Here is a 54115-nt window from a genome sequence, read left to right on the forward strand (position 1 = left end):
AGCCACCTGGCCCGCCACCCCGTGCGTCGAGCGTGCGTGCCGGGCGTCGCGACGCCGCGGAGATCCATCAGAAGGGCCCTAGAGGGGCGTGACGTACGCCCCGGAGATCCCGCCGTCCACCAGGAAGTCGCTGGCGTTGACGAACGAGGAGTCGTCGCTGGCCAGGAAGGCGACGGCGGCGGCGATCTCCTCGGCCTCGGCGAACCGGCCCACGGGAATGTGCACCAGCCGGCGGGCGGCCCGCTCGGGGTCCTTGGCGAACAGCTCCTGGAGCAGCGGGGTGTTGACCGGTCCGGGGCACAGGGCGTTGACGCGGATGCCCTCGCGGGCGAACTGCACACCCAGTTCACGGGACATGGCCAGCACCCCGCCCTTGGAGGCGGTGTACGAGATCTGCGAGGTGGCCGCGCCCATCCGGGCCACGAAGGACGCCGTGTTGATGATGGAGCCCTTGCCCTGCCGCCGCATGTAGGGGATGGCGGCCTTGCAGCAGAGGTAGACGGAGGTGAGGTTGACCTCCTGGACGCGCTTCCAGGCCTCCAGGCCGGTCTCCAGGATGGAGTCGTCGTCGGGTGGCGAGATGCCGGCGTTGTTGAAGGCGATGTCGACGCTTCCGTAGGTCTCGTAGGCCGTCCGGAACAGGGCCTCGACCTGTTCGGGGTCGGTGACGTCGACCTTGACGAAGGTTCCGCCGACCTCCTCGGCCGCGGCCTTGCCGCGGGTCTCGTCGACGTCGCCGCAGACGACGTGGGCGCCCTCGGAGGCCAGCCGCCGGGCGGTGGCGAGGCCGATGCCGCTGCCGGCGCCGGTGATGACGGCGGTACGGCCGACGAGCCGGCGGCAGACGATCTCTTCGGTGGATGCGGTCACTGTGCGGGGCCCTCCATGCTGATGAAGACGTTCTTGGTCTCGGTGAAGGCGGCGAGCGCGTCCGGGCCGAGTTCGCGGCCGATCCCCGACTGCCTGAAGCCGCCGAAGGGGGTCCAGTAGCGGACGCTGGAGTGGGAGTTGACGGACAGGTTGCCGGCCTTGACGGCCCCCGAGACGCGCAGCGCGCGGCCCACGTCCCGGGTCCAGATCGAGCCGGAGAGGCCGTACTCGGTGTCGTTGGCGAGCCGGATCGCGTCGGCCTCGTCGTCGAACGGGACGACCACGGCGACCGGTCCGAAGACCTCCTCGACGGCCACGCGCGCGTGCGGGTCGACGCCGGTGAGGACGGTGGGCGGGAACCAGAAGCCGGGGCCCTCGGGGGCCTTGCCCCGGATGCCCGGCGCGTCCGCGTCGACGTACGAACGGACGCGTTCCAGCTGCGACTTGGAGATCAGCGGGCCCATGTCGGTCTTCTCGTCCGCCGGATCGCCCACGATGACGGACTCGATCGCGGGGGCGAGCAGGGCCAGGAAGCGGTCGTGGACGGACCGTTGGACGAGGATGCGGGTGCGGGCGCAGCAGTCCTGCCCGGAGTTGTCCAGGAAGGACATCGGGGCGGCGGCCGCGGCGGCCTCGACGTCGGCGTCGGCGAAGACGATGTTGGGGCTCTTGCCGCCGAGTTCGAGGGTGACGCGCTTCACCTGGTCGGCGCAGAGCGCCATGATGCGCCTGCCGACCCGGGTGGAACCGGTGAACACGATCTTGGCGACGCCGGGGTGGCGGACCAGGGCGTCGCCCGCGATGTCGCCGCGGCCGGGGAGTACCTGGAGGAGGTCTTCCGGGAGCCCTGCCGCCAGGGCGAGTTCGGCGAGGCGGAGGGCGGTGAGCGGGGTCGTCTCGGCGGGCTTGAGGAGCACCGCGTTGCCGGCGGCGAGGGCCGGGGCGGTGCCCCAGGCCGCGATGGGCATGGGGAAGTTCCAGGGGGCGATGACGCCGACGACCCCCAGGGGTTCGAGCAGCGTGACGTCGAGGCCGCCGGCGACCGGGATCTGCCGGCCGGTCAGCCGTTCCACTCCCCCGGCCGCGTAGTCGAGCAGGTCACGGACGTTGCCGGCCTCCCAGCGGGCGTTGCCGAGGGTGTGACCGGCCTCCCGGACCTCCAGCCGGGCCAGTTCCTCGCGGTGTTCGTCCACCACGACGGCGAACCGGCGCAGCAGCCGGGCCCGTTCGCCGGGGGCGAGCGCGGCCCAGCGCTCCTGGGCCCGCGCGGCCCGCCGTACGGCGGTGTCGATGTCCTGCGCCGTGGCTCCTGGGACGGTGGCGACCACCTCCTCGGTGGCCGGGTTGAGGACGTCGAGTTCGTACTGTTGCGACACGTGGTGCCTCACATGCGTTCGAAGGAGCGGCGCAGTTCCCAGTCGGTCACCGCGGCGTCGAAGGCCTCCAGTTCGACGCGGGCCATGTTGCGGTAGTGCGCGACGACCTCGTCGCCGAAGGCCGCCTTGGCGACGGGGCTGTTCTCCCAGAGTTCGGCGGCCTCGCGGAGGGTGGTGGGGACGTGGGCGAAGTCGGCGGCGTAGGCGTTGCCGGGGCAGGGCTCGGGGAGCTCGAGTTTCCGCTCGATGCCGTGGAGCCCGGCCGCGACCAGCCCGGCGACGGCGAGGTGCGGGTTGACGTCGCCGCCGGGCAGCCGGTTCTCGAAGCGCAGCGATCGGCCGTGGCCGACGACCCTGAGCGCGCAGGTGCGGTTGTCGTGGCCCCAGGCGACCGCCGTCGGGGCGAAGGAGCCCGGCTGGAACCGCTTGTAGCTGTTGATGTTGGGGGCGTAGAGGAGGGAGAAGTCGCGGAGGGCGGCGAGCTGTCCGGCGAGGAAGTGCCGCATCACCTCGGACATGCCCTGCCCGTCGGCGAACACGTTGCGGCCGTCCGCGTCCGTCAGCGACAGGTGGATGTGGCAGGAGTTGCCCTCGCGCTCGTTGTACTTGGCCATGAAGGTGAGGGAGACGCCCTCCTGGGCGGCGATCTCCTTGGCGCCGGTCTTGTAGACGGCGTGCTGGTCGCAGGTGACCAGGGCCTCGTCGTAGCGGAAGGCGATCTCGTGCTGTCCGGGGTTGCACTCGCCCTTGGCGGACTCGACGGTCAGCCCGGCCTGCGCCATCTCGTTGCGGATGCGGCGCAGCAGGGGCTCGATCCGCCCGGTCCCCAGCACCGAATAGTCGATGTTGTACTGGTTGGCCGGGGTCAGCCCGCGGTAGTTCGCGTCCCAGGCCGCCTCGTAGGTGTCCTTGAACACGATGAACTCCAGCTCCGTACCGACCTGTGCGGTGTAGCCGAGTTCGGCGAGGCGCTCCAGCTGGCGGCGGAGGATCTGGCGGGGCGCGGCGGCGACCGGGGAGCCGTCGTTCCAGGCGAGGTCGGCGACGAGCATCGCGGTGCCCGCGTTCCAGGGCACGCGGCGGAGGGTGGCGAGGTCGGGGTGCATGGCGAAGTCGCCGTAGCCGCGGTCCCAGGAGGACATGGCGTAGCCGTCGACGGTGTTCATCTCGGTGTCGACGGCGAGGAGGTAGTTGCAGCCCTCGGTGCCGTGGTGGAGGACCTCGTCGAGGAAGAACCGGGCGGCGAACCGCTTTCCCTGGAGGCGCCCTTGCATGTCGGGGAAGGCAAGGACGACAGTGTCGATCTCACCGCCCGCGACGAGGGTGTGCAGCTCCTCGACGCTCAGCGGGGGTGTGCGGTCTGCCACGGGGGGTGCTCCTTCGGCGTCTGTCACGACGGTGCTGCACTGCTGCGGCCGGTCCGGGAGCTCTAAGGTATGGGTGAGAACCATTGCTTGGGAAGGGGGTACGACCCTATGTCGCCGGACGCGGACGGCGCCCTCGACGACCCGTTGACGCCGGTGCTGCGGCCGGTACGGGCGGGCAACGGCTTCGAGGAGGCGCTGGAGCAGATCCTCCAGGTCGTGCGTCTCGGGCTGGTCCCGGGCGGCGAACGGCTGCCCGCCGAGCGGGAGTTGGCGGAGCGCCTCGGCATCAGCCGGGTGACGCTGCGCGAGGTGCTGAAGGTGCTCCAGGACCAGGGTCTGGTGGAGTCCCGGCGGGGGCGGTACGGCGGCACGTTCGTGCTGCCGCGCGCGGACGCCGGTGGCGAGGACGAACTGCGGCGCCGGATCGCCGAGGTCGACATCGAGGACGTGCTGCGGTTCCGCGAGGTGCTGGAGGTGGGCGCGGCCGGGCTGTGCGCGTCGCACGGCCTGCCCGCCGACCAGGCGCACCGCCTCCGGGAGGCCCTGGCCCGTACCCATGAGGCACCCCTCGCGGACTACCGACGCCTGGACACGCTGCTGCACCTGACGATCGCCGAGCTGTGCGGCTCACCCTCCCTGACCGCCCAGTACGCGGCCGTCCGGGCGACCGTCAACGACCTGCTGGACTGCATCCCGCTGCTGGTCCGCAACCTGGAGCACTCGCAGCGCCAGCACATCGCGCTCGTGGAGGCGGTGCTGGACGGGGACGCCGACGGCGCCCGGGAGATGATGCGGGAGCACTGCGCGGGGACGGCGGCGCTGCTGCGGGGTTTCCTGGCGTGAGGCCCGACCGGCATGTCATAAAGGGGTGCACATAAAGGTGTGCGGGTAAACCTTTACGACTCGGGAGGGGCCCATGTCCGGACGGCCGCTGATCGGCGTGAGCACATATCTGGAGGCCGGCACGCGCTGGGGTGTCTGGGAGCTGGAGGCGGCCCTGCTGCCGGCCGGCTATCCGCGCCTGGTGCAGCGGGCGGGCGGGCTGGCGGCGATGCTTCCCCCGGACGCCCCCGAGCACGCGGCGGCGGCGGTGGCCCGGCTGGACGGCCTGGTGATCGCGGGCGGCCCGGACGTGGAACCGGTCCGCTACGGCGCCGAGCCCGGCCCCCGCACCGGCCGCCCCGACCGCCCCCGGGACGCCTGGGAACTGGCCCTGATCGACGCGGCCCTGACGGCGCGGGTCCCGCTCCTCGGGATCTGCCGGGGCATGCAGCTCCTGAACGTCGCCCTGGGCGGCACCCTCGTCCAGCACATCGACGGCCACGCCCAGACACCCGGCGTCTTCGGCCGGCACCCGGTCAAGCCGGTCCCCGGCACGCTGTACGCCGCGGCCGTCCCGGAGGAGACCTCGGTCCCCACCTTCCACCACCAGGCGGTGGACCGCCTCGGGGCGGGCCTCGTGGCCTCGGCCCACGCGACGGACGACGGCACGACCGAGGCGATCGAGCTGCCCGCCGGACGCGGCTGGGTCCTCGGGGTGCAGTGGCATCCGGAGATGGGTGAGGACCTGCGCGTGATGCGGGCCCTGGTCACCGCCGCGACCTGAGCCGGCCCAACGCCGCGTCCCTCCTGCGCACGCCGGCACGGGCGCAGGCCGGGGGCCGGGCGGCGCGGGCCGGCACTGCCGCGGCGGGTGCCGGGCCGGCGTGGTCAGCCGCGGGTGAGGGAGAGCAGTTCTCGGGCCGGGCCCGCCGGGCGGTGGCCCGTCGGCCATACCGCCCGCAGGTCACGGCGCAGCGCCACTCCCTCCACCGGGATGCCCAGCAGCCGCCGCATCGCCAGTTCCTCGCCCACCGCGAGCTCGCTCAGGACCGCCGGGCCCGCGCCGCTGACCGCCGACGCCTTCACCGCCGTCGTCGAGGACAGCTCGATCAGCGGACGGGCCAGGCCGCCAAGGGCCGCGTCGAGGACCTGACGGGTGCCGGAACCGCGTTCGCGGAGGATCAGCGGGGTCGCCGCCAGTTCCGCCGCGGCCAGCGGGCGTCGACGGCGGGCCCAGGGATGGGCGGGGGCGACCACGACGATCAGACGGTCGTGGGCTATCACCGTCGAGTCCAGCCCCTGCGGGACGGTCAGCCCCTCCACGAACCCCAGGTCCGCCTCGCCCGCGAGCAGCCGCTCCGCGACCGCCGCCGAGTTGCCCGCGAGCAGGGACACCGCCGTGTCGGGACGCTGGGCGCGCAGCGCGAGCAGCCAGCCCGGCAGCAGGTACTCGGCGATCGTCATGCTCGCCGCGACCCGCAGCCGTGAGTCCCGCCGGTCCCGCAGCGCCTGCGCCCCCGCGTCGAACGCCTCGGCCGCCTCCACCACCCGGCGCGCCCAGTCGGTCACCAGCGCCCCCGCGTCCGTGAGCCGGGAGCCGCGCGGTGAGCGGTCGACGAGGGCCACGCCCAGCTGCCGTTCCATGGAGCGGATCCGGCTGCTGGCCGCGGGCTGGCTGATGCCGACCTCCCGCGCCGCCGCCCCCAGGCTGCCCAGCCGGGCCACCGCGAGCAGCAGCTCCAGCGCGCCGAGGTCCGGCACCCGGTGCGCCAGCGTGCCGCCGCCCGTCCGCTCCTCCGTCTCGCTCATAAGACCAGCTTATGCCCCCATAGGGACGGAGTCCCTGGTGGTGGGCCCGGGCCGGCGGGAGCGTGGTCCCATGGTCACCGCAGTCCGCCATCTGGGCCCCCACTGGTACGCCCCCGTGATGGGCACCGCCGCCCTCGCCGTCGGCGGTGGCACGCTCACCACCGGCGGCTCGCGTGCGCTGTTCGTCGGCATCTGGGCGTTGTCCCTGCTGCAACTGGTGGTCCTGCTGGCCGCCCGTGCCCTGCACTGGACCCGCCACGGCGACCAGGCGCGCGCCCACCTCCGGGACCCCGCCGCGGCCCCCTTCTACGGCTGCCTGTCCATGGCCCTGCTCGCCGTCGGCGGGGGTGCCCTCGCCCTCGGCCGGGACTGGATCGGCGAGCCGGCCGCCGTCGTACTGGACTGCGTGCTGTTCGTCGCCGGTACGACGGTCGGGCTCGCGGCGGCCGTCGCCGTGCCGTACCTGATGGCCGTACGGCACCGGGTCGAACCGGGGCAGGCCTCCCCGGTGTGGCTGCTGCCGCTGGTCGCACCGATGGTGTCGGCGGCGCTGGGGCCCCGGCTGGTCCCGTACCTGCCGCCCGGACAGCCGCGCGCGACCCTGCTCTACGGCTGCTTCGCGCTGTTCGGGCTGAGTCTGCTGGCCACGCTGCTGATGCTGACCCTCGTCTTCGCCCGGCTGGTGACCGGCGGTCCGCTGCCCCTCGCGCTCACCCCGGCGCTCTTCCTGGTGCTGGGCCCGCTCGGGCAGTCGACCACCGCGGTGGGTGCCTTCGCGGACCTCGCGCCAGGAGTCGTACCCGCCGCCACCGCCACCGGCTTCGGCGTGCTCGCCGTGGTGTACGGCGTGCCCGTCATGGGCTTCGCGCTGCTGTGGCTGGCACTCGCCGTCACCCACCTGGTGCGGGCCCGTCGGCACGGCATGCGGTTCGCCATGACGTGGTGGGCCTTCACCTTCCCGGTGGGCACGTGTGTCACCGGCGCCGCCGCCCTGGGCCGGCACACCGGGCTCGCCGTGTACGACTGGCTCGCGGCGGGTCTGTACGGCCTCCTCGTCACCGGCTGGCTCGTGGCCGCCTGCGGCACCGTGCGCGGGCTGCTCAGCGGCGAGCTGCTCGCAGGGCCTCACCCAGCACCCGTGGCGCCGTCGCCAGTGACGGGCCGTACCACGTCAGGTGCCGGCCGCTGACCAGCGCGCAGGGCAGCCCGCCGAAGGCCTCCGGCCCGTCGTCGGCGCTGAAGCGGTAGGGCTCGTCGGGGAGGACCACCAGGTCCGGGGAGGTGCCGATCAGGTCCGGGAGCGGGACGCGCGGGTACCGCTCGGGGTGGGCCGCGAAGAGGTTCCGTACCCCCAGCCGTGCCAGTACGTCACCGGCGAAGGTGTCCCGGCCGAGGACCATCCACGGGCGCCGCCAGACCGGTACGACCGCGGTCGTCGCGGCCGGTCCGGCGGGCGGCGGCGCGGCCCAGGCCGCCTCCGCCTCGTCCAGCCAGCGGGGGCGGTCACCCACCCCGCACGCGGCCAGCACCCGGGGCAGTTCCCGGAATGCCTCCGGTACGTTCCGCACCCTGGTGACCAGTACCTCCACGCCGGCGGTGCGCAGGGCGTCCAGGTCGGGTGCGCGGTTCTCCTCCTCGTTGGCGACCACCAGGTCGGGGGCGAGGGCCAGGACGCGGTCGAGGGCGGGGTTCTTGGTGCCGCCGACCCGGGGGACGTCGAGGTCCGCCGGGTGGGTGCACCAGTCGGTGGCGCCGACGAGCACCCCTCGGTCGGTCTCGGCGATCGCCTCGGTGAGGGAGGGGACCAGGCAGACCGTCCGGGGAGCGTCAGCGCGAGCGATCCTGGACCGCCTCGATGTGTTCCGCCACCGCGACGACGACGACCCTGGTGTCGGGGACCGTGGCGCGCCACCGGTGGCGGACTCCGCCGGTGAGGTAGAGGGTGTCACCGCGGCCGAGGCGGTAGGCGCGTCCCTCTGCCTCGATCTCCACCGCGCCGTCGGCGACGTACATCAACTCGTCGTTGCGGTGCTGGAACTCACGGCCGGCGTCGTGGTCGCCGGTGAACTCGGAAGCGTGCAGCTGATGGTGGCCGCGGACCAGCGAACGCACCCTGGGTGCGAAGTCCGGCTCGGCGGCGTCGGAGCGCACGAGGTCCACACTGCACGCCGGATCGGCCGCGGCGAGGAGTTCGACGGCCGTGGTGCGCAGGGCGTCGGCGACCTTCTCCAGGGAGGTGCGGCTGGGCCGGGCCCGGTCGTTCTCGATCTGGCTCAGGAAGGGCACCGACAGGCCGCTGCGCTCGGCCACGACGGCGAGGGTGAGCTCCAGCGCACGGCGGCGCCGCCGGACTGCCGCGCCCACCCGCACGGGCTGCTGGTCCTTGTGGTCGCCCATCGCTCCGGCTCCCTCCTTCGCTCGTCGTCCGTCTTCCGGGTCTCCCGGCTTCGGCCGGCCCCTCCCCGAGGGGTTCTCTGCACCCTACGCATGTTCGGCAAACCGTTTCAGGCGGGCGTCACATCCCTGTCACGTCCGGTCGGTACCACCCTCACGGTTCACGCCAGTGCGCGCGGTCCCCCGGACCGCGCCGGGCGCGGCCCGCCCCGCGGGACGAACACGCTGACCAGGAGCGGCGGACGCCCGTCGGGACCGGCGACCGGCACGGCCGGACCACCCGCGAGGGGCCCGCTGCGGCCGGTGGCGGGCGGGGCGGACGGCCGGCCCGACCGCGGGGACGCCACTCGGGTTCAATGCGGGAGCGGTCGGCGGTGTTCCCGGTGTCGGCGGCGCAGGCCGAGGCCTGGGCAGCACTGTTGCGCTGCGTGGTTGGCCGGATCCTTTTCGTGGACGCGGGCGCGGGCCGGTCGGCGCGCCCCGGCGGTGTCGGCGGGGTACGGCATGATGCGTGGCGTGACCGCACGACTGATGCTTCTCGACACCGCCTCGCTGTACTTCCGCGCCTACTTCGGCGTCCCGGACTCCGTGAAGGCGCCGGACGGCACCCCGGTGAACGCCGTGCGCGGGCTGCTGGACTTCATCGACCGGCTGGTCAAGGACCACCGCCCGGACCTGCTGGTGGCCTGCATGGACGCCGACTGGCGGCCGCAGTGGCGGGTGGACCTGATCCCCTCCTACAAGGCGCACCGGGTCGCCGTGGAGCACGAGTCCGGCCCGGACGAGGAAGAGGTACCGGACACGCTCTCCCCTCAGGTGCCGGTCATCGAGGAGGTGCTGGACGCGCTCGGCATCGCCCGGGTGGGCGTCGCCGGCTACGAGGCGGACGACGTGATCGGCACGTTCACCGCACGCGCCGACGGCCCGGTCGACATCGTCACCGGCGACCGCGACCTCTACCAGCTGGTGGACGACGAGCGCGGGGTGCGGGTGCTGTACCCGCTCAAGGGTGTCGGCACCCTGCAGACCACCGACGAGGCGTGGCTGCGCGAGAAGTATGGGGTGGACGGACCGGGGTACGCGGATCTGGCACTGCTGCGCGGTGACCCGAGCGACGGTCTGCCGGGCGTGCCGGGCATCGGCGAGAAGACCGCGGCGAAGCTGATCGCCGAGTTCGGCGACCTGGCCGGGATCATGGCGGCGGTCGACGATCCGAAGGCGAAGCTCACGCCGTCGCAGCGCAAGCGGCTGGACGAGGCGCGGCCCTATGTCGCGGTGGCACCGAAGGTGGTCCGGGTCGCCGGTGACGTGCCGTTGCCGGAGGTCGACATCACACTGCCGAAAGCCCCGCGCGACCCGAGGCAGTTGAACGTCCTGGCGACCCGCTGGGGTCTGGGCGGTTCACTGAATCGCCTGCTGACGACACTGGAAGCGTGAAGTGGAGAAGTTTCCCGGCAAAACACCGGTAAAACACGCTCCTCACGTGTTCATGGAAGAGGTGTCAACCAGGAAAGGGATGCTAACTTAGGTAACCCTAACCATTGGAGCAGGAGGCCGGTCATGGCAGAGCGCCCGGGACGTAAGCCGCGCAAGCCGCAATCCGCCCAGGTCGTGCGTACCGAGCGACTGACCCCGCACATGCAGCGCGTGGTCCTCGGCGGCGAGGGACTGGCCGGCTTCGCCGCGGACACCTGCACCGACCACTACGTGAAACTCCTCTTCGGACCTGAGGGCGTCACCTACCCGGACCCCTTCGACCTTGAGCAGATCCGCGCGGAATACCCGCGGGAGCAGTGGCCGGTGACCCGTACCTACACGGTGCGCTCCTGGAACCCAGAACTCCGGGAACTGACCCTGGACTTCGTCGTGCACGGCGACGAGGGCCTGGCCGGGCCCTGGGCCTGCCGGGTACAGCCCGGCGAGACCGTGCGCTTCATGGGCCCCGGCGGCGCCTACGCCCCCGCCGCGGACGCCGACTGGCATCTGCTGGCCGGTGACGAGAGCGCGCTGCCCGCGATCGCCCGCTCCCTGGAGTCCCTGCCCGCCGGCTCCCGCGCCTTCGCCTTCGTCGAGGTGTCCGGTCCCGAGGAGGAGCAGAAGATCGACTCGGACGTGGCGGTCGTCTGGCTGCACCGGGGCGAGCGGCCGGTCGGTGAGGCCCTGGTCGCGGCCGTACGGGCGCTGGAGTTCCCGGAGGGCCGGGTGCACGCCTTCGTCCACGGCGAGGCCGGCTTCGTGAAGGAACTGCGGGCCCTGCTGAGGGTCGAGCACCAGATCCCGCGCGACGACCTGTCGATCTCCGGCTACTGGCGCCTCGGCCACAACGAGGACGGCTGGCAGGCCTCCAAGCGTGACTGGAACGCCCGCATCGAGGCGGAGCAGGAGGGCGGCGCGGCCGCGGCCTGAGAAGAGGCCCGGGGTCCCCCGGGTTCCATGGGGCGCCGTCACCCGGAAACCGGGCGGCGCGCCCCACTGAACCCCGTCACACGGAACCCCGTCACACGGAACGCCGTCACACGGAACGCTGGTAGGACCTGAACGTCCTGATCGACAGCCACACCGCCGCGACCGCCAGCGCCAGCAGCGCCCCGCCCCGGCCGAGCACCGCACCCCAGTCCGGGTCCGCCGACATCGCCGAACGGCCGGCCACCATGGCCCAGTTGAGCGGGTTGAAGTCGGCTATGTGCCGCATCCAGCCGGGCATCTGGGACGGCGCCATGAACGCGCTGGACAGAAAGGTCAGCGGGAGGAGCAGGAAGGTGTTGATCCCGATGATCGACTCCCGCTCGCGCACCAGCATGCCGAGCGCGTTGGACAGCGCGCCGAAGACCGTGCCGAGCAGGACGGCGGCCACCACCAGGACCACGATGCCCGCGACCCCGCCCGGGTAGTCCGCGCCGCCCAGCAGCCCGAGCAGCACGATGATCAGTGACTGGCCGGCGGTGACCAGGCCGTTGTTCACCACGTTGCCGTTCATCAGCGCGGCCCTGCTGACCGGGGTGGTCAGGAAGCGGTTCAGGGTGCCGCGCTGGATCTCCTCCAGCGTCCCCATCCCGGCCCACATGTTGGAGCTGAGGGCGCTCATCACCACCACGCCCGGCACCAGGTAGTCGAGGTAGGAGGTGGTGCCGAAGCCGCCCAGCTCGACGACCTTCTTGAAGAGGTTGCCGAACAGGAACAGCCAGATCACGGGCTGGATCAGGGTGATGACCGCGTACGCGGGCTGGCGGGCGAAGACCAGGAGCTGACGCTGCGCCATGTACCAGGTCTGGGAGACGGCGTTGCTCATCGGGCACCTCCGGTCAGGGCGAGCGCGTCGAAGGCACCGTCGGCCTCCGCGTACCGGCGGCCCGCGTAGCGCAGATAGACGTCGTCGAGAGACGGCCGGGCGACCGTCGCGGCCACCACGGTCACCCCGGCCCGCTCCAGTGCGGCGAGCAGCGCGGGCACGGCGGCGGCCCCGTCGTCGGCGCGCGCGCTGATCCGGCGCCCGTCGAACAGCGCCTCGCGCACGCCCGGAAGACCGGTCAGCGCGGTCGCGAGCAGGGTACGACCGGCCTCCCCGGGCGCCTCGCGCAGTTCCACATGCACGGCGTCGCCCCGCAGTTCGCCCTTGAGGGAGTCGGGGGTGCCCTCGACCACGACCCGGCCGCGGTCGACGATCGCGATCCGCTCGGCGAGCCGGTCGGCCTCCTCCAGATAGTGCGTGGTGAGCAGGATCGTCAGGCCCTCCTCACCGGCCAGCCGGCCGATCTCGTCCCACATCGCGGTGCGGGCCTCCGGGTCGAGACCGGTGGTGGGCTCGTCGAGGAAGAGCACCTCGGGGCGGTGGACCAGGCCGAGGGCCACGTCGAGACGGCGCCGCATGCCTCCGGAGTAGCCCTTGACCGGGCGGCCGGCGGCCTCGGTGAGGCTGAAGCGGGCCAGCAGTTCGTCGACTCGGCGGTCGAGGGCGGCGCCGCGCAGACCGTAGAGCCTGCCCTGGAGAGCCAGGTTCTCCCGGCCGGTGGCGACCGGGTCGGCGCCGGAGTTCTGGGCGACCACGCCGATCGCACGGCGCACCCGGCCCGGGTGGCGCAGCACGTCGTGGCCGGCCACGGTGGCGGTGCCCGAGTCGGGTCGGGCCAGGGTGGTGAGGATCTTGACGGTGGTCGACTTTCCTGCGCCGTTGGGCCCGAGGAGCCCGAAGACGGTGCCGGGTTCGACGGTGACGTCCAGGCCGTTCAGGGCGGTGACGTCGCCGGGATAGGTCTTGATCAACTGGCGCGCCTGCACTGCGGGCGCACGGGTGCTCATGTCGACTGCTCTCCTGAGGATGCGTGGGACTTCACGACTGATCCGCACGATGAGCACCGGGCTATCCTGGGTGTGCCGCACCTCGATGGCCCGGAGCCGCCGCACGGCGGGTTCGGTTCGGGGTTCGAGACCCCGGCCGGGCTGCTGCAACAGCTCAGCCGGGGTCTGCTCCGTCAGTTCGGCTTCTGCTCGAATTCGGCCTCCAGCCTGAGGTATTCGTCGGGGATCTCCCCCGTCTCGTGGAAGTGCCGCCAGTCGACGACGCCCGGGAAGCTGCCCTCCGTCAGCTCCGCCAGGAAGCCGCGCACCCACTCGGCCTCCGCCTCCACCATGTGCACCTGGTACTCGGCCTCGATCACGAAGAGCCGGGGCAGGGTCTCACGCAGCTTCTCGAGGCCCCCGCGCGCGCTCGCGGCCTGCACGTCGAGGACTTTCAGCCGCTCCTCGAGCAGCCGGGCCACCTCGTCGGGCGGGAGCGCCCCCAGCAGCGACAGCGCCGCCTCGAACACGGGGTACTCCTTGGCCGGTACGGCGACCAGGTCCGAGAGCCACTCGACCGTCTCCACGCGCCCCGCGTCGGTGATGCCGTAGAGCGTGCGCTCGGGGCGGTTGCCCTGCCGCTCCACGTCCGTCACCTCGACGAAGCCGTGTTTCTCCAGGTTCTGCACCACGGTGTAGAGCGAGCCGTAGTTGATCTTCAGGCTGGCGTCCTTCCCGCGACTGCGCAAGGTCTGGGCGATCTCGTACGGGTGCATGGGCCGCTCGACGAGCAGCACCATCACGGCGAGCGCCAGGGGATTGGACAGTTTGCGGCGCTTGGCAGCCATCGACCCTCACCCCCCTTTCTCGTCACCGAGCCCATGGACGGAATATCCGCGGTCTGAATATCCGCCACCGAACATATCGCGACTCCCACACTCCGTCAATGCACACGATGTATCGCGTTCGAGCGGTCCTCGCAAGAGCGTGAGGACTTGGGCCCGCCCCGGACACGCCGGTGTGACGCGGCCGAAACAGCTCGTCCCTAATTTCTGTCGCTCGACAGGAAGTCCGCCTGACAGGCAGGTACCGCCGTGACGACGACCGACGACCGCTCGCTGAAAACGACCGCCGACCACTCCCTGGAGGAGTTCGGCTACCGCCAGGAGCTGCACCGCAGCCTCGGCCGGTACGCCTCCTTCGCCGCCGGGTTCTCCTTCATCTCCGTACTGACGACCGTCTTCCAGTTCTTCGCCTTCGGGTACGCCTTCGGCGGCCCGGTCTTCTTCTGGGCCTGGCCTGCCGTGCTGGTCGGCCAGCTGCTGGTGGCCGCCTGCTTCGCCGAGCTCGCCGGGCGCTATCCCCTCTCCGGTGCGATCTACCAGTGGTCCTCACGCCTGTCGAACCCGTCCTTCGGCTGGTTCGCCGGCTGGATCATGGTGATCGGACAGATCGTGGTGGTCGCGGCGGCCGCGCTCGCCCTGCAGATGGTGCTGCCCGCGCTCTGGTCGGGCTTCCAGCTGATCGGCACCGACCCCACGCCGACCTCACCCGACGGCGCCGCCAACGCGGCCGTCCTGGGCGTCGTCCTGCTGGTGCTCACCACCCTGGTGAACATCCTGGACAACCGGGTGATGTCCGTGATCAACCGGGTCGGGGTGACCGCCGAGATCATCGGCGCGGTGCTGATCGTCGTCCTGCTGCTCACCCACTCCAGGCGCTCCCCCGGCATCACCTTCCACACCGGGACGGCCGCCGAGGGCGGTCTGCTCGGCGCGTTGCTGGTCGGTTCGTTCACGGCCGCCTACGTCATGATCGGATTCGACAGCGCCGGCGAGATGAGCGAGGAGACGCACCAGCCGCGGCGGACGGCGCCGCGGACGATCCTCACCGCGTTGTCCGCGGCGGGCCTGCTCGGCGGCCTGGTCATCCTCGGCGGCCTGCTGGCCGCGCCCAGCCTGACCGACGGGCACCTGGGCGTCGACGGGCTGAGCTACGTCCTGACCAGCAGCCTCGGGGACGGTGTCGGTCGGGTGCTGCTGGCCGACGTGGTGGTGGCGATCGCGGTGGCGACGCTGGCGATCCAGACCGCGGCCTCCCGGATGCTGTTCTCCATGGCACGGGACGGGCAGCTCCCGTTCGCCTCCCGGCTGGCCCGGGTGAATCCCCGTACCGGCATGCCGGGGGCGCCGGCCGTCGTGGTGGGGGTGCTGGCCGCCGTACTGCTGCTGCTCGACTTCGCCTCGCCGGACGCGTTCCTCGCGATCGGGACGACGTGCATCGTGCTGCTGTACCTGGCGTACGCGATGGTCACCGGGCCGCTGCTGGTGCGGCGGCTGCGCGGGGAGTTCCGGGCCGCGGGGGCGGACGAGACCGGGGCGCCGTTGTTCTCGCTGGGACGGTGGGGGGTGCCGGTGAACGCGGTGGCGCTGGTGTGGGGGCTGGCGATGGCGGTGAACCTGGCGTGGCCCCGGGGCGCGGTGTACGACCCGGCCGGGGGGCACTGGTACTTCCGGTGGTTCACCGTGCTGTTCCTGACCGGGACCGTGGTGGCGGGCGGCGCCTGGCGGCTCGCGCGGGCGGAGTCGCGACGTGCGGTAGCCGTGCCGGAGGCGGTGGCGTAGCGCGCCGGGTGCGGGGGCGCGGGGGCCTGCCGGGCAGTCCCCCGCGCCCCCGACGGGGCGCCCCCCGTACCCTTGCTGCAAATGAGACGCAAGACCGCTGCCCCGCCTTCACCTCTCCCCCAGCGGCACGGGGTCGACGCCGTTCGGGTGCGGTTGCCGTGGTCCGAGGAGTGGGCCACGGTCGGCGACTACCTGATCGAGCGCCTCTCCGGCGCCGCCCCCGGCCTCGTCGCCGGCATGCTGGAGTCGGGGCTGGTCGTGGGCGTCGACGGACGCCCCGTCGGCGCCCGGACCCCCTACACGCCCGGTCTCCACCTCTGGTTCCACCGCGACCTGCCCCCCGAGGTCCCCGTCCCCTTCGCCCTCGACGTCGTCCACCGTGACGAGCACCTCGTGGTCGTCGACAAACCGCACTTCCTCGCCACCACGCCGCGCGGCAGTCACGTCACGGAGACCGCGCTCGCCCGGCTGCGGCGGGAGCTGGGGATTCCCGAGCTGGGAGCGGCCCATCGGCTGGACCGACTCACCGCCGGGCTGGTGATGTTCGTCGTGCGCCCCGGGGAGCGGGGCGCCTACCAGTCGTTGTTCAGGGAGCGGCGGGTGCGCAAGGAGTACGAGGCCATCGCGCCGTACGATCCCTCACTGTCCCTGCCCCGGACCGTACGGAGCCGGATCGTCAAGGACCGCGGGGTGCTCGCGGCTCAGGAGGTCGACGGGCCGGTCAATGCCGAGACCCTGGTGGAACTCGTCGAGCACAGCGGGGAGTTGGGCCGGTACCGGCTCATCCCGCACACCGGGCAGACCCATCAGCTGCGGGTCCACATGAACGCGTTGGGCGTGCCGATCCTCGGCGATCCGCTGTACCCGGTCGTCACCGCCCCCGTGCCGGACGGTGACTTCCGCCGTCCGCTGCAACTGCTGTCACGGAAGCTGGAGTTCACCGACCCGGTCACGGGGGTGGCGCATCGGCTGTGCAGCGCACGGAAGCTGGCCGCCTGGGAGTCGTACCAGGACTGGACCGGCCGCCAGGTCGGCTGACTCCCGATACTGGAGTCCCTAGCGGCCCAGCCACCAGCGGCGCAGTCGCGGCCAGATGCCACGCGGCTCGGGCACGGCCTCGGCGGGGGGTGCCACGGGGGGCGCGACCGGCTCCGGGGCGATCGGCGCCGGGGCCGGCCGGGCGATGCCGATCTGCCAGTCGGTGCGCTGCGGCGGCACGAGGGCCGGGCTCGGCATGAGGGTCACGTCCTGCTTCGGCTTCGGGTCGAAGCGCACCGGCAGTTCCACCAGGTGCCGGGAGGCGATCGACGCCCGCCAGCGCAGATCCTCCTCGTCGCAGTCGAGCTGGATGTCCGAGAGGCGGGTCAGCAGCTGGTCGACCCCGACGTCGGCGATGGCACGGCCGATGTCCTGGCCGGGGCATTCGTGCGGACCGCCGCCGAAGGCGAGGTGGGAACGGTTGCCCTGCATGTTGGCGCTGAGGTCGGGGCGGACGCGCGGGTCGACGTTGCCCGGCGCGGGCGCGTAGAGGAGCCCGTCGCCCTTGCGGATGCGCTGGCCGCCGAGTTCCGTGTCCTGCTTGGCGAAGTAGGCGAAGACCGTGCTGAAGGGGGGCTCGTCCCACAGCGACTGCTCGATCGCCTCCGGCACCGTCATCTGGCCGCCGTTGAGCTGGGCCCGGAAGCCGGGCTCGGTGAGGACCATGCGCAGCGCGTTGGCCAGCAGGTTGGCGGTGGTCTCGTAGGCGGCGATGAGGACGACCCGCAGGTGCTGGGCGACCTCGTCGTCGTTGAGCCGGGCCGGGTGGTTGATGAGGTGGCTGGTGAAGTCGTCCTCCGCGCGGGCCCGGCGGCGAGCGGTGAGCCGGGTCAGGCAGCCCATGACGTACTCGTTGCTGGCGATCGCGGTCGAGGTGCCCTTGAGCATGTCGCGGGCCGCCTCCACGATCCGGTCGTTGTACTCCTCGGGCATGCCGAGCAGTTCGCACATGACCGCCATCGGCAGGTGCTCCGAGTACTGGGAGACCAGCTCGGCGCGGCCCTTCTCGCAGAACTCGTTGACCAGCAGCTGGGTGTAGCGGCCGATGAGGCGGCGGATGCTGCGGTGGTCGATGGTGGTCATGGCGCCCTGGACCGCCGCACGCAGGCGCAGGTGTTCGTCGCCCTCGGCGTGGGAGCAGATGGGCTGCCAGGCGATGTGCGGCATCAGGGGGTGGTCGGGCTTGACCATGCCTTCGCGCAGCGGGGTCCAGATGCGGCTGTCCCGGGTGAAGACGCCGGGGGTGCGGACCATCTGGAGGTTCTCGGTGAGTCCGAGGACCACCCAGATCGGTACGTCGTCGTGGAGGAGCACGGGTGCCACCGCGCCGTGCTCCTGGCGCAGCTTCTCGTAGAGTTCGCCCAGGTGGTCCGCGTCGGCGCCGAAGAGCCGCTGCAGTCCGCCGGGGCCGCGGTCGTGGGCGGGGCCGCGGTCGTGCGCCGGGCAGCCGGGCGGTGGGGCCGGGTCCGTACCGGGTGCGGCGGGTCGGGGGGATTCTGGCGTCACAGTGATCGCTCCGGAAGAGGTGTCAGGTGAGCGCGCCGGACATGGCGAGCGAGTGCAGGAAGCGCATCAGCGTCATGAGGACGTCCCGGCTGGAGGCCCGGCGTCGGGCGTCGCAGTCGACGATGGGGATCTCGGGGGGCAGGTCCAGTGCGGTGCGCAGTTCGTCGATGGGGTAACGGGGCGCATCGGGGAAGGAGTTGACGGCGACGACGAAGGGAACTCCGCGCTCCTCCAGGCGGCCCATGACGTCGAAGCTGACCTCCAGGCGCCGGGTGTCGATGAGGACGACCGCGCCGAGGGCGCCCTCGAACAGGCCGTTCCACAGGAACCAGAAGCGTTCCTGGCCGGGGGTGCCGAAGAGGTAGAGCACCAGCTGGTCGGTGATGCTGATCCGGCCGAAGTCCATGGCCACGGTGGTGGCGGTCTTGGATTCGGAGCCGTAGTTGTCGTCGACCCCGATGCCGGCCTGGGTCATGGTCTCCTCGGTGGTCAGCGGTCTGATCTCGCTGACGGCACCGACCATGGTGGTCTTGCCGACTCCGAAACCGCCCACGATCACGATCTTCACCGCGGCCTGGGCGGTGTGCGGCAGGTGGTCCTCGGTGCGGGGGCCGGGGATCATCTCAGAGCCTTTGAAGTCCATGCATCACCGCTTCGAGAAGTGAACGGTCGGGGAGCGCCTGGCGGACGATGGGGGCGCGCGCCTGCACCAGTTCGGCCGTGATCAGCTCCGTGATCAGTGCCGTCATGGCACTGAACGGCAGGTTGAGGTAGGCCGAGAGCTCGGCCACGGACAGGGGCGCGAGACAGAGCCTGAGCAGCACCGCCTGCTCGGGCGTGACCGAGGGAGGGGGGTCGGCGCGTGCCACGATCAAGGTGACCAGGTCGAGTTCGGCCCGTGCGCCGTCGGCGCCGCTGATGACGTAGAGCCGCTCGGGGTTCTTGTTGTCGCCGTCCTCGCCGCCGCTCTCGGGGGTCGGCGGCAGGGACGGGATCGGTGGCGGGACGTGTTCCGGGTCGGGCAGGCGCCGTTTGCGTTGCGGAGGAGTCATACGGTCTGCCCGTTGCGCCGGGGCGGGCTGGTGAGGTGGGCGCCGATGCGGACGACGAGGTCGCGCATCATCTCGCTCATCCGGCCCGGTTCGCACGTCACGTCGGCGAGCACCGCGAGGTAGGCGTTGGCGCCTGCGGACATGAGGTAGAAGTAACCTCTGTCGATCTCGATGAGGACGAGGTTCATGTCGCCGTTGCTGATGGGGAGTTCCTGGGCGACGGCACTGGCCAGGCTCTGCACGCCCGCGCAGGCCGCGGCGAGCCGGTCGGCCGCGTCGGGGTCGCCGCCGTGCCGGGCGATGCGCAGACCGTCGGCGGAGAGCACGACGATCATCTCGACGCCCGGTACTCCGTCGGCGAGTTGCTTGAGCATCCAGTCGAAGTTGCCTCGCTGCTGGATCACTTGAGGTCCCCCTCGTCGTCGGCCTCGGGGCCGGCCGGGTCGTTGATCAGGTGCAGGTACTTGGTCGGGTTCCGGGTGAAGTCGGTGGGGTGGACACCCGGGTTGTTCTTCTTGAGCCCCTCCCAGAAGGCCTCGACCCACAGTCCGGGTTCGCGGCGTTCCGGCTTCGGGGGCTCGGGTTCCTTGTGCTGCGACCAGACGGTCGGGTTGCCCTCGCGTTCGGCGCGTTCGATGGCGGCCTGTTCGGCGAGCCGCTGGCTGAGCGGCGTCTTCATCCGGCTGCGCCGCTGCGGCAGGCCGCCCGCGGTCCATTCGGTGACCTCGGGGACGTCGTCCTCCATGGAGATCCCGGCGGGGATGCGGGGACTGGTGGGGCGGCGCCGCTTGGGCGGCCGCTTGGGTCCTTCGAGGGCGCCGAGTTCGGGCTTCGGGATGCCGGTGGCGCCGATGCCGTGGGCGATGCCGGGGGCGGGGTCGGTGGTCATCATGTCGCTGGGCACGATGAGGACGGCCCGGACCCCGCCGTACGCCGAGGCGCGCAGCGAGACGTCCATGTTGTACGTGGTGCACAGGCGGCCGACGACGGAGAGGCCGAGGCGCGGGTTCTCGCCGAGCACCTGGATGTCCTTGCCCTGCTTGGCCTTCTCCAGCAGGTTCTCCAGGCGGCCGCGGGCTTCCTCGTTGAGGACGACACCGGCGTCCTCGATCTCGATGCACACGCCCGACTGCACCTCCACGGCGGTGACGTGCACCTTGGTGGAGGGCGGCGAGTAGCGGGTGGCGTTGTCGAGGAGTTCGGCGGCCGCGTGGATGATCGGCTCGACCGAGGTGCCCTTGATGTTGACCTGGCAGATGGAGTGCAGTTCGATGCGCCGGTACTCCAGGATCCGGGACATGGCGCCGCGCAGCACGCTGTAGAGGGCGACGGGGTTGGGCCACTGGCGGCCCGGCCGGCCGCCGCCGAGGACGGAGACCGAGTCGGCGAGGCGTCCGATCAGCGCGGTGCCGTGGTCGATGCGCAGCAGGTCGTCGAAGACCTCGGGGTTGCGGCCGTGGTCCTCCTCCATCTCCCGCAGTTCGTGTGCCTGCTGGTGGACGATGGCCTGGACACGGCGGGCCACGCTGACGAACGAGCGCTCCAGGGAGTCCCGCTGGAGGTCTTGCTCGTCGATGATGTCGAGCATGGTGCGGATCAGCAGGCGCTGCGGCTCGGGAGCGTGGCGCAGGTGGGGGTCGAGGTCGAAGACCTGGCGGACCACCTCTTTGGGGGGCTCGCCGGCCTTCAGCCGGTAGAGCGCGGTCGGGAACACCTCCTTGGCGAGGCGTTCGATCTCCTGCTCATGGGCGAGGAGGCGCCGTTCCAGATACGCACTGTGACGGTGGTGCTCGGCCCGGGCGTCCCGGAGCATACGGCCGCGCCGTACCGCTTCCGCCGCCGTCGCGAGCACCACCAGCGTGCCGACGGCACCGCACACGCCGACGGCGATCCGGGCGGACTCCGCCACCAGGACGACGGCGGCGGCGGTCGCCGCGGCCATCAGTATGGCGGGCAGCAACAGCACCCGCGCCAGGGAAAGTTCACGGCCATTGGGAGGCGGTTGCACACTCACCATGTATGCCTTCTGAGACGAATCGGCTGGGTGTCGGGAGACTTCGTGGGGGGAAGGTTCATGGGACAGACTGGATCTTCCGTACGTTTGGGAACAGGTGCACGAATTCATCTCAACTCGGTGCGCCGCGGGCGAGCTTAGTCCGACCGGATCAACGCCGTGTCATATTCGGCAAGCACCTGAAAACACCCGAATGGGCGGAGTACCCTCGGTCGTTTTGCACGCACGGGATTCATTCGAACACGCCACGTCACCACGCATGGGTGTACGAAGTTACTCACCGTGACGAGTGAAAGAGCCCCTCAGATGCCGACGATCCGCAGCGCGGCATCGGCGGTGGCGCGGGCGAACTCACGGGCGGGGCGCTCGGGTTCGGAGCGGTGGACCAGGATGACACCCTCGATCAGTCCGAAGACGAGATCGGTCCGCAGCTCCAGCTCGCCCTTCGCCTGACCCCCGCCGGCTGCCGTGGCGGCGATCAACCTCCGGTAGGCGTCCTTGAGTTCGGCGCGTACGGCACGAAAGCCGGCAAACCGCTCCGCATGCACCTCGGGCAGCAGGTAGAGCGCCCCGAGGTTGTGCGGCCCGGCGCAGAGCAGTTCCACGTCGGCCCGGCACAGGGCCCGCAACCGCTCCGCGGCCGGGGTGGCTTCGTCCGCGAGCAGTTCACGCGCATAGGCCAGCGACGGCGTGACGGTGGACTCCAGCAACTCGGCGAGGAGTTCCTCCTTGCCGGAGACGTAGTGGTACATGGACGCCTGCCGCATGCCCGCGCGCTCGGCCACGGCCCGGGTGGTGGTGGCCGCGTAGCCGCGAGTGGTGAACAACTCGGCTGCCGCCGCGAGCAGTTCGGCCCGCGGGTCCAGACCGCTGTCCGGCCGCTGCACGACCCGCGGCCGCCCGACCCGACGGCCACCGCTGCTCGTCCCCATGCGTTCGATCCTCGCACACACCCCCACCGGACGATCACGCCCCCGCGCACGACACGAGACCGCGGCACCCCGCACGGAACAGGACCCCGGCGGTCACGCCACCGCACCGGCCGACATCCGGGGTCCGACGAACGAACCCGACGCGACCACCGCCCCTCCGACGAACGAACCCGACGCGACCACCACCCCTCCGACGAACGAACCCGACGCGACCACCACCCCTCCGACGAACGAACCCGACGCCATCACCACCCCCTCACGAACGAACCCGACGCGACCACCGCCCCCTCACGAACGAACCCGACGCGGCACCCGACCACCACCCCACGCGACCCCGGCGACGCGACCACCGCCCCGTACACCCCCCGGAACCGCCACCGCCCCTCCAGCCACCACACCGCCCCACACCGCCCCCCTCTCTCCCCCGTGAGGCCTCGGTAACCGCCCCGGAACGCCCGTGCAACGCCCCCGACGCGGCCCGCCCCTAATTTCTGTCGGGCGACAGAAACAACCCGAGCCCACGCGACCGGAGGTCGAGCGATGGCGACAGCGACCACATACGGAGCCCGGGCACACGCCCGCGCGCAGGAGGGCACCCGGGCCGACGCGATGCCGGTCGTCCCGGCCGCCGACTGGCCCGACCCGCCCTGCGAGGCCGGACACCTGGTGTGGGCCGAGACGGTGGCCGGCGGCAACTACACCCACCGCGTCCTGGCCCGCGGCACCGAGCTGCGCCTGACCGACCGGCACGGCGACGCCTGCGCCCACCTGCTGCTGTACGTCGCCGACCGCCCGTGGGAGCGGCTGAACGTCGCCGACACGGTCAAGGTGCAGTGGAACGCCTACCTCGGCGAGGGCGTCCTGCTCCTGTCCGACCAGGGCCGGGTACTGGCCTCGGTCGTCGCCGACACGTCCGGCCGCCACGACGCCCTGTGCGGCACCTCCACCCTGGTCCGCAACACCGACCGCTACGGCGACGGCACCCCGCAGTCCCCCTCCCCCGCCGGCCGCGAGCTGTTCAAGCTGGCGGCGGCCAAGAACGGCCTGGAACCCCGCGACCTGCCGCCGTCCCTGTCGTTCTTCCAGGGCGTGGCGGTGCGCGACGACGGCACGCTGGACTTCACCGGCTCCACCGGCCCCGGCGGCAGCGTCACCCTCCGCGCCGAGCAGGACCTGACCGTCCTGATCGCGAACGTCCCGCACCCCGCCGACCCCCGCCCCGAGTACGTCAGCACCCCCCTGGAGGTGCTCGCCTGGCGCGCCGCCCCGACGTCGCCGGGCGACCCGCTGTGGGACGCCACCCCCGAGGGCCGTCGCGCCTTCCTCAACACCACCGGATTCCTCGCCGCGAGGGGGCTCGCATGAACACGAACAGGGGTGCCTCCGTCGTCCCGGCCCGCGCCGCCTGGTCCTCGGTGATCCGCGAGGGCGAGACACTGACCATCACCGACCTGCACGGCAACCAGGCCGTCGACTTCCTCGCCTACGACGCCCACGACACGGCCGTCCGCTACAGCGCCCCCGACACGATCCACGCCCAGGGTGGCATCTTCCTCACCACCGGCAGCGTCCTGCTCTCCAACGAGCACACCGCGCTGATGACGGTGACCGAGGACGAGGTGGGCCGCCACGACACGGTCGGCGGCGCCTGCTCCAAGGAGTCCAACACCCTTCGCTACGGCCACCACACCTGGTCCCAGCACGCCTGCGTGGACAACTTCCTCGCCGAGGGCGTCCGGTACGGCCTGGGCAAACGCGACCTGGTCTCCAACATCAACTGGTACATGAACGTGCCCGTCGAGCAGGACGGCACCCTCGGCATCGTCGACGGCATCTCGGCACCGGGCCTGAGCCTGACCCTGCGCGCCGACCGGGACGTCCTGGTCCTGGTCTCCAACTGCCCCCAGATCAACAACCCCTGCAACGGCTTCGACCCGACCGCCGTGCGGATGACGATCACCGGAGCCGCGGGATGACCTTCCACACCCTGCTGGTCGCCAACCGCGGCGAGATCGCCGTCCGCATCCTGCGCACCGCCCGCGAACTGGGCCTGCGCACGGTCGCCGTGTACTCCGACCCCGACCGCGCCGCACCCCACGTACGTCTGGCCGACGAGGCGGTCCGGCTCGGGCCGGCGCCCGCGAAGGAGTCGTACCTCGACGCCGATCTGGTCCTGAAGGCGGCCAAGGACACCGGTGCCGACGCCATCCACCCCGGCTACGGGTTCCTCTCCGAGGACGCCGCGTTCGCCCGGCGCTGCGAGGAGGCCGGGATCGTGTTCGTGGGCCCGACCCCGGAACAGCTGGAGCTGTTCGGCGCGAAGCACACGGCCCGCGCGGCGGCCCAGGCGGCGGGCGTCCCGCTGGCCCCGGGAACAGGGCTGCTGGCGGACCGGGACGAGGCCCTGCGCGCGGCCTCGGCCATCGGCTATCCCGTCATGCTCAAGGCCACCGGCGGGGGCGGCGGTATCGGCATGTCGGCCTGTCGATCCGCCGACGAACTGACCGAGGCCTGGGAACGGGTGCAGCGGGTCGCCGCCGCCTCGTTCTCCTCCGCCGGGGTCTTCCTGGAACGCCTGGTCGAGCACGCGCGCCACGTCGAGGTGCAGGTCTTCGGGGACGGCGCGGGCCGGGTCGTCACCTTCGGCGACCGGGACTGCTCGCTCCAGCGCCGCAACCAGAAGGTCGTCGAGGAGGCACCCGCCCCCGGCCTGCCGCACACGGTGCGTGAGCAACTCGCCGCGTCCGCCCGCGACCTGTGCGCCTCGGTCGGCTACCGCTCCGCGGGCACGGTCGAGTTCGTGTACGACGCGGCCCGCGAGGAGGCCTACTTCCTGGAGGTCAACACCCGTCTCCAGGTGGAGCATCCGGTCACCGAGGAGATCTACGGCGTCGACCTGGTCGCCTGGATGCTGCGTCTCGCGCGGGGCGAGACCGACGTCGTACGGGACCCGGGCGCACCGCGCGGGCACGCCGTCGAGGCTCGTGTGTACGCCGAGGACCCGTCCCGCGACCACCGGCCCAGCGCCGGTCTGCTGACCCGGGTGGAGTTCCCGGACGGCGTACGCGTCGACGGCTGGGTGGAGACCGGCACCGAGGTGACGACGTCGTACGACCCGATGCTCGCGAAGGTGATCGCGTACGGCCCCGACCGGGCCGGCGCGCTGCGCGAGCTGGACGAGGCGCTCGCCCGCACCCGCGTCGACGGCATCGAGACCAACCTGGGCGTGGTGCGCGCCGCGCTCGCCGAACCGTCCTTCCGTGCCGCCACCCACTCCACCGCGACCCTCGCCACGGTCACCGACCCCACCCCCCGGATCGAGGTCGTGTCGGCCGGCACCCTCACCACGGTCCAGGACTGGCCGGGTCGCACCGGCTACTGGCAGGTGGGCGTCCCGCCGAGCGGCCCGATGGACGACCGCTCCTTCCGCCTCGGCAACCGGGCCCTCGGCAACCCGGAGGGGGCCCCCGGCCTGGAATGCACCCTTCAGGGACCGTCGCTGCGCTTCACCCACCCCACGACCGTCTGCGTCACCGGCGCCCCGGCCGCGGTGACCGTCGACGGCTCCCCCACCCCCCAGTGGGAACCGGTGACGGTCCCGGCGGGCGCGCTGCTGGAGATCGGCGCCCCCGACGAGTACGGCCTGCGCACCTACGTCCTGTTCGCCGGCGGCGGTCTGGACGTCCCGGCCTTCCTGGGCAGTGCGAGCACCTTCACGCTGGGCCGGTTCGGCGGCCACGGCGGGCGGGCGCTGCGCACGGGTGACGTCCTGCACGGCGGCGCCGTGACGACGGGCGAGCCGGTGGCCGAACGCCCGCGCTTCACCACCGTCTGGCACCTGGCGGCCGTCGAAGGCCCGCATGCCGCCCCGGAGTTCTTCACCGAGGACGACATCCGTGACTTCTACGCCGCCGAGTGGAAGGTGCACTTCAACTCGGCGCGCACCGGGGTCCGCCTGGTGGGGCCCAAGCCGCGCTGGGCGCGCACCGACGGCGGCGAGGCGGGCCTGCACCCGTCCAACATCCACGACACCCCCTACTCGGTCGGCGCCGTCGACTACACCGGCGACATGCCGGTGCTGCTCGGCCCCGACGGTCCCTCACTGGGCGGTTTCGTGTGCCCGGCGACCGTCCTGAGCGGTGAGCGCTGGAAGCTCGGCCAGCTCCGCCCCGGCGACACGGTCCGCTTCACCCCGGTCGACGTGACGGGCGAGCCCCGCCCCGAGATCGCCGACGGCGGTGTCCTGGCCCGGGACGGGGACGTCACCTACCGCCGCAGCGGTGACGACAACCTGCTGGTCGAGTTCGGCCCGATGCAGCTGGACCTGGCGCTGCGCATGCGGGTCCACGCGCTGATGGAGGCGGTGACGGCGGCGGCCCCGCCCGGGGTCACGGACCTCACCCCCGGCATCCGCTCGCTCCAGATCCGCACCGACCCGGCCACCCTCCCGCAGGCCGAACTCCTGCCCGCGGTGCGGGAGATCGTCTCGGCGCTGCCGCCCACCGACGAACTGGTGGTCCCCTCCCGCACGGTCCACCTCCCCCTCTCCTGGGACGACCCGGCGACCCGGGAGGCGATCGCCCGGTACATGGCGGGCGTCCGCGACGACGCTCCCTGGTGCCCCTGGAACATCGAGTTCATCCGCCGGATCAACGGCCTGGACTCGGTCGAGGACGTCTACCGCACCGTCTTCGACGCGGAGTACCTGGTCCTCGGCCTGGGCGATGTGTACCTGGGCGCCCCGGTCGCCACCCCGCTCGACCCGCGCCACCGCCTGGTCACCACCAAGTACAACCCGGCCCGCACCTGGACCGCCGAGAACTCCGTCGGCATCGGCGGCGCCTACCTGTGCGTGTACGGCATGGAGGGTCCGGGAGGCTACCAGTTCGTGGGCCGTACGACCCAGGTGTGGTCGGGATGGCAGCAACGGGGCGCGTTCGAGCCGGGCTCGCCGTGGCTGCTGCGGTTCTTCGACCGGATCAGGTGGTATCCGGTGACCGCGGACGAACTCCTCGACCTGCGGGCCGACATCGTCTCCGGCCGGTTCGTGCCGCGCATCGAGGAGGGCACCTTCTCGCTGGCGTCGTACCAGGACTTCCTCTCCGAGCACGCGGACGCCGTCGCGGAGTTCAGGACGCGCCAGCAGAAGGCGTTCACCGCGGAGCGCGACGCCTGGGAGGCGGCCGGCGAGTTCGCGCGGGCCGAGGCGGCCACGGCGCCCGCCACCGCACCGGCCGAGGTGTCGGTGCCACCGGGCGGGAGGCTGATAGAGGCCGAGTTCGCCGCTTCGGTATGGCAGTTGAACGTCCGGCCGGGCGACGAGGTGGCGTCCGGGCAGCCACTGCTCGCCCTGGAGGCGATGAAGATGGAGTCCAGGGTGCACGCACCGATGGCCGGTGTGGTGACGGAGATCCTGGCACGGCCCGGCGACCAGGTGGAGGCGGGCACGGCGCTGCTCGTCCTGGCCCCGGCCGCACCGGCCGCTCCGGCCGCGAACTGACCCCGAGGAGCGAAGAACATGTCCAGCACCCTCTCCCGTGTCCGCGCCGCCTACGCGCGTGTCGAGGCGGTCGGTCGCCCCGAGATCTGGATCGACCTGCGCCCGCGGGAGGAGGCCGAGGCGGAGGCCCGCGCGCTCGACGCACGGGTGGCGGCCGGCGAACGGCTCCCCCTCGCGGGGCGCCTGTTCGCCGTCAAGGGCAACATCGACGTCCGGGGGCTGCCCACGACGGCGGGCTGTCCGGCGTACGCGTACGAGCCGGCGGCCGACGCGCCCGTGGTGGCCCGGCTGCGTGCGGCGGGCGCGCTGGTGCTCGGCACCACCAACCTCGACCAGTTCGCGACGGGCCTGGTGGGCACCCGCTCCCCGTACGGCGCGGTGCGCAACGCGATCGACCCCACCAGGGTCAGCGGCGGCTCCAGTTCCGGTTCGGCGGTGGCGGTGGCCCTCGGGATCGTCGACTTCGCCCTGGGCACGGACACGGCGGGCTCGGGCCGGATCCCGGCGGCCTTCAACGGCATCGTCGGCCTCAAACCCACCCGCGGCCTGGTGCCCACAGCCGGAGTGGTGCCGGCCTGCGCCTCGATCGACTGCGTGACGGTGTTCGCCCGCACCCTGGCGGAGGCCGAGCAGGCACTGGGCCATGCCGCCCAGCCGCCGGAGCGTCCGCTGCCGCTCCTCCCTGGGCGCCGCCCCGGTCCCTGGCGCATCGCCGTCCCGCCGACCGGGCAGCTCGGTGAGATGGACGAGGGCTGGGCGGCGGCCTACGAAGCGGCGGTGGACCGTCTGATCGCCGCCGGCGCCTCGGTCCGGCCCCTCGATCTCGCGCCGTTCACGGAGGCGGCGGCGATGCTGTACGAAGGCGCCTTCGTCGCGGAGCGCTACACGGCGGTGGGTGCCTTCGTCGACAAGTCGATCTCCTCGGGCGGGGAGGGCCTGGACCCGACCGTGGCCGGCATCATCACCCGCGCCCGTGACATCCCGGCGCACCGGCTCTTCACCGACCAGGAGCGGCTGGCGGACCTGCGCGCCCGCGCCCTGGCCGAGCTGGCCGACGCGGACGCCCTTCTCCTGCCCACGGCACCCGGCCACCCGACCCTGGCGGAGGTGGCGGCCGACCCGCTGGGCGCCAACGCCCGGCTGGGCCGCTTCACCAACTCCACGAACCTCTTCGACCTGGCGGCGGTGGCGGTTCCGGCGGGCGAGGTGAACGGCCTTCCCTTCGGTGTGATGCTGATCGGCCCGGCGTTCACGGACGACCGGCTGGCCACGATCGCCCGCGCCCTGGAGCCGAGGGTGAACCTCGCGGTCCTGGGCGCCCACCTGACGGGCCAGCCCCTCAACCCCGAGCTCCTCGCACAGGGCGCGGTACTGGACCGCACCACGACCACCGCCCCGGCGTACCGCTTGCACGCCCTGCGGACCGACCCGCCCAAGCCCGGCCTGGTGCACGTGGGCGAGGGCGGCGCGGCGATCGAGACCGAGGTGTGGACGCTCCCGGCGGAGGGCCTGGGCCGCCTCCTGGCGTCCCTGCCCCGCCCGATGACCCTGGGCACCGTGGAACTGGCGGACGGCACCACCGCCCCCGGCTTCCTGTGCGAGCCCGGCGCGCTGACGGACGCCGAGGACATCACCCGGTACGGAGGCTGGCGGAACTATCTCAACCGAGGGTGACTGTCCATGCCCAGGGGCGCGAGGAACTGCGCGACCAGCCACAGCGCACCCGCACCCGCACCCGCACGACTCACCCCACCGACGAGTAGGCCACAACCCCCCGCAGCACCAGATCCACGGCCTTGCGCGCGGTCTTCCCCACCGTCGACCCCTCACCCACCGGCGCCGCCGCGGAGAGCTGACCCAGCACGTCGATGACCTGCTTGCACCACCGGACGAAGTCCCCCGCGGGCATCTCGGCCTCCCGCAGCACCTCGTCGAGTCCCGTCCCGGAGGCCCACATGTACACGGCCCAGGCGAACCCGAGGTCGGGCTCACGCTGCCCGACACCCTCGGTCTGGTTGATGCGGAACTCCTCCTCCAGGGCGTCGAGCCGCCCCCAGATCCGCACCATCTCGCCGAGCGCGGCCTTGGCCTTGCCGGAGGGCAGCTTCGGCGCCATCGCGTCGTCCCCGACCCGCGCCTCGTACACCAGCGCCGAGACGCAGGCGGCGAGTTCGGCGGGGCCTAGCCCCTCCCAGACGCCGGCGCGCAGGCATTCGCTGGCGAGCAGGTCCAGTTCGCCGTAGAGCCGGGCCAGCCGTCTGCCGTGTTCGGTGACCTCGTCGGCGCGCAGGTAGTCCAGTTCGGTCAGCAGGGCGACGATCCGGTCGAAGGTGCGGGCGATGGTGTTGGTCCGGCCCTCGATGCGCCGCTCCAGCTGCGAGGTGTCCCGCAGCAGCCGGTGGTAGCGCTCGGCCCAACGGGCGTGGTCCTCGCGGTCGTTGCACCCGTGGCAGGGGTGCGCACGGATCGCGGTGCGCAGCCGGGCGATCTCGCGGTCGTCGGCCGCCTGCGAGCGCTTCTTGCGGGCCCGCTCCGGCGGGATGTGCCCGGCCTTGGTGCGCAGCGCGGAGGCGAGGTCCCGACGGGACTGCGGGGAGCGGGGGTTGAAGGACTTGGGGATCCGCATCCGCTCCAGCGCCTCGACGGGCACCGGGAAGTCGATCGAGGCCAGCCGCTTGACCTGCCGTTCGGCGGTCAGCACCAGCGGGCGCGGTCCGTCGTGCTGCTCGAAGCCGCGGTGGCCGTTGGACCGCCCGGCGGGCAGTCCGGGGTCGAGGACCAGCGCGAGCCCGGCGTACTTGCCCGTCGGCACGTGGATGACGTCGCCCGGCTTGAGCTTCTCCAGGGCCACGGCGGCCTCGGCACGGCGCTGGGCCGCGCCCTGCCGGGACAGCTCGGTCTCGCGGTCCTTCAGTTCGCGGCGCAGCCGCGCGTACTCGTCGAAGTCGCCGAGGTGGCAGGTCATGGACTCCTTGTAGCCGCTGAGCCCTTCCTCGTTGCGCTGCACCTGCCGGGAGATCCCGACGACCGACTTGTCCGCCTGGAACTGCGCGAACGAGGTCTCCAGCAGCTCCCGTGAGCGGTGCCGCCCGAACTGCTCGACCAGGTTGACCGCCATGTTGTACGACGGCTTGAAGCTGGAGCGCAGCGGATACGTGCGGGTACCGGCGAGTCCGGCGAGGTGCTCGGGGCTCATCCCGCGCTGCCACAGCACCACCGCGTGGCCCTCGACGTCGATGCCGCGGCGGCCCGCGCGGCCCGTCAGCTGGGTGTACTCGCCGGGGGTGATGTCGGCGTGCTGCTCGCCGTTCCACTTGACGAGCTTCTCCAACACCACCGAACGGGCGGGCATGTTGATGCCGAGCGCGAGGGTCTCGGTGGCGAACACGGCCTTGACCAGGCCGCGGACGAAGAGTTCCTCGACGACTTCCTTGAAGGTGGGGAGCATGCCCGCGTGGTGGGCGGCGATACCGCGCTCCAGGCCCTCCAGCCACTCGTAGTAGCCGAGGACGTGCAGGTCCTCGGGCGGAATGGACGAGGTGCGCTCCTCGACGAGGGCGCGGACCTGTTCGCGTGCCTCGTCGTCGTTGAGCCGCAGGCCCGCGTACAGGCACTGCTGGACGGCGGCCTCGCAGGCGGCGCGGCTGAAGATGAAGGTGATCGCGGGCAGCAGGCCCTCGTTGTCGAGCCGTTCGATGACCTCGGGGCGGCCCGGGGTCCACACCCGGGAGCGCTGCCGGCGCTCCCGCTCCCGGTCGGCCTCCCGCATGGCGCGGCCGCGCCTGCGGTCCTGGTACGACGGGCGCTGTGCCTCCATGCGGGCGAGCCGGGCGAGGTCGGGGTTGACGGCCTTCTTGTGGCCCTCGCCCTCCTCGAACAGGTCGTACATCCGGCGTCCGGCGAGCACGTGCTGGAACAGCGGGACGGGGCGGTGCTCGGAGACGATGACCTCGGTGTCGCCGCGGACGGTGTCCAGCCAGTCGCCGAACTCCTCGGCGTTGGAGACGGTCGCCGACAGGGACACCAGGGTGACGGACTCCGGGAGGTGGATGATCACCTCTTCCCAGACGGCACCGCGGAAGCGGTCGGACAGGTAGTGGACCTCGTCCATCACCACGTAGCCGAGGCCGATGAGCGTCTGGGAGCCCGCGTACAGCATGTTCCGCAGGACCTCGGTGGTCATGACGACCACGGCGGCGTCCGGGTTGATGCTGTTGTCGCCGGTGAGCAGGCCCACCATGCCGTCGCCGTAGCGGCGGCAGAGGTCGGCGTACTTCTGGTTCGACAGTGCCTTGATGGGTGTCGTGTAGAAGCACTTCTTGCCCTGCATCAGGGCGAGGTGGACGGCGAACTCGCCCACGATCGTCTTGCCGGAGCCGGTGGGGGCGGCCACCAGTACGCCCTTCCCGGCTTCGAGGGCCTGGCAGGCCTCGATCTGGAAGGGGTCGAGGCCGAAGTCGTACATCTCGCGGAACGACGCGAGCGCGGTGGCCTGCTCGGCGGCCCGCCTGCGGGCCGCCGCATACCGCTCGGCCGGTGAGAGATCCTCTGTCATCGTGCTTTCGAGCGTACCGGTCCCCACTGACAACAGGACGATCAATATCCGGATCGGCGCAGCGTCCGCGAACCCCGGCCGCCCGAGCACATACGCAGGGGGCCCCACCGGTCACCGGTGGGGCCCCCTGTCACACGCGCGACGGTGCGTGACGCTCAGGTGACGTCGTCGTAGCCGTTCACCCTGTCACCGGGCACCTCGGTCCGCCCGGGCGAGCTGAGCGCCCGTACCGGCTCGACCTCGCCGATGTCCTCGGGCGTGAGGTCCAGCTCGGAGGCCTCGTCGTCGCCGGGGCCCTCGGCGACCCGGCGGGCCCGGCGCCGGTCGTTGAGCAGCGAGACGGCCACGGCGATGAAGTAGAGCGCCCAGATCGGTGCCGCCAGCGCCAGCATCGTCATGGGGTCGGGGCTGGGGGTGGCGACGGCCGCGAAGGCGGTGATGCCCACGACCATGCCGCGCCACCAGCCCAGCATGCGCCGACCCGACAGCACCCCGGTGAGGTTGAGCATGACCAGCAGCAACGGCATCTCGAAGGCGAGGCCGAAAACGACGATCATGCGGGTGATGAGGTCCAGCAGGTCGTCGAGGGGCAGCAGGTTCTCGGCGTTCGCGGGCGTGAGGTCGATCATGACCTTGGCCGTGGTGGGCAGCACGTGGTACGCGAGGAAGCCGCCCCCGAGGAAGAGCGGGAAGCCGAAGCCGACGAAGGCGTAGGCGTACTTCTTCTCGTTGCGGTGCAGTCCCGGTGCGACGAACGCCCACAACTGGTAGAGCCACACCGGCGACGCGAGCACGACGCCGGTCATCAGGGAGACCTTCAGGGCCAGCGTGAACGGCGCGAGCAGACCACTGACCGTGATGTGGGCACAGTGAGCGTTCTTGCTCTTGGCCAACTCCCCGAAGGTCTGGGTGCAACCGATCTCGTCGAACATCGGCTTGGTGACGACATCGATGATGTCCCGGTAGAAGAACGCCGCGACGATCGTGACGACGAGGATCGCCAGGACACCCTTCGCAAGGCGGTTGCGCAGCTCACGCAAGTGATCCGCGAGCGGCATCCGCCCTTCGGGATCCTTCTCCTTATCGCGGGCAGACTTGAGCAACCCACATCCTCATCTCGTGCAGCGGACCGATGGCCCCGGTCCTCGCGTCAGCGCTGGTTCGTGTTCGTCGGCTCGTTGACCGGGCGGGAGCTGGTCACGTCGCCGGGCGAAGCCTGGATCGTGCGCTGCGCGGGTGCGGGCTCCTCGGCGGCGGACTCGGCGGTGGCGGGCTGCTTGCCGTCGTCCTTCATCGCCTTCGCCTCGCTCTTCAGGATCCGGGCGGACTTGCCCAGCGAGCGCGCCATGTCCGGCAGCTTCTTGGAACCAAACACAAGGAGGAGCACCACAACGAGGATCAACAGGTGCCACGGCTCGAGTCCGTTGCGGAACATAGATCTTCACCTTCTCACCGAGGCGACGGGGCCTGTCCGACCGGCCGGACAGGTGTCCGACCATCGTGCTGACAGCGATCGTAACGCCCGGGGGTGAACGTGGAGCAATCCCCGTGCGTACTCCTGCGTCGCGGACCGTGCCTCGTTGTCGGCCGCGATCAGCAGCGTACCTGCCGGGAGCGGCAGCATGACAGGGCGAAGTGACGCAAACCGCTGACGGCCCACTCCTCACACCGCTTTCACAGCGGGCGTCACAGTGCGTCGACCGTGCGGGCCGCGCTCCCGGCCGCCCGCTCCAGGTCCTCCGCGGCGCGGTTGATGCGCCGTGCCGACTCCGCGACCTGTTCCCCCAGCCGCCGCGCCTCCAGGAAGACCCGCACGGCGAGGACACCGAGCACGGCGAGACCCAGGAAACCCACAGCTACCGCGACCATCGCCCAGAACATGGCAGCGAGCCTAGACGGTGGGGTGCAGCCGCAGGGTCCTGACCCCGCCGCCGGTGAGCAGTTCGACGATGCGCTCGCCGGCCGGCTTGCGGACGGCGGCACCGCAGTCGGGGCAGGTGAAGGAGTAGAACGTCGTCTTGCTGGTGGCCCCGATGGCCAGGCGCAGGGCGCCGGCGGCGAGCTCGAAGCTGCCCCGGCAGTCCGGGCAGCCGGCCCTGAACACCACGGGGACCACTCTTCTCATCCCGGCGAATGCGGTCGCGACCGTGATCTCCCCCGCGCCGGAACCCGCAGACTCGCTCAAATCCCTCGCCCCTCCTTCTTGGTCGTTCGCCGTCAAGGCGCCTTGGCCCCGGGGCTCACGCGCGCCCTTGCTGATCGGCGGGTACGACGCGGTCGTACGCCGCCAGTGCCTCGCGGGCCGCCCGGCGGGCGCTGTCGGCCAGCTCGGGCGGTGACACGATCCGGCCGTCGCCGCCCAGCCTGAGCGCCAGCCGCCGCAGGGAGGCCGGATCGGGGGTGCGCAGGGTGATACGCAGCCCGCCGTCGGGAAGCTCATCCGCGCTGTCGTGGGGGTAGTACTCGGCGACCCAGCGGCCGGCCGGGCCCACCTCGACGATCACCTCGGGATCCTCGGCGGCCGGCTGCACCAGCGCCTCGGACAGGTCGCGCAGCTCGATCTCCGGGGGCGCGGCCGGCTCGTCCAGGATCTTGATCTCCGCCACCCGGTCGAGCCGGAAGGTACGCCGGGCCTCGGAGCGCCTGCACCAGGCCTCGACATAGGTGTGGCCGACGCTGACCAGGCGGATGGGGTCGATCTCGCGTTCGGTGACCTCGTCGCGGGCCGGTGAGTAGTAGCGGATCCACAGCCGGCGGCGCTCGGAGATCGCACGGTCGACGTCGGCGAACACCCCGCCCTCGGACTCGAAGGTCACCGACAGCCGGGCGCTGGCGTCGCCCGCCTCGCCCGCCGCGGTCTCCACCTTGGCGGTGGCCCGCAGCAGGGCCTGCCGGTCGCCCTCGCGGAGCCCCGGCAGGGTGGCCACCGCGCGGGCGGCGACCAGGAGCGCGGTCGCCTCGTCGGCGGCGAGCCGGAGGGGTTCGGCGGCGTCCTCGCCGAGCGCGGCGACGTTGTGCCACCAGATCCGCTCGCCGTCGGTGTCGATGTCCAGCAGGTCGCCGCCCCGGAAGCTGGTGCCGCACATGGGCAGCACGTCCAGGTCGGAGACCAGCTCGTCCTCGGTGATGCCGAAGGCCCGGGCGACGTCCGCGATCCGGGCGCCGGGGCGCTCGCGCAGATAGGTCACCAGGGAGAGCATCCGCCGGGTCTGGTCGATGGCGTTGACGGGCCTGACCGGTTTGCCTGCCACTGTCTTGCTCCGCTCCCCCTCAGCCCTTGGCCACGGCACGCAGCCGGTCCACCACGTCCGCACGCAGCTCGGCCGGCTCGAGCACGATCACGTCCGCCGCGAACTCGACCAGCCAGGCGTCCAGGCCGTGCCCGTACGGAATCTCCAACTCGTCCCACCCGTCGCCGAGTTCCCGTACGACCGTGGCCTTCGCCCGAAGGGGGTAGCCGGCGCCGGAGCGCAGCCGGATCAGCGCCGAGCGGTCGGCGATCTCCCCGGCCCAGCTCGCGACGGTCTCGCGCACGGTGACGACGTCCGGGACCGGCGCGGTGAAACCGGTACCCCGGGAGCGCACCTTCCCTGTGATCCTGGACAGCCGGAACACCCGCTCGGCACCGCGGTCGCGGTCCCAGCCCGCCAGGTACCAGTGGCCGCGCCAGCACTCCAGGGCCCAGGGCTCCACATGACGGGGCTCGGGGTGGGCGGCGGTGGCCTTGCGGTAGTCGAAGACGACCGGGCGGCGGTCGCGGCAGGCCAGCATGAGCGGTTCGAAGGCGGCCTCGTGCACGGGGATCCGTGGCTCCAGGGCACCGTGCGCCTCGTACGGGTCGACATCCTCGGGAAGCCCCGCGGCGCGCAGCTTCTGCAGTGCGCCGCTGGCCGCCCCGGCGAGCCGGGCCTGCTGCCAGACCTTGGCGGCGAGACCGAGGGCGGCGGCCTCCTCGGCGTCCAGGGTGACGGGAGGCAGCCGGTTGCTGTCGCGGCGCGCGAGGTAGCCGACCTCGCCGTCCAGGTTCTCGACGGTCTCGATCACCAGGCCCAGTTCCCGGAGATCGTCCTTGTCCCGCTCGAACATCCGGTTGAAGGAGTCGTCCGACCCGGCTTCCAGGTAGGCCTCAATGGATTCCCGCAGCTCGCGCTTGCTGAGCGGCCGACGAGTCCCCAGCAGGCACAGCGCCAGGTTCATCAGCCGCTCGGCCTTGGCAATGGCCATCGACGCCCTTCGCCTTCCCTATGGTGCTCCTGACCGTTGACCGTACCGCTCCGCAGCGTCACGGCAAAAGCCAGTCCGAACAATGAGGACCGAAACGGACAGGAACCAACAAACGGCGAGGACCCGCGCGCATGGCACGGGCCCTCGTCCGGCCGGATTCCGACCGGGTCGGCGGATCAGACCGCGAGCAGGTCCACGACGAAGATCAGCGTCTCGCCGGGCTGGATCGCCGGCGTCGGGCTCTGGTCGCCGTAGGCGAGGTGGGCCGGAATGGTCAGCTGGCGACGGCCGCCGACCTTCATGCCCTGCACACCCTGGTCCCAGCCCTTGATGACCCGGCCGCCACCCAGCGGGAAGCGGAACGGCGCGCCCCGGTTCCAGCTGGCGTCGAACTCCTCGCCGGTGCTGAACGCGACACCCACGTAGTGCACGGTGACGGTCTGGCCCGCCTGGGCCACCTCGCCGTCGCCCTCCCAGATGTCCTTGATCTCCAGGTCGGCCGGGGGCTCGCCGCCCGGGAAGTCGATCTCGGGCTTGTCGATGCTCACGTCTCTAGCTCCTGCTTGTGTACGACACGGAACCCGCACAGTCTTTCATCCCCGCCGCGCTCGCGCCCGCGCGGCTACATCGCCGCCAGGATGTCCGCCGAGAACACCAGGGTGGACCCCTTCTTCACCACGCCACCGCTCGGCGGGTTGTTCCCGTAGGCCAGGTCCGGCGGCACGACGACGAGCACCCGGCTGCCGACCTTCTTGCCGGTGAGGCCCTGTGCCAGCCCCTTGACGACCTCCTGCATCTGCTCGATCGCGAACTGGGCCAGCCGCCCGCTGTCGTACGTCTGCTCGAAGGTCTTGCCGCCCTCCCAGACCACACCCTTGAACTGGCACAGGACCGTCTGCGACGCCTTCACCTCCGGCCCGTCCCCCTCCAGGACGTAGGCCGAGACCAGCTTCTTCGGCGGATCGGCCTTGGGAACGTCGATCGAGGGGGCCTTGCCGTCCGTGTTCGTGCCGACCTTCGGCAGCGCGGCGTCGTTCTGCGCGACCGCCTTGCCGGTGCTGGAGCTCTTCGAGTTGAACGAGTTCAGCACATCCACCACGAACACCAGCGTGTCGGTGCCCTTGATCCCCGCCTGCGCGTTGCCCGAGCTGCCGTATCCCCAGGTCGGCGGCACCGCCATCAGCACCCGGCTGCCCGCCTTCTTCCCGGCCAGCGCATAGCGCCAGCCGTCGATGATGCTGCCCTGGGCCAGCTGCATCAGCAAGGGCGTCCGGTCGTAGGACTGGTCGAACACCTTCCCCGTGGACCAGATCTGCCCCAGGTAGTTGGCCTGGATGAAGTCGTTCTCCGCGACCGTCTTGCCGCTGCCCGCGATCACCGTCTTGACCGCGAGGTTCTTCGACGGGTCCCCGCTGCCCTTGGCCACCGTCGGCTTCTCGCCGAACTTCGTGCCCGCCGTGATCGCCGGCAGCGGCCCGTCCACGATCTTCGGCGGCGGCACCGACGACGCCGAGGCCGACGGCGACGCGCTGGCCTTGCTGGAGGAGGACGACTTGTCACCACACCCGGCGAGTGTGACCAGCCCTGCGGGAACGGCGGCAAGGAGAAGAGAGCGTCGGCGCACGGAAGAGCCTCGTAATCGGTCGATCTTGCGGATGGCGTGCGCGCAACTCTACGACGCCGCACGGGCGCCGTACGGGAAACGTACGGCGCCCGTGTGGCGTTCCACGACATCCGCTCACATACCGGCGATGAGCTTCTCCACCCGGTCGTCCACCGAACGGAACGGGTCCTTGCACAACACCGTGCGCTGCGCCTGGTCGTTGAGCTTCAGATGCACCCAGTCGACCGTGAAGTCCCGTCGCTGCTCCTGCGCCCGCCGGATGAAGTCACCCCGCAACCGCGCCCGAGTCGTCTGCGGCGGCACCGACTTGCCCTCGAAGATCTTCAAGTCATTGCAGATCCGCGCGGCTTGCCCCTTCTTCTCCAGCAGGTAATACAGACCACGACGACGGTGGATGTCGTGATAGGCGAGGTCTATCTGCGCCACCCGCGGATGAGACATGGTCATGTTGTGCTTGGCCCGGTACCGCTCGATGAGCTTGTACTTCATCACCCAGTCGATCTCGGTGCCGATCCGGTCCAGATCCTCCGCCTCGATGGCGTCCAGGGTGCGGCCCCACAGCTCCAGCACCTGCTCGACCGTGCCGGTGCGGATACCGCGCCGCTCGCAGAAGTCCACGGCCTTCTCGTAGTACTCCCGCTGCACCTCCAGCGCCGACGCCTCCCGGCCGCTGGCGAGGCGCACCTTGCGCCGGCCCGTGATGTCGTGGCTGACCTCGCGGATCGCCCGGATCGGGTTCTCCAGGGTCAGGTCCCGCATCACGGTGCCCGCCTCGATCATGCGCAGCACGAGGTCGGTGGCACCGACCTTCAGCAGCATCGTCGTCTCCGACATGTTCGAGTCGCCCACGATGACGTGCAGCCGGCGGTACCGCTCGGCGTCCGCGTGCGGCTCGTCCCGCGTGTTGATGATCGGCCGGGAGCGTGTCGTCGCCGACGACACGCCCTCCCAGATGTGCTCCGCCCGCTGGCTCACGCAGTACACCGCACCGCGCGGCGTCTGCAGCACCTTGCCCGCGCCGCACAGCAGCTGCCGGGTCACCAGGAACGGAATGAGGATGTCCGCGAGCCGGGAGAACTCCCCGTGCCGCGCCACCAGATAGTTCTCGTGGCAACCATAGGAGTTGCCCGCCGAGTCGGTGTTGTTCTTGAAAAGGTAGACGTCGCCCGCGATTCCTTCCTCGTGCAGGCGTCGTTCGGCGTCCACCAACAGCCCTTCGAGAATGCGCTCGCCGGCCTTGTCGTGAGTGACCAGTTCGGTCACATTGTCACATTCGGGTGTCGCGTATTCCGGATGTGAGCCCACGTCGAGATACAGCCGGGCGCCGTTCCGCAGAAAGACATTGCTGCTACGGCCCCATGACACGACACGGCGGAAGAGGTACCGCGCCACCTCGTCAGGCGACAGGCGGCGCTGTCCCCTGAACGTGCACGTGACGCCGTACTCGTTCTCCAGCCCGAAAATGCGGCGGTCCATGACTGAACATTACGCCCGATCCCCCGACCTGAAACGAGGTTCGACAGCACGATTTGGATCATTTTCCGAAGCGGCCGCAACCACCGCACCCCCACCGGGAACTGCGAGGACCCGCCCCGTGACCACCAGGACCAGCAACGACACACCCCCCGCCACCGCCGGCACCGTGAACCCCCACAGCGCCCCGCCCGCCTCGACGACCGGACCCGCGAGGCCCGTTCCCACCGACGAACCCACCGTGAACGTCGTCACGAGCCAGGAGAACGCCTCGGTGACCGTGCCGCTCGGCGCGTGCCGGTCCACCAGCACGAACGCACACGCGATCGCGGGCGCCAGGAACACCCCCGCGAGCACCGTGAGCAGCACCATGGCCACCGCGCCGGGCATCAGCATCAGCGGCAGGTAACACACCGCCAGAAGCGCCACCAGGACCCGCAGTCGCCTGGCCGGCTCGCCCGGCCACCGCCGCGCCCCGTAGACCGTGCCCCCGAGCAGCGCACCGAGCCCCAGGGCGGCCATCAGCCAGCCGTACACCGCGTCACCGCCGTGGTCGTCCGCGTACGGCACCGACGCCACCGTGATGGACCCCAGCGCGATACCGACGAAGAGGAACGCGGCGAGCAACGCCAGCAGTCCGGTCGAACGCAGCGCACCCAGCCAGTGCGCCGGGCGCGGCGCCGAACGCCACGCGCGCGACGGCGGCGACACCACCACCGAGAGCGCCCCCAGCACCCCCACGGCGTTCACCACCAGCAGCGCCGCCTGCGCCGACCACAGCGACACACACAACGTGACCAGCAACGGCCCCACGGTGAACATGACTTCCTGCGCCACCGCGTCCATCGCGTAGGCCGTGTGCACCCGCTCCTCACCGCCCAGCACACTCGGCCACAGGGCCCGCAGGCCGCCCTCCAGGGGCGGGGTGAACAGCCCGGCCGCCGTGACGGCCGCGTAGGCGAGCGGCAGCACCCCGGTCCCCGCGAAGGCGAAACCGGCCATCGCGAGCGCCGAAGCCAGGGCCGCGGGCAGTTGGACACGCGGCTGCCCGTACAGGTCCACCAGCCGCCCGAGCACCGGCTGCCCCACCGCGTTCGCCACGCCGTACACCGCAGCCAGCGCCCCCGCCAGGCTGTAGGTACCGCCCCCGGCGCGCACGAACAGCACGATCGCGAGGGCCGCGGTCGCGTTCGGCAGCCGGCCCACCAGCGTCCCCGTCAGCAGCCGGACCGCGTGTCTCGCCCTGAGGATCTCCAGGTACCCCGCGGCCATGAACCGCCTCCAAGTTTTACGTATAACCTCGGCTCCCATACGTACCATGTGCGCTGTTCACACGTCCAGACGAAGGAGCCCGCCCCCGGTGGCACGCAGCAGCACGCGCCCCACGAGCCGCGACGTCGCCCAGGCCGCCGGCGTCTCCCAGGCCGCCGTGTCCCTCGTACTCGGCGACAAATGGCGCGGCCGCGTCTCGGAGACCACCGCCGCACGCGTCCGCGAGGCCGCCCGCGACCTCGGCTACCGCCCCAACCTCGCCGCCCGCAACCTCCGCCTCGGCCACACCCGCACCGTGCTCCTCGTCGTACCCGCCCTCACCACCGAGTTCTTCGCGGGCGTCTACACCGGCGCCGCCCGGGTGGCCGCCGAACACGGCTTCGGAGTCGTCCTCTACCCCTCCCCCGAAGGCATCGGCCCGGCCCGCGACCCCTTCGCCTCCGCCCAGGCCGCCCTCGACGGCGTCATCGCCTCCTCGATGGCCGCCGACGCCCTCACCGCCATCCGCGGCGACCAGCTCCCCCTCGTCATGCTCGACAGCGACCCCGCGGGCAGCCTCGGCGCCGCCACCGTCAACCTCGACATCGCCGACGGCGTACGCCAGGTCACCGAACACCTCCTCGGCCTCGGCCACCGGCACTTCCTGCACCTCGCCGCGGACGTCGCCTCCTGGACCTTCGACGTACGCGCCCGGGAACTGGCCGCGCGCACGGCCCCGGTCCCCGGCGCCACCGTCCGCACCGTCCGCGCCCCCATCTCCATCGAAGGCGCCCTCGCCGCCACCGAAGCCGCCCTCGCCGCGCCCGGCCCCCACCCCACCGCCCTCGTCTGCGACGACGACAAACTCGCCGCCGGCGCCTACAAGGCCCTGCGCCGCCTCGGTCTGCGCGTCCCCGACGACATCTCCGTCACCGGCCTCGACGACCTCGCCCTCGCCACCGCCATCGACCCCGAGCTCACCACCGTCCGGCTCGACGCGGAACGCTTCGGCGAACACGGCATGCGAGCCCTCCTCGCGGTCCTGGACGGCCGCGAACCCGAAGCCGGGGACATCCCCGTGCGGCTCGTCGTGCGTGGCTCCACAGCACCCCCCAGAGCCTCCTGAGCGCACCCGGAACACAGCCGCGCCCCGCCCGGGGACTCCCGGACGGGGCGCACGGCGCGACAGACGCGACGAACCGCTACTCGACGTCCCCGCCGGACTCCTCCGCCTCGCCGGACTCCGCAGCCGCCGCCGAACCACCGGCCTCCAGCAACCGAACCAGCTGCGGACCGACGATCCGCTTGAACTTGCGCTTCTGCGGACGCGTACGGTCCAGGACCGCCACCTCCAGACGCTCGGCGGGAATCTCCCGCTGCGTCCCGTTCGGCTCACGCGACAGAGCCGTCACAGCCAGCTTGAGAGCCTCCGCCAGGGTCATGCCCTCCCGGTGCTCACGATCCAGATAGCTGCTGATCTGCTCCGCGTTACCACCGACCGCGACCGAACCGTGCTCGTCCACGATCGAACCGTCGTGCGGCAGCCGGTAGATCTGGTCGCCCTCCGGGCTCTCCCCGACCTCCGCCACCACCAGTTCCACCTCGTACGGCTTCTCCGCCGCCGACGAGAAGATCGTGCCCAGCGTCTGGGCGTACACGTTGGCAAGACCACGTGCCGTCACATCGTCACGGTCGTAGGTGTAACCACGCAGATCCGCGTACCGCACACCGCCGATCCGCAGATTCTCGTACTCGTTGTACTTACCGGCGGCCGCGAAACCGATCCGGTCGTAGATCTCGCTGAACTTGTGCAGCGCACGGGACGGGTTCTCACCGACGAACACGATGCCGTCGGCGAACTGGAGCACCACCAGACTGCGACCACGCGCGATGCCCTTGCGGGCGTACTCGGCGCGGTCCGCCATGGCCTGCTGAGGTGAGACATAGAACGGCGTCGACACCGGTATCCGTCCCCTTCCTTAGGGTTCCGTCGAAGTCACTGGGATCACCTTCACAACAGACGCCGAGCGCCTCAGAGCAGCGCCGCGCGCGGGCCGTCCGGCTCCTCAAGGCGGCGCGCCAGCACCGCACGGGCCAGCTCGGAGGCCTCGTCCTCGGTGAGCCGGCGGAAACCGTCCTCGGTGATCACGGTGATGATCGGGTAGATCCGGCGGGCGACGTCCGGACCACCGGTCGCGGAGTCGTCGTCGGCCGCGTCGTACAGAGCCTGCACCACCAGTGTGGCCGCCTGCTCCTCGGACAGGTCGTCACGGAACAGCTTCTTCATCGCACCCCGCGCGAAGATCGAGCCGGAACCCGTCGCCGCGAAGTTGTGCTCCTCGGAACGGCCGCCCGTCACGTCGTACGAGAAGATCCGCCCCTTGCCCCGGTCCACGTCGAACCCGGCGAACAGCGGCACCACCGCCAGCCCCTGCATGGCCATGCCCAGGTTGGAGCGGATCATCGTCGACAGCCGGTTCGCCTTGCCCTCCAGCGACAGCTGGGCGCCCTCGACCTTCTCGAAGTGCTCCAGCTCCAGCTGGAAGAGCTTCACCATCTCCACGGCGAGACCGGCGGTGCCGGCGATGCCGACGGCCGAGTACTCGTCCGCCGGGAACACCTTCTCGATGTCGCGCTGGGCGATCACGTTGCCCATGGTGGCCCGTCGGTCACCGGCCAGCACGACCCCGCCGGGGAAGGTCACCGCGACGATCGTCGTCCCGTGCGGCGCCTCGATCACCCCCTGCGTGGGCGGCAACTGCCGCCTGCCGGGCAGCAACTCCGGCTGGTGCTCCCCGAGGAAGTCCATGAAGGAGGACGACCCAGGCGTCAGGAAGGCAGCTGGTAGACGCCCGGTGCTACGAGTGTTGGCTTCCACAGGTTTCCTTCCAGGTAAGCAACGGCTCGGCGAGCGGCGTCCGGATCATCCTTCAATGTGCCGATGGCCGAATTGCAGTTGAAGCACAGTACGCCTCGGACCCTACCCGTCTTGCGGCAGTGATCCACATGCACGGGTGAGGCATCTGGACAGATCGCGCGGAGTCCGTACCGGGCGGGGATCAGCGCATCGCGCCCGGCTTCGGTGAAGGGGTGGCGGCACCCTTGGCCGTCAGGCCGTCGCACCTCGGCCTGTTCCGTGCGAACGCCGCTCGCGGCTGGCACCCCCTGCACCGCGAGCAGCGTTGCGCATTTTCTTCGATCGCCAAGCCGACCCCCCCCCGAAACCTTCAATTCAAAGGCTACTGACCGCCCTTTTGAACGAAGCTTCGGACGAAGTCCTCTGCGTTCTCCTCAAGTACATCGTCAATCTCGTCAAGTACCGAGTCGACGTCGTCGCTCAGCTTCTCGTGCCGCTCCTTGAGGTCCTCGGAGCCCTGCGACTCAGCCGCCTGCTCCTCGACCTCCTCGGTGGAGTGCGTCGCCTTCTGCTGTCCGCCGCCGGTGTCCTTGGTTGCCATGACACTCACCCCGCTCAGTTCGCCCGACATGGTCGACAGGTCGGCTTCCTGCCGATCGGTGATGATCAGACCCTACAAGCCGGGTCCGACATCGGCCCCGCAGTTTCTCCAACCCACGGGGGCCATCTCGATGATTCCCGGACGGTGGGACTCTGACCCGTCCGCCCGGAGCGGCCCAAGGGCCGGCTCAGCCGCCGGAGAGGACCCTGACCAGGTCTTCTGCGGTGCGACAGCGGTCCAGGAGCTCCTTGACGTGATTTCGCGTTCCGCGTAGCGGTTCCAGGGTTGGGACGCGCTGGAGGGAGTCGCGGCCGGGGAGGTCGAAGATGACCGAGTCCCAGCTGGCCGCGGCGACGTCATCGGCGTACTGCTCCAGGCAGCGACCCCGGAAGTAGGCCCGGGTGTCCTCGGGCGGGTTCGTACGGGCCCGCTCGACGTCGGCCTCGGTCAGCAGCCGCTTGATGCGGCCGCGGGCTGCCAGGCGGTTGTAGAGGCCCTTCTCGGCCCGCACGTCGGCGTACTGGAGGTCGAGGAGGTGCAGCTTGGCGGCGTCCCAGTCCAGGCCGTCGCGGCGCCGGTAGCCCTCCATGAGTTCCAGTTTGGCGACCCAGTCGAGCTCTCCGGCCAGGCTCATGGGGTCGTGTTCCAGGCGGTTGAGGGTGTCCTCCCAGCGGGTGAGGACGTCCTTGGTCTGCTCGTCGGCGTCGGCGCCGTAGCGTTCCTCGACGTACTTGCGCGAGAGTTCGTAGTACTCCATCTGGAGCTGGACGGCGGTCAGTGTGCGTCCGCTGCGCAGGGTGACGAGCCGCTTGAGCGTCGGGTCGTGGGAGACCTGGTGGAGGGTCCGCACGGGCTGGTCGACGGCCAGGTCGACGGCGATGAAGCCGTCCTCGATCATCGACAGGACCAGGGCGGTGGTGCCGAGCTTCAGGTACGTGGAGATCTCGGAGAGGTTCGCGTCTCCGATGATCACGTGGAGACGGCGGTACTTCTCGGCGTCCGCGTGCGGTTCGTCGCGGGTGTTGATGATGGGGCGCTTGAGCGTGGTCTCCAGGCCCACCTCGACCTCGAAGTAGTCCGCGCGCTGGCTGAGCTGGAAGCCGTGTTCGTGGCCGTCCTGGCCGATGCCGACGCGGCCGGCGCCGGTGACGACCTGGCGGGAGACGAAGAACGGCGTCAGGTGGCGCACGATGTCCGAGAAGGGGGTCTCCCGCTTCATCAGGTAGTTCTCGTGCGTGCCGTAGCTGGCGCCCTTGTTGTCGGTGTTGTTCTTGTAGAGGTGGATGGGCTGGGCGCCGGGGAGCGCGGCGGCTCGTTCGGCGGCCTCGGCCATGATGCGTTCGCCGGCCTTGTCCCACAGGACGGCGTCGCGGGGGTTGGTGACCTCGGGGGCGCTGTACTCGGGGTGGGCGTGGTCGACGTAGAGGCGGGCGCCGTTGGTCAGGATGACGTTGGCGAGGCCGATGTCCTCGTCGGTGAGCTGGCTGGCGTCGGCGGCTTCGCGGGCGAGGTCGAAGCCTCGGGCGTCCCGCAGGGGGTTCTCCTCCTCGAAGTCCCAGCGGGCGCGTCGGGCCCGGTGCATCGCCGCCGCGTAGGCGTTGACGATCTGGGACGAGGTGAGCATGGCATTGGCGTTGGGGTGGCCGGGGACGGAGATCCCGTACTCCGTCTCGATGCCCATTACTCGCCGTACGGTCATGCGGCCCTCCTTGCCCGGCGGAGCCCTCGGTCGTGGGCTGCGCTCGCGTACCGCTGGCGCTCCGGTGCGTGTGCGGTGCCCGTCCCCGCACTGCGCGTTTCGGCGGTAGGAACGAGCCTAGAACGCCGTCGCGCCGGTGGGGAGATCATTTGCGTCATTGCCTTGCTCGCCTCGGTTCCGGTGGTGGCCGGAAAAACAGTGGGCTGCGGGTACCCGGTGAGGGCACCCGCAGCCGCCCTGTGTTTTACAGGTACTGTCCGGTGTTCGCCACCGTGTCGATGGAGCGTCCGGTGTCCGCGCCCTGCTTTCCGGTGATGAGGGTACGGATGTAGACGATCCGTTCGCCCTTCTTTCCGGAGATCCGGGCCCAGTCGTCGGGGTTGGTGGTGTTGGGCAGGTCCTCGTTCTCCTTGAACTCGTCCACGCAGGCCTGGAGCAGGTGGGAGACGCGGAGACCCTTCTGGTTGTGGTCGAGGAAGTCCTTGATCGCCATTTTCTTGGCGCGGCCGACGATGTTCTCGATCATCGCGCCGGAGTTGAAGTCCTTGAAGTAGAGGACTTCCTTGTCGCCGTTGGCGTAGGTGACTTCCAGGAAGCGGTTTTCCTCGGATTCGGCGTACATGTGTTCCACTGCCGTCTGGATCATGCTTTCGACGGTGGTGGCCTTGCTGCCGCCGTGCTCCCCGAGGTCGTCGGAGTGCAGCGGGAGGCGCTCGGTGAGGTACTTGCCGAAGATGTCCTTGGCGGCCTCGGCGTCGGGACGCTCGATCTTGATCTTCACGTCGAGCCGGCCGGGGCGGAGGATGGCGGGGTCGATCATGTCCTCGCGGTTGGAGGCGCCGATGACGACCACGTTCTGCAGGCCTTCGACACCGTCGATCTCGGCGAGCAGCTGGGGGACGATGGTGTTCTCCACGTCCGAGCTGACGCCGGAGCCGCGGGTGCGGAAGAGCGATTCCATCTCGTCGAAGAAGACGATGACGGGGGTGCCCTCGCTGGCCTTCTCCCGGGCGCGCTGGAAGACCAGGCGGATCTGCCGCTCGGTCTCGCCGACGTACTTGTTCAGGAGCTCGGGGCCCTTGATGTTGAGGAAGAAGCTCTTGCCCGCGGCCTGGCCGGTGACCTCGGCGACCTTCTTGGCCAGCGAGTTGGCGACGGCCTTGGCGATGAGCGTCTTGCCGCATCCGGGGGGTCCGTAGAGCAGGACGCCCTTGGGCGGACGCAGTTCGTGCTCCTTGAACAGGTCCGGGTAGAGGTAGGGGAGCTCGACGGCGTCGCGGATGGCCTCGATCTGGCCGCCGAGGCCACCGATCTGCTCGTAGCCGATGTCGGGGACTTCTTCGAGGACGAGTTCCTCGACCTCGCTCTTGGGCACGATCTCGTAGACGTAGCCGGAGCGGGGTTCGAGGAGCAGGGCGTCGCCGGGGCGGATGTTCACGTCGAGCAGGGGCTCGGCGAGCCTGACCACCCGTTCCTCGTCGGTGTGCCCCAGGACGAGGGCGCGTTCGCCGTCCTCGAGGATCTCCTTGAGGGTGACGATGTCACCGACGCGCTCGAACTCCATGGCGTCGACCACGTTGAGCGCTTCGTTGAGCATCACTTCCTGGCCGCGCCTGAGGTCGTCCAGGTCGACGCTCGGACTGACGTTCACCCGCAGTTTGCGGCCGCCGGTGAAGATGTCGGCGGTGCCGTCCTCGTTGGCTTGCAGGAAGACACCGAAGCCGGCGGGCGGCTGTGCGAGTCGGTCGACTTCCTCCTTGAGGGCCACGATCTGGTCGCGGGCCTCGCGGAGGGTGTTCGCGAGTCGTTCGTTCTGGGCGGACACGCCGGCCAGGTTCGTCTGCAGCTCGACGATCCGCTCTTCGAGAATCCTCGTGTGTCGCGGAGAGTCGGCGAGCTTACGTCGCAGGACGGCGATCTCCTGCTCAAGGTAGGCGATCTGCCCGGCCGGGTCGTCGGACCCTCGTCCCGGGCGGATGCCGCGGTTCATGTCGTCGTCGTGGGCTGCCACGGTCCTCACCTCCTCCAAGGGGAGCTGGACGCTTCCAGACCCTACCTGGGTGGGTGTCGATTGAAACCCCTAGATCACAAAGACTGTCAAGGTGTGTCGTCGGTCACCCGTTGGGTTCTTGCTCGTGCGGGGTGGATACCCACTCAACGCGATTCAGAAGCGGCGTGTTCCAGGCCCGGAGCGGTCAAAACCCTTCGTGACTGACCGGAGTTGTCCGATCCGATGCCGGTTCAGGTGTTGTGCCCCGGCGAGGCCCTCCTTACACAGAGCGACCGGACGGGTGGGGTGGGTGATCGGAAATGAGGACGGTGGGTTGGCTCAACTCGATCGGTCGGGTGGCCGAGCGCCGCCCTCCGCGCGGCGGCGCACGCCCGGTACGGGGTGCCGGTGGGGGTGGCGGGTACGGAGGTAGGGTCGAAGGCGTTCAACACCCGCCGGGGCGGGTCCGGGTGGTCCCCGGTCCGCCGGTCGGCGCTTTTCGAGGGCAGGAGAGATGACCGTGCAGCAGGAGGCCCTGGCCGACGGCGAGGCGCTGGAGGTCTGGATCGACCAGGATCTGTGTACGGGTGACGGGATCTGCGCCCAGTACGCCCCAGAGGTGTTCGAGCTGGACATCGACGGCCTGGCCTACGTGAAGGGTCCGGACGAGGAGCTGCTTCAGGCGAAGGGCGCCACGGTGCCGGTGCCGCTGCCGCTGCTCACCGACGTGGTGGACTCGGCGAAGGAGTGCCCGGGCGAGTGCATCCACGTGCGCCGGGTCGCCGATCGGGTCGAGGTGTTCGGGCCGGACGCGGGGTGACTTTCCGGCCACCCCGCGTGGCCCGGGCCGGCGCCGGGGGCCGCCGTCAGACGTTGTCGCTGGCGGCGGGGGTGGAGCGGAGGAAGGCGTGGCCGTTCCACTGCCACTTGGCGTCGGTCTTCACGTCCGGGCAGCAACTGGGCACGTCGTCCGTGGAGTAGCCGAGCAGCGTCGCGGTGACGGTCCTGGCGGCCACGGCGAAGTCGGTCACCGTGTACCGGTCCTTCGGGTCGACGAGGGTGGCGACGACGCGGGGCCGGGTGGTGCCGGCGGCCCGGGTGAGGACGTAGACGCCGTCGGGCGGGGTGCCCATGGCCGAGTCGCAGTGGACCACCGCCACGGTTTCCGGTCTGCCGTCGCCGTCGAGGTCTCCGGTGGCCTTCTTGACGACCACCTCCTTGACGGGGCCGCAGTCGAGCGGGAAGTCCACGCCGGTGGTGCTGGGCGGCGCGGCGGCCGCCGCGGAGGGTCTCGTCTGGGTCGCCGGGGCGGGCTGGGCGGCTCTGGCCGAGCCCGGCTGGAAGAGGGACGACAGGGCCACCACGCCGGCCACCGCGGCGGCGGTGGCGAGCCAGTGCATGGGGCGGGTGTCGGTGTGAGCGAGCTCCGGGACCACGGATTGCTGCACTAGGAGTGTCTCCTGTGAGGCCTGTGCCGGTGGGGGATGGCTCGCATGGTGCCACACGTCACAGTGGCTGGGAACGGCGGGGTGGGGTTCTTCCGGCGAGCCTCTTCCCGGGGGGCTTCCCCGGAAGGGACTTCCCCGGCGGGAGCCGGGGCAATGCGTGAGCGCCGCCGCCGAGTTCCGGGGCGTTCCGGGGAACTCGGCGGCGGCGCTCGTGCGTTGACGGGTCAGCGGCCGGCGCCGCCGTCGGCGTTGGGGCCGTCGTAGTCCTCGCCGTAGGCGCCCTTGGCGGGGCGGCGGCGGCGCATGGGCGGTTCGACGCCGTCGGCGAGGCGGCGGGCGGTGAGCAGGAAGCCGGTGTGGCCGATCATCCGGTGGTCGGGGCGGACGGCGAGGCCTTCCACGTGCCAGTTCCGGATCATGGTCTCCCAGGAGGTCGGCTCGTTGAAGCAGCCGATCTCGCGGATGGACTCGACGGTCCGGGCGAGCTGGGTGGTGGTGGCCACGTAGCAGCAGAGGATGCCGCCGGGGACGAGCGCCTTGGAGACGGCTTCGAGGCACTCCCAGGGGGCGAGCATGTCGAGGATGACGCGGTCGACGTCGGTGTCCGACAGGTTGTCCTGGAGGTCCCCGACGGTGAGCTGCCAGGCGGGGTGCGGGCCGCCGAAGTAGCGTTCCACGTTCTGCTGGGCGATCTCGGCGAAGTCCGCGCGGCGTTCGTAGCTGTGCAGCATGCCCTGGTCGCCGATGGCGCGCAGCAGGAAGCTGCTGAGCGATCCGGAGCCGACACCGGCTTCGACGACGCGGGCGCCGGGGAAGATGTCGGCGAAGGAGAGGATCTGCCCCGCGTCCTTCGGGTAGACGACGGCTGCCCCGCGGGGCATGGACAGGACGTAGTCGGGGAGCAGGGGGCGCAGCGCGAGGTAGGCGACGTTGCCGGTGGTGCGGACAACGCTGCCCTCGGGAGCGCCGATCAGTTCGTCGTGCGGGAAGGAGCCCTTGTGGGTGTGGAAGTTCTTCCCGGCTTCGAGCGTGAACGTGTAGTGGCGACCCTTGGGGTCGGTCAGCTGAACCTGGTCCCCGACCTTGAAGGGCCCGCGCCTGCGGGCGGCACCGGTCGGTTCGGACATGTGAACAGGGTACCGGGCCCCGCGGGCGGTGCGGACCAGCGGAGGGGGTCCTCGGTCAGGACGGCCGTGCCATGGCCTTCACGAAGGCGCGCTCGACGTCCGCCGCCGACAGGACGCCGTAGATCTCGCCGGTCTCCTCCACCACCAGGTACTCGGTGGCCGGGGTGGCGCGCAGGACGTCGAGGAGGTCCTCGCCGGCCAGTTCCGCGGAGACGCGCATGCCGTCGGTGAGTTCCTGGGCGACGCCGCTGACGGCGACCCAGGGGCGGCGGTGTTCGGGTACGCCGACGATGGCGGCCTCGCGGACCAGGGACAGCGGGGCGCCGTCGGCGTCGACGACGACCAGGGCTCGGGCGCCGGCGGCGTTGGCGCGGCGCAGGGCCTCGGAGAGCGGGGTGTCGGTCTCGACGGGTACGGCGCGCCGGGTGAGGGTGCGGGCGCGCAGTTCCGGGAGGTGTTCGCGCAGCCGGGCCATGCGCAGGCTGTTGCCGGCGCCGGTCCAGATGATGGCGGCGAGGATGGCGGCGAGCAGGGCGTCGGTGAGGGAGTCCATGCCACCGGTGTCCTCGCCGCCGCCTCCGAAGGCGCCGAAGTAGTTGAGCAGGGGGAGGCCGACGAGGACGGAGACGGCGAGGGCGCGGCCGACCCAGGCGGCTGCGACGGTGCCGCTCATGGGCCTGCCGGTGATCTTCCAGACGACGGCGCGGAGCATCCGGCCGCCGTCGAGGGGCAGGCCGGGCAGCAGGTTGAAGGCGGCGACGATGAGGTTGGAGACCATGAGGCCGGCCAGCAGGACGCCGGGGACGGTGCCGGGTTCGACGGGCTGCATGGCCAGGTAGAAGACGCCGGCGAGGACGAGGGAGAGCAGCGGGCCGACGAAGGCGAGAACGAATTCCCGTCCGGGGGTCTCGGCCTCCTTCTCGATCTCGGAGACGCCGCCGAAGAACTGGAGCTGGATGCGGCGGACGGGGAGTTTGAAGCGGATCGCGGCGACCGTGTGGGCGAGTTCGTGGATCAGGACGGAGGCGTAGAAGGCGACGGCGAAGAAGAGGGAGACGAGGTAGCGGGCGGCGCCGAGTTCGGGCAGTACGCGGTCGAGCTGGCCGCCGAAGACCCAGGTGATCAGGGCGGCGACGAGGAACCAGCTGGGGGCGACGTACACGGGGACGCCGAAGGGACGGCCCATGAGGAGTCCGCCGCCGGGTTCCTTGGGGCGCTGGGGGGGCCGCCCCTGGACTGCCGGGCCGGAGTGCGCGTGGCTTCGCTCGTCGGTCTCCTCGCCGGTCTGCTCGTCGGTCTCCTCGCCGGTCTGCTCGTCGGTGTGACCCGGGGCGCCGCCGGGAGGGGCCGCACGGGTCCCGGGGGCCGGGGCCGGGCGGGACTCGGGGGCGGGGGCCGGGCGGGACTCGGGGCCCGGGGCCGGACGGGACTCGGGGCCCGGGGCCGGACGGGACTCGGGGGCCGGGGCCGGGCGGGACTCGGGGCCCGGGGCCGGGCGGGACTCGGGGGCCCGGGAATCGTCGGGGGCCGGGGCGGGGAGTTCGTCGGTGTCGGCGGCGGGGCGCTCGGCGGCGGGGCGGGGAGCCGTCTCCTCGTGGTCGTCCTCGCTCTCGGGCGCCGCCCGGCCGGCGGGCGGTTCGCCCCCGCTGGGGGTCGTGGGGGCGTCGGTGGGGGCCGGGCCTCCGTCGTTGGTCGGGGCCGTAGGGCCTGCGGGGTGCTCGGCCGGTTCGGCGTCGTCCGACCGGGGCTGCCCGCTCCCGCCGCTCACGTCCACGGTGTCCCCTCGTTAGATGCGGTCCGTCTCTGGCTCGATGGTATGCGGCCGTCGTGACGCGTTTCGCCCCGGCACCCCTTGTGTTGGCCCGGCCGTCGCGCGGGTTGGGTGACTGTCAGTGGCGGGCCGTATGGTCTGTGGTCATGGACAGCAGCATGGAGGACGCCGCGCAGGCACGGGGCGGGGACGTCACGCGGGGGGAAGAGCCGGTCCCGGCGGCCGAGGTGACGGCCGCGGAGGTGCCGGTCGCGGTGGTGCCGAGCGCCGAGGTGCCGAGTGCCGAGGTGTCGAGTGCCGAGGTGTCGAGTGCCGAGGTGCCGGTCGCGGCGCCGCCCGCCTCGCTGTCGCCGTCGCGGGCCAGTGACTTCATGCAGTGCCCGCTGCTGTACCGGTTCCGGGTGATCGACCGGCTGCCGGAGAAGCCGAGCGAGGCGGCGACCCGGGGGACGCTGGTGCACGCGGTCCTGGAGCGGCTCTTCGACGCGCCGGCGGCGGAGCGGACGGCGCCGCGGGCCAAGTCGCTGATTCCCGGGCAGTGGGACCGGCTGCGGGAGAGCCGTCCGGAGGTGGACGAGCTGTTCGCGGACGATCCGGAGGGCGAGCGGCTGGCGCGCTGGCTGGGTGAGGCGGAGCGGCTCGTGGAGCGCTGGTTCACGCTGGAGGACCCGTCCCGGCTGGAGCCGGTGGAGCGGGAGCTGTTCGTGGAGACCGAGCTGGAGTCGGGGCTGCGGCTGCGCGGGATCATCGACCGGGTCGACGTGGCGGCGACGGGCGAGGTGCGGATCGTCGACTACAAGACCGGCAAGGCGCCCAGGCCGGAGTACGCGGAGGGCGCGCTGTTCCAGATGAAGTTCTACGCGCTGGTGGTGTGGCGGCTGAAGAACGTGGTGCCGAGGCGGCTCCAGCTGGTCTATCTGGGCAGCGGTGACGTGCTCACGTACGACCCGGTCCGCGCCGATCTGGAGCGGGTCGAGCGCAAGCTGCTGGCGTTGTGGGAGGCGATCCGGCAGGCGACGGAGTCGGGTGAGTGGCGGCCGCGGCCGACGAAGCTGTGCGGCTGGTGCGACCACCAGGCGCACTGCCCGGAGTTCGGGGGCACTCCCCCGCCGTATCCGCTGCCGGTGAGGTCGGCGGGGTCCGGCGAGGTGGCGCAGGGCAGAATGGGCGCGGACTAGCAGAAGGAGACTCACCGTGGCCATCCGTGTCCTACTGGTCGACGACCAGCCGCTGCTGCGTACCGGGTTCCGGATGATCCTGGAGGCGGAGCAGGACATCGCGGTCGTGGGCGAGGCCGGGGACGGCCTGCAGGCCCTCGACCAGGTGCGGGCCCTCCAGCCGGACGTCGTGCTGATGGACATCCGGATGCCGCGGATGGACGGGGTGGAGGCGACCCGGCAGATCACCGGGCCGGGGCGGGACGGTCCGGCGAAGGTGCTGGTGCTGACCACGTTCGATCTGGACGAGTACGTGGTGGAGGCGCTGCGCGCGGGCGCCAGTGGCTTCCTGTTGAAGGACGCCCCGGCGAACGAGCTGGTGCAGGCGATCCGGGTGGTGGCCAACGGTGAGGCGATGCTGGCGCCGAGCATCACGCGCCGGCTGCTGGACAAGTACGCGACGCATCTGCCGTCCGGTGAGGAGCCGGTGCCGGACACCCTGCACACGCTCACCGACCGCGAGGTGGAGGTGCTGAAACTGGTGGCGCGAGGATTGTCGAACGCGGAGATCGCCGCGGACCTGTTCGTCAGCGAGACCACGGTGAAGACGCACGTGGGGCATGTGCTGACCAAGCTGGGGCTGCGGGACCGGGTGCAGGCCGCGGTGTACGCGTACGAGAGCGGGCTGGTACGTCCCGGCGCTCAGTAGGCAAGGACACCGGGTCCGGTACGACGCGAGGGGCGCCCCTCTCCGAGTGG

50 protein-coding genes are annotated in these 54115 nt (G+C 71.4%); 15 read left to right on the forward strand and 35 right to left on the reverse strand.

Annotated features, from left to right (window positions below):
• Nucleotides 1-78: 78 nt before the first annotated feature.
• From AB0958_RS29465 to AB0958_RS29475, 3 genes are read right to left on the reverse strand one after another with little or no spacing between them, the layout of a single operon-like run.
• Nucleotides 79-870: a 3-oxoacyl-ACP reductase gene (locus AB0958_RS29465; RefSeq protein ID WP_132889166.1), complete on the reverse strand. Its 792-nt coding sequence runs from the start codon at nucleotides 868-870 to the stop codon at nucleotides 79-81.
• Nucleotides 867-2246: an aldehyde dehydrogenase family protein gene (locus AB0958_RS29470; protein WP_366893516.1), complete on the reverse strand. Its 1380-nt coding sequence runs from the start codon at nucleotides 2244-2246 to the stop codon at nucleotides 867-869. The genes AB0958_RS29465 and AB0958_RS29470 overlap by 4 nt, the downstream gene beginning before the upstream one ends.
• Before the next feature lie 8 nt (nucleotides 2247-2254).
• Nucleotides 2255-3613: a glutamine synthetase family protein gene (locus AB0958_RS29475; protein ID WP_366893517.1), complete on the reverse strand. Its 1359-nt coding sequence runs from the start codon at nucleotides 3611-3613 to the stop codon at nucleotides 2255-2257.
• 108 nt (nucleotides 3614-3721) lie between these two features.
• Here AB0958_RS29475 and AB0958_RS29480 point away from each other — a divergent pair, with 108 nt between their 5' ends.
• Entirely contained in the window at nucleotides 3722-4456 is a 735-nt protein-coding gene (locus AB0958_RS29480; RefSeq protein WP_366893518.1) for an FCD domain-containing protein, read from the forward strand.
• A gap of 73 nt (nucleotides 4457-4529) precedes the next feature.
• Nucleotides 4530-5219, forward strand: coding sequence for a gamma-glutamyl-gamma-aminobutyrate hydrolase family protein (locus tag AB0958_RS29485; protein ID WP_366893519.1), 690 nt, complete (start codon nucleotides 4530-4532; stop codon nucleotides 5217-5219).
• Between the two features lie 104 nt (nucleotides 5220-5323).
• Here AB0958_RS29485 and AB0958_RS29490 read toward each other — a convergent pair whose 3' ends face one another.
• The gene (locus AB0958_RS29490; protein WP_366893520.1) at nucleotides 5324-6244 is read right to left on the reverse strand and encodes a LysR family transcriptional regulator; all 921 of its coding nucleotides are present in this window, start codon (nucleotides 6242-6244) and stop codon (nucleotides 5324-5326) included.
• A gap of 70 nt (nucleotides 6245-6314) precedes the next feature.
• Here AB0958_RS29490 and AB0958_RS29495 point away from each other — a divergent pair, with 70 nt between their 5' ends.
• Nucleotides 6315-7433 carry a TDT family transporter gene (locus AB0958_RS29495; RefSeq protein ID WP_366893521.1) on the forward strand — a complete coding sequence of 373 codons (1119 nt, stop codon included), beginning with the start codon at nucleotides 6315-6317 and terminating at the stop codon, nucleotides 7431-7433.
• Here AB0958_RS29495 and AB0958_RS29500 read toward each other — a convergent pair.
• Nucleotides 7345-8085, reverse strand: coding sequence for a helical backbone metal receptor (locus AB0958_RS29500; protein ID WP_366893555.1), 741 nt, complete (start codon nucleotides 8083-8085; stop codon nucleotides 7345-7347). The genes AB0958_RS29495 and AB0958_RS29500 overlap by 89 nt on opposite strands.
• Nucleotides 8072-8641 carry an XRE family transcriptional regulator gene (locus tag AB0958_RS29505; protein ID WP_360511936.1) on the reverse strand — a complete coding sequence of 190 codons (570 nt, stop codon included), beginning with the start codon at nucleotides 8639-8641 and terminating at the stop codon, nucleotides 8072-8074. Before AB0958_RS29505 ends, AB0958_RS29500 begins: the two co-directional genes overlap by 14 nt.
• Before the next feature lie 504 nt (nucleotides 8642-9145).
• Between AB0958_RS29505 and AB0958_RS29510 the strand changes: the two genes are divergently transcribed.
• Both AB0958_RS29510 and AB0958_RS29515 read left to right on the forward strand, forming a co-directional pair.
• Nucleotides 9146-10075, forward strand: a complete 930-nt coding sequence (locus tag AB0958_RS29510) for a 5'-3' exonuclease (protein ID WP_366893556.1) — start codon at nucleotides 9146-9148, stop codon at nucleotides 10073-10075.
• A gap of 123 nt (nucleotides 10076-10198) precedes the next feature.
• A complete protein-coding gene (locus AB0958_RS29515) occupies nucleotides 10199-11044 on the forward strand; it encodes a siderophore-interacting protein (protein WP_366893522.1) in 846 nt (281 codons plus the stop codon).
• A gap of 106 nt (nucleotides 11045-11150) precedes the next feature.
• On the opposite strand, the gene AB0958_RS29520 is transcribed toward AB0958_RS29515, so the two are convergent.
• From AB0958_RS29520 to AB0958_RS29530, 3 genes are all read right to left on the reverse strand, one after another.
• Nucleotides 11151-11927 carry an ABC transporter permease gene (locus tag AB0958_RS29520; RefSeq protein WP_366893523.1) on the reverse strand — a complete coding sequence of 259 codons (777 nt, stop codon included), beginning with the start codon at nucleotides 11925-11927 and terminating at the stop codon, nucleotides 11151-11153.
• Nucleotides 11924-12934 carry an ATP-binding cassette domain-containing protein gene (locus tag AB0958_RS29525; protein ID WP_366893524.1) on the reverse strand — a complete coding sequence of 337 codons (1011 nt, stop codon included), beginning with the start codon at nucleotides 12932-12934 and terminating at the stop codon, nucleotides 11924-11926. Before AB0958_RS29525 ends, AB0958_RS29520 begins: the two co-directional genes overlap by 4 nt.
• Nucleotides 12935-13107: 173 nt before the next feature.
• Nucleotides 13108-13761: a PadR family transcriptional regulator gene (locus AB0958_RS29530; protein ID WP_366893525.1), complete on the reverse strand. Its 654-nt coding sequence runs from the start codon at nucleotides 13759-13761 to the stop codon at nucleotides 13108-13110.
• A 246-nt stretch (nucleotides 13762-14007) separates the two neighbouring features.
• On the opposite strand from AB0958_RS29530, the gene AB0958_RS29535 reads away from it, so the two are divergent.
• Together AB0958_RS29535 and AB0958_RS29540 are read left to right on the forward strand one after the other, a co-directional pair.
• On the forward strand, nucleotides 14008-15537 hold the full coding sequence (locus AB0958_RS29535) for an amino acid permease (RefSeq protein ID WP_366893526.1): 1530 nt from the start codon (nucleotides 14008-14010) through the stop codon (nucleotides 15535-15537).
• A gap of 81 nt (nucleotides 15538-15618) precedes the next feature.
• Nucleotides 15619-16575, forward strand: a complete 957-nt coding sequence (locus AB0958_RS29540) for an RluA family pseudouridine synthase (RefSeq protein ID WP_366893527.1) — start codon at nucleotides 15619-15621, stop codon at nucleotides 16573-16575.
• An 18-nt stretch (nucleotides 16576-16593) separates the two neighbouring features.
• On the opposite strand, the gene AB0958_RS29545 is transcribed toward AB0958_RS29540, so the two are convergent.
• From AB0958_RS29545 to AB0958_RS29570, 6 genes are all read right to left on the reverse strand, one after another.
• Entirely contained in the window at nucleotides 16594-18081 is a 1488-nt protein-coding gene (locus tag AB0958_RS29545) for a cytochrome P450 (RefSeq protein ID WP_366893528.1), read from the reverse strand.
• Nucleotides 18082-18103: 22 nt separating this feature from the next.
• Nucleotides 18104-18724, reverse strand: coding sequence for an ATP/GTP-binding protein (locus AB0958_RS29550; RefSeq protein ID WP_366893529.1), 621 nt, complete (start codon nucleotides 18722-18724; stop codon nucleotides 18104-18106).
• A complete protein-coding gene (locus tag AB0958_RS29555) occupies nucleotides 18705-19133 on the reverse strand; it encodes a DUF742 domain-containing protein (RefSeq protein WP_366893530.1) in 429 nt (142 codons plus the stop codon). The genes AB0958_RS29550 and AB0958_RS29555 overlap by 20 nt, the downstream gene beginning before the upstream one ends.
• Nucleotides 19130-19537 carry a roadblock/LC7 domain-containing protein gene (locus AB0958_RS29560; protein ID WP_089103096.1) on the reverse strand — a complete coding sequence of 136 codons (408 nt, stop codon included), beginning with the start codon at nucleotides 19535-19537 and terminating at the stop codon, nucleotides 19130-19132. Before AB0958_RS29560 ends, AB0958_RS29555 begins: the two co-directional genes overlap by 4 nt.
• Nucleotides 19534-21150 carry an ATP-binding protein gene (locus AB0958_RS29565; RefSeq protein WP_366893531.1) on the reverse strand — a complete coding sequence of 539 codons (1617 nt, stop codon included), beginning with the start codon at nucleotides 21148-21150 and terminating at the stop codon, nucleotides 19534-19536. The genes AB0958_RS29560 and AB0958_RS29565 overlap by 4 nt, the downstream gene beginning before the upstream one ends.
• Nucleotides 21151-21449: 299 nt before the next feature.
• Nucleotides 21450-22079, reverse strand: a complete 630-nt coding sequence (locus AB0958_RS29570) for a TetR/AcrR family transcriptional regulator (RefSeq protein WP_366893532.1) — start codon at nucleotides 22077-22079, stop codon at nucleotides 21450-21452.
• A gap of 540 nt (nucleotides 22080-22619) precedes the next feature.
• Between AB0958_RS29570 and AB0958_RS29575 the strand changes: the two genes are divergently transcribed.
• Genes AB0958_RS29575 through atzF form a run of 4 tightly spaced genes read left to right on the forward strand, consistent with a single transcriptional unit; the run spans nucleotide 22620 to nucleotide 29253 of the window.
• The gene (locus AB0958_RS29575) at nucleotides 22620-23444 is read left to right on the forward strand and encodes an urea amidolyase associated protein UAAP1 (protein ID WP_366893533.1); all 825 of its coding nucleotides are present in this window, start codon (nucleotides 22620-22622) and stop codon (nucleotides 23442-23444) included.
• Nucleotides 23441-24055 carry an urea amidolyase associated protein UAAP2 gene (locus tag AB0958_RS29580; RefSeq protein ID WP_366893534.1) on the forward strand — a complete coding sequence of 205 codons (615 nt, stop codon included), beginning with the start codon at nucleotides 23441-23443 and terminating at the stop codon, nucleotides 24053-24055. The genes AB0958_RS29575 and AB0958_RS29580 overlap by 4 nt, the downstream gene beginning before the upstream one ends.
• Nucleotides 24052-27579, forward strand: a complete 3528-nt coding sequence (locus tag AB0958_RS29585) for a 5-oxoprolinase/urea amidolyase family protein (RefSeq protein ID WP_366893535.1) — start codon at nucleotides 24052-24054, stop codon at nucleotides 27577-27579. Before AB0958_RS29580 ends, AB0958_RS29585 begins: the two co-directional genes overlap by 4 nt.
• Before the next feature lie 18 nt (nucleotides 27580-27597).
• Complete coding sequence (atzF, locus tag AB0958_RS29590; RefSeq protein ID WP_366893536.1) at nucleotides 27598-29253, forward strand: allophanate hydrolase; 1656 nt, start codon at nucleotides 27598-27600, stop codon at nucleotides 29251-29253.
• Between the two features lie 70 nt (nucleotides 29254-29323).
• On the opposite strand, the gene AB0958_RS29595 is transcribed toward atzF, so the two are convergent.
• The 11 genes from AB0958_RS29595 to AB0958_RS29645 all read right to left on the reverse strand — a co-directional run bounded on the left by AB0958_RS29595 (nucleotide 29324) and on the right by AB0958_RS29645 (nucleotide 40727).
• Nucleotides 29324-32179, reverse strand: coding sequence for a DEAD/DEAH box helicase (locus AB0958_RS29595; RefSeq protein ID WP_366893537.1), 2856 nt, complete (start codon nucleotides 32177-32179; stop codon nucleotides 29324-29326).
• 110 nt (nucleotides 32180-32289) lie between these two features.
• A complete protein-coding gene (tatC, locus tag AB0958_RS29600; protein ID WP_366893538.1) occupies nucleotides 32290-33237 on the reverse strand; it encodes a twin-arginine translocase subunit TatC in 948 nt (315 codons plus the stop codon).
• A gap of 47 nt (nucleotides 33238-33284) precedes the next feature.
• Complete coding sequence (gene tatA, locus AB0958_RS29605) at nucleotides 33285-33569, reverse strand: Sec-independent protein translocase subunit TatA (RefSeq protein WP_132889138.1); 285 nt, start codon at nucleotides 33567-33569, stop codon at nucleotides 33285-33287.
• 251 nt (nucleotides 33570-33820) lie between these two features.
• Nucleotides 33821-34015, reverse strand: coding sequence for a hypothetical protein (locus AB0958_RS29610; RefSeq protein ID WP_366893539.1), 195 nt, complete (start codon nucleotides 34013-34015; stop codon nucleotides 33821-33823).
• Nucleotides 34016-34025: 10 nt separating this feature from the next.
• Nucleotides 34026-34319 carry a hypothetical protein gene (locus AB0958_RS29615; protein ID WP_366893540.1) on the reverse strand — a complete coding sequence of 98 codons (294 nt, stop codon included), beginning with the start codon at nucleotides 34317-34319 and terminating at the stop codon, nucleotides 34026-34028.
• A 55-nt stretch (nucleotides 34320-34374) separates the two neighbouring features.
• A complete protein-coding gene (locus AB0958_RS29620; RefSeq protein WP_366893541.1) occupies nucleotides 34375-35385 on the reverse strand; it encodes a WYL domain-containing protein in 1011 nt (336 codons plus the stop codon).
• A gap of 19 nt (nucleotides 35386-35404) precedes the next feature.
• A complete protein-coding gene (locus AB0958_RS29625) occupies nucleotides 35405-36358 on the reverse strand; it encodes a WYL domain-containing protein (protein ID WP_366893542.1) in 954 nt (317 codons plus the stop codon).
• A 176-nt stretch (nucleotides 36359-36534) separates the two neighbouring features.
• A complete protein-coding gene (locus AB0958_RS29630; protein WP_358977585.1) occupies nucleotides 36535-36906 on the reverse strand; it encodes an FKBP-type peptidyl-prolyl cis-trans isomerase in 372 nt (123 codons plus the stop codon).
• Nucleotides 36907-36980: 74 nt separating this feature from the next.
• Nucleotides 36981-37982, reverse strand: coding sequence for an FKBP-type peptidyl-prolyl cis-trans isomerase (locus AB0958_RS29635; RefSeq protein ID WP_366893543.1), 1002 nt, complete (start codon nucleotides 37980-37982; stop codon nucleotides 36981-36983).
• Between the two features lie 114 nt (nucleotides 37983-38096).
• Entirely contained in the window at nucleotides 38097-39458 is a 1362-nt protein-coding gene (gene pafA, locus AB0958_RS29640; RefSeq protein WP_028801611.1) for a Pup--protein ligase, read from the reverse strand.
• 9 nt (nucleotides 39459-39467) lie between these two features.
• Nucleotides 39468-40727 carry an MFS transporter gene (locus AB0958_RS29645; RefSeq protein ID WP_366893544.1) on the reverse strand — a complete coding sequence of 420 codons (1260 nt, stop codon included), beginning with the start codon at nucleotides 40725-40727 and terminating at the stop codon, nucleotides 39468-39470.
• 88 nt (nucleotides 40728-40815) lie between these two features.
• Here AB0958_RS29645 and AB0958_RS29650 point away from each other — a divergent pair, with 88 nt between their 5' ends.
• Nucleotides 40816-41832, forward strand: coding sequence for a LacI family DNA-binding transcriptional regulator (locus AB0958_RS29650; RefSeq protein ID WP_366893545.1), 1017 nt, complete (start codon nucleotides 40816-40818; stop codon nucleotides 41830-41832).
• Between the two features lie 76 nt (nucleotides 41833-41908).
• Here AB0958_RS29650 and prcA read toward each other — a convergent pair whose 3' ends face one another.
• From prcA to arc, 6 genes are all read right to left on the reverse strand, one after another.
• The gene (prcA, locus tag AB0958_RS29655; RefSeq protein ID WP_366893546.1) at nucleotides 41909-42667 is read right to left on the reverse strand and encodes a proteasome subunit alpha; all 759 of its coding nucleotides are present in this window, start codon (nucleotides 42665-42667) and stop codon (nucleotides 41909-41911) included.
• A 71-nt stretch (nucleotides 42668-42738) separates the two neighbouring features.
• Nucleotides 42739-43584, reverse strand: coding sequence for a proteasome subunit beta (prcB, locus tag AB0958_RS29660; protein ID WP_366893547.1), 846 nt, complete (start codon nucleotides 43582-43584; stop codon nucleotides 42739-42741).
• Nucleotides 43536-43877 carry an endonuclease VII domain-containing protein gene (locus AB0958_RS29665; protein ID WP_366893549.1) on the reverse strand — a complete coding sequence of 114 codons (342 nt, stop codon included), beginning with the start codon at nucleotides 43875-43877 and terminating at the stop codon, nucleotides 43536-43538. Before AB0958_RS29665 ends, prcB begins: the two co-directional genes overlap by 49 nt.
• Nucleotides 43878-43945: 68 nt before the next feature.
• Nucleotides 43946-44164 (reverse strand): ubiquitin-like protein Pup, encoded by a 219-nt coding sequence (locus tag AB0958_RS29670; RefSeq protein WP_132889128.1) that lies wholly within the window; start codon nucleotides 44162-44164, stop codon nucleotides 43946-43948.
• A gap of 187 nt (nucleotides 44165-44351) precedes the next feature.
• Complete coding sequence (gene dop, locus AB0958_RS29675; RefSeq protein WP_358977571.1) at nucleotides 44352-45863, reverse strand: depupylase/deamidase Dop; 1512 nt, start codon at nucleotides 45861-45863, stop codon at nucleotides 44352-44354.
• A 244-nt stretch (nucleotides 45864-46107) separates the two neighbouring features.
• Nucleotides 46108-47874, reverse strand: a complete 1767-nt coding sequence (gene arc, locus AB0958_RS29680; protein ID WP_366893550.1) for a proteasome ATPase — start codon at nucleotides 47872-47874, stop codon at nucleotides 46108-46110.
• A 493-nt stretch (nucleotides 47875-48367) separates the two neighbouring features.
• Here arc and AB0958_RS29685 point away from each other — a divergent pair, with 493 nt between their 5' ends.
• Complete coding sequence (locus tag AB0958_RS29685) at nucleotides 48368-48673, forward strand: ferredoxin (RefSeq protein WP_366893551.1); 306 nt, start codon at nucleotides 48368-48370, stop codon at nucleotides 48671-48673.
• A gap of 46 nt (nucleotides 48674-48719) precedes the next feature.
• Here AB0958_RS29685 and AB0958_RS29690 read toward each other — a convergent pair whose 3' ends face one another.
• The 3 genes from AB0958_RS29690 to AB0958_RS29700 all read right to left on the reverse strand — a co-directional run bounded on the left by AB0958_RS29690 (nucleotide 48720) and on the right by AB0958_RS29700 (nucleotide 52202).
• Nucleotides 48720-49301, reverse strand: coding sequence for a hypothetical protein (locus tag AB0958_RS29690; protein ID WP_366893552.1), 582 nt, complete (start codon nucleotides 49299-49301; stop codon nucleotides 48720-48722).
• 224 nt (nucleotides 49302-49525) lie between these two features.
• On the reverse strand, nucleotides 49526-50428 hold the full coding sequence (locus AB0958_RS29695; protein ID WP_089103073.1) for a tRNA (adenine-N1)-methyltransferase: 903 nt from the start codon (nucleotides 50426-50428) through the stop codon (nucleotides 49526-49528).
• 55 nt (nucleotides 50429-50483) lie between these two features.
• Entirely contained in the window at nucleotides 50484-52202 is a 1719-nt protein-coding gene (locus tag AB0958_RS29700) for a site-2 protease family protein (protein ID WP_366893553.1), read from the reverse strand.
• Between the two features lie 143 nt (nucleotides 52203-52345).
• On the opposite strand from AB0958_RS29700, the gene AB0958_RS29705 reads away from it, so the two are divergent.
• Both AB0958_RS29705 and AB0958_RS29710 read left to right on the forward strand, forming a co-directional pair.
• Nucleotides 52346-53377 (forward strand): RecB family exonuclease, encoded by a 1032-nt coding sequence (locus tag AB0958_RS29705; RefSeq protein ID WP_366893554.1) that lies wholly within the window; start codon nucleotides 52346-52348, stop codon nucleotides 53375-53377.
• Nucleotides 53378-53393: 16 nt separating this feature from the next.
• Nucleotides 53394-54065, forward strand: a complete 672-nt coding sequence (locus AB0958_RS29710) for a response regulator transcription factor (RefSeq protein ID WP_030608351.1) — start codon at nucleotides 53394-53396, stop codon at nucleotides 54063-54065.
• Nucleotides 54066-54115 lie beyond the last annotated feature (50 nt).

It is taken from the genome of Streptomyces sp. NPDC006655 (genome assembly GCF_040703965.1).
Taxonomy (GTDB): domain Bacteria; phylum Actinomycetota; class Actinomycetes; order Streptomycetales; family Streptomycetaceae; genus Streptomyces.

Coding starts and splice junctions, on each gene's coding strand:
- AB0958_RS29695 (WP_089103073.1), bottom strand. CDS start 50,428: ATGTCCGAACCGACCGGTGCCGCCCGCAGGCGCGGGCCCTTCAAGGTC.
- AB0958_RS29485 (WP_366893519.1), top strand. CDS start 4,530: ATGTCCGGACGGCCGCTGATCGGCGTGAGCACATATCTGGAGGCCGGC.
- AB0958_RS29625 (WP_366893542.1), bottom strand. CDS start 36,358: ATGGCCATTGCCAAGGCCGAGCGGCTGATGAACCTGGCGCTGTGCCTG.
- AB0958_RS29670 (WP_132889128.1), bottom strand. CDS start 44,164: ATGGCAACCAAGGACACCGGCGGCGGACAGCAGAAGGCGACGCACTCC.
- AB0958_RS29525 (WP_366893524.1), bottom strand. CDS start 12,934: ATGAGCACCCGTGCGCCCGCAGTGCAGGCGCGCCAGTTGATCAAGACC.
- AB0958_RS29505 (WP_360511936.1), bottom strand. CDS start 8,641: ATGGGCGACCACAAGGACCAGCAGCCCGTGCGGGTGGGCGCGGCAGTC.
- dop (WP_358977571.1), bottom strand. CDS start 45,863: ATGACCGTACGGCGAGTAATGGGCATCGAGACGGAGTACGGGATCTCC.
- AB0958_RS29705 (WP_366893554.1), top strand. CDS start 52,346: ATGGACAGCAGCATGGAGGACGCCGCGCAGGCACGGGGCGGGGACGTC.
- AB0958_RS29495 (WP_366893521.1), top strand. CDS start 6,315: ATGGTCACCGCAGTCCGCCATCTGGGCCCCCACTGGTACGCCCCCGTG.
- AB0958_RS29570 (WP_366893532.1), bottom strand. CDS start 22,079: ATGGGGACGAGCAGCGGTGGCCGTCGGGTCGGGCGGCCGCGGGTCGTG.
- AB0958_RS29645 (WP_366893544.1), bottom strand. CDS start 40,727: ATGGCCGCGGGGTACCTGGAGATCCTCAGGGCGAGACACGCGGTCCGG.
- AB0958_RS29490 (WP_366893520.1), bottom strand. CDS start 6,244: ATGAGCGAGACGGAGGAGCGGACGGGCGGCGGCACGCTGGCGCACCGG.
- atzF (WP_366893536.1), top strand. CDS start 27,598: ATGTCCAGCACCCTCTCCCGTGTCCGCGCCGCCTACGCGCGTGTCGAG.
- pafA (WP_028801611.1), bottom strand. CDS start 39,458: ATGGACCGCCGCATTTTCGGGCTGGAGAACGAGTACGGCGTCACGTGC.
- AB0958_RS29515 (WP_366893522.1), top strand. CDS start 10,199: ATGGCAGAGCGCCCGGGACGTAAGCCGCGCAAGCCGCAATCCGCCCAG.
- AB0958_RS29580 (WP_366893534.1), top strand. CDS start 23,441: ATGAACACGAACAGGGGTGCCTCCGTCGTCCCGGCCCGCGCCGCCTGG.
- AB0958_RS29530 (WP_366893525.1), bottom strand. CDS start 13,761: ATGGCTGCCAAGCGCCGCAAACTGTCCAATCCCCTGGCGCTCGCCGTG.
- tatA (WP_132889138.1), bottom strand. CDS start 33,569: ATGTTCCGCAACGGACTCGAGCCGTGGCACCTGTTGATCCTCGTTGTG.
- AB0958_RS29480 (WP_366893518.1), top strand. CDS start 3,722: ATGTCGCCGGACGCGGACGGCGCCCTCGACGACCCGTTGACGCCGGTG.
- AB0958_RS29565 (WP_366893531.1), bottom strand. CDS start 21,150: ATGGTGAGTGTGCAACCGCCTCCCAATGGCCGTGAACTTTCCCTGGCG.
- AB0958_RS29610 (WP_366893539.1), bottom strand. CDS start 34,015: ATGTTCTGGGCGATGGTCGCGGTAGCTGTGGGTTTCCTGGGTCTCGCC.
- AB0958_RS29585 (WP_366893535.1), top strand. CDS start 24,052: ATGACCTTCCACACCCTGCTGGTCGCCAACCGCGGCGAGATCGCCGTC.
- AB0958_RS29520 (WP_366893523.1), bottom strand. CDS start 11,927: ATGAGCAACGCCGTCTCCCAGACCTGGTACATGGCGCAGCGTCAGCTC.
- AB0958_RS29575 (WP_366893533.1), top strand. CDS start 22,620: ATGGCGACAGCGACCACATACGGAGCCCGGGCACACGCCCGCGCGCAG.
- AB0958_RS29685 (WP_366893551.1), top strand. CDS start 48,368: ATGACCGTGCAGCAGGAGGCCCTGGCCGACGGCGAGGCGCTGGAGGTC.
- AB0958_RS29555 (WP_366893530.1), bottom strand. CDS start 19,133: ATGACTCCTCCGCAACGCAAACGGCGCCTGCCCGACCCGGAACACGTC.
- AB0958_RS29510 (WP_366893556.1), top strand. CDS start 9,146: ATGCGTGGCGTGACCGCACGACTGATGCTTCTCGACACCGCCTCGCTG.
- AB0958_RS29550 (WP_366893529.1), bottom strand. CDS start 18,724: ATGGACTTCAAAGGCTCTGAGATGATCCCCGGCCCCCGCACCGAGGAC.
- AB0958_RS29540 (WP_366893527.1), top strand. CDS start 15,619: ATGAGACGCAAGACCGCTGCCCCGCCTTCACCTCTCCCCCAGCGGCAC.